Origin of the sequence: Mediterraneibacter torques, assembly GCF_044591705.1 — a bacterium.
GTDB classification, from domain to species: domain Bacteria; phylum Bacillota; class Clostridia; order Lachnospirales; family Lachnospiraceae; genus Mediterraneibacter; species Mediterraneibacter torques.
The window spans coordinates 57,672-115,342 of record NZ_CP172594.1; the positions used below are offsets into that span (position 1 = coordinate 57,672).

At 44.2% G+C, this 57,671-nt stretch carries 41 protein-coding genes, 2 tRNA genes and 1 pseudogene (2 of these 44 cut by a window edge); 43 read left to right on the forward strand and 1 reads right to left on the reverse strand.

All coding sequences use genetic code 11. The annotated features are described in order from the left end of the window. The 14 genes and pseudogenes from carB to ACH9UM_RS00275 all read left to right on the forward strand — a co-directional run. On the forward strand, positions 1–1,410 hold the end of the coding sequence (carB, locus tag ACH9UM_RS00210; RefSeq protein ID WP_009320682.1) for a carbamoyl-phosphate synthase large subunit. The gene continues 1,818 nt to the left of window position 1, outside the view; the window shows 1,410 of its 3,228 coding nt (coding positions 1,819–3,228); its start codon lies beyond the left edge, outside the window; its stop codon occupies positions 1,408–1,410. A 315-nt stretch (positions 1,411–1,725) separates the two neighbouring features. Further along, complete coding sequence (locus ACH9UM_RS00215) at positions 1,726–6,897, forward strand: Ig-like domain-containing protein (protein WP_009320681.1); 5,172 nt, start codon at positions 1,726–1,728, stop codon at positions 6,895–6,897. A 57-nt stretch (positions 6,898–6,954) separates the two neighbouring features. Next, entirely contained in the window at positions 6,955–7,119 is a 165-nt protein-coding gene (locus ACH9UM_RS00220; RefSeq protein ID WP_155234417.1) for a hypothetical protein, read from the forward strand. Positions 7,120–7,199: 80 nt separating this feature from the next. After that, complete coding sequence (locus ACH9UM_RS00225) at positions 7,200–7,586, forward strand: hippurate hydrolase (protein WP_009242516.1); 387 nt, start codon at positions 7,200–7,202, stop codon at positions 7,584–7,586. Between the two features lie 241 nt (positions 7,587–7,827). Further along, a complete protein-coding gene (locus ACH9UM_RS00230) occupies positions 7,828–12,645 on the forward strand; it encodes a beta-N-acetylglucosaminidase domain-containing protein (RefSeq protein WP_118188734.1) in 4,818 nt (1,605 codons plus the stop codon). A 297-nt stretch (positions 12,646–12,942) separates the two neighbouring features. Beyond that, a tRNA-Glu gene (locus ACH9UM_RS00235) sits at positions 12,943–13,014 on the forward strand. 89 nt (positions 13,015–13,103) lie between these two features. Continuing rightward, positions 13,104–13,175: transfer RNA gene (locus tag ACH9UM_RS00240), tRNA-Cys, on the forward strand. Between the two features lie 153 nt (positions 13,176–13,328). Beyond that, positions 13,329–14,234: a quinolinate synthase NadA gene (nadA, locus tag ACH9UM_RS00245; RefSeq protein WP_044929665.1), complete on the forward strand. Its 906-nt coding sequence runs from the start codon at positions 13,329–13,331 to the stop codon at positions 14,232–14,234. A gap of 67 nt (positions 14,235–14,301) precedes the next feature. Beyond that, a pseudogene (locus tag ACH9UM_RS00250) lies at positions 14,302–15,552 on the forward strand (L-aspartate oxidase); the annotation flags it as partial. Positions 15,553–15,570: 18 nt separating this feature from the next. Then, complete coding sequence (nadC, locus tag ACH9UM_RS00255; protein WP_022003078.1) at positions 15,571–16,437, forward strand: carboxylating nicotinate-nucleotide diphosphorylase; 867 nt, start codon at positions 15,571–15,573, stop codon at positions 16,435–16,437. Then, positions 16,434–16,949, forward strand: a complete 516-nt coding sequence (locus tag ACH9UM_RS00260; RefSeq protein ID WP_004846016.1) for a transcription repressor NadR — start codon at positions 16,434–16,436, stop codon at positions 16,947–16,949. The genes nadC and ACH9UM_RS00260 overlap by 4 nt, the downstream gene beginning before the upstream one ends. Before the next feature lie 34 nt (positions 16,950–16,983). Continuing rightward, positions 16,984–18,180 carry an SAM-dependent methyltransferase gene (locus tag ACH9UM_RS00265; RefSeq protein ID WP_004846017.1) on the forward strand — a complete coding sequence of 399 codons (1,197 nt, stop codon included), beginning with the start codon at positions 16,984–16,986 and terminating at the stop codon, positions 18,178–18,180. Beyond that, entirely contained in the window at positions 18,177–20,630 is a 2,454-nt protein-coding gene (locus ACH9UM_RS00270) for a hypothetical protein (RefSeq protein ID WP_004846018.1), read from the forward strand. The genes ACH9UM_RS00265 and ACH9UM_RS00270 overlap by 4 nt, the downstream gene beginning before the upstream one ends. A 25-nt stretch (positions 20,631–20,655) precedes the next feature. Next, positions 20,656–20,823, forward strand: a complete 168-nt coding sequence (locus ACH9UM_RS00275) for a hypothetical protein (protein ID WP_155236655.1) — start codon at positions 20,656–20,658, stop codon at positions 20,821–20,823. Positions 20,824–20,856: 33 nt separating this feature from the next. Here ACH9UM_RS00275 and ACH9UM_RS00280 read toward each other — a convergent pair whose 3' ends face one another. Next, positions 20,857–21,360, reverse strand: coding sequence for a QueT transporter family protein (locus tag ACH9UM_RS00280; protein WP_009242512.1), 504 nt, complete (start codon positions 21,358–21,360; stop codon positions 20,857–20,859). Between the two features lie 302 nt (positions 21,361–21,662). Here ACH9UM_RS00280 and ACH9UM_RS00285 point away from each other — a divergent pair, with 302 nt between their 5' ends. The 29 genes from ACH9UM_RS00285 to ACH9UM_RS00425 form a co-directional block, all read left to right on the forward strand. After that, positions 21,663–21,935: a PBECR2 nuclease fold domain-containing protein gene (locus ACH9UM_RS00285; protein WP_055158703.1), complete on the forward strand. Its 273-nt coding sequence runs from the start codon at positions 21,663–21,665 to the stop codon at positions 21,933–21,935. A gap of 1,139 nt (positions 21,936–23,074) precedes the next feature. Next, the gene (locus ACH9UM_RS00290; protein WP_400091622.1) at positions 23,075–23,623 is read left to right on the forward strand and encodes a hypothetical protein; all 549 of its coding nucleotides are present in this window, start codon (positions 23,075–23,077) and stop codon (positions 23,621–23,623) included. 729 nt (positions 23,624–24,352) lie between these two features. Beyond that, complete coding sequence (locus ACH9UM_RS00295) at positions 24,353–25,516, forward strand: glycerate kinase (RefSeq protein ID WP_009320678.1); 1,164 nt, start codon at positions 24,353–24,355, stop codon at positions 25,514–25,516. Between the two features lie 188 nt (positions 25,517–25,704). Further along, positions 25,705–26,277, forward strand: coding sequence for a phosphodiesterase (gene yfcE, locus ACH9UM_RS00300; protein ID WP_009242509.1), 573 nt, complete (start codon positions 25,705–25,707; stop codon positions 26,275–26,277). Further along, on the forward strand, positions 26,253–27,224 hold the full coding sequence (locus ACH9UM_RS00305; protein ID WP_004846028.1) for an NYN domain-containing protein: 972 nt from the start codon (positions 26,253–26,255) through the stop codon (positions 27,222–27,224). The genes yfcE and ACH9UM_RS00305 overlap by 25 nt, the downstream gene beginning before the upstream one ends. A gap of 100 nt (positions 27,225–27,324) precedes the next feature. Further along, complete coding sequence (gene asnB / locus ACH9UM_RS00310) at positions 27,325–28,863, forward strand: asparagine synthase (glutamine-hydrolyzing) (protein ID WP_118188609.1); 1,539 nt, start codon at positions 27,325–27,327, stop codon at positions 28,861–28,863. Between the two features lie 97 nt (positions 28,864–28,960). Further along, entirely contained in the window at positions 28,961–30,223 is a 1,263-nt protein-coding gene (locus ACH9UM_RS00315) for an iron-containing alcohol dehydrogenase (RefSeq protein ID WP_129794735.1), read from the forward strand. A 21-nt stretch (positions 30,224–30,244) separates the two neighbouring features. Then, the gene (locus ACH9UM_RS00320; RefSeq protein ID WP_009242508.1) at positions 30,245–31,006 is read left to right on the forward strand and encodes a TatD family hydrolase; all 762 of its coding nucleotides are present in this window, start codon (positions 30,245–30,247) and stop codon (positions 31,004–31,006) included. 101 nt (positions 31,007–31,107) lie between these two features. Continuing rightward, on the forward strand, positions 31,108–31,986 hold the full coding sequence (gene rsmA / locus ACH9UM_RS00325; protein WP_118188610.1) for a 16S rRNA (adenine(1518)-N(6)/adenine(1519)-N(6))-dimethyltransferase RsmA: 879 nt from the start codon (positions 31,108–31,110) through the stop codon (positions 31,984–31,986). A 268-nt stretch (positions 31,987–32,254) separates the two neighbouring features. Further along, entirely contained in the window at positions 32,255–33,625 is a 1,371-nt protein-coding gene (locus tag ACH9UM_RS00330; protein ID WP_004846034.1) for a citrate/2-methylcitrate synthase, read from the forward strand. 15 nt (positions 33,626–33,640) lie between these two features. Further along, on the forward strand, positions 33,641–34,582 hold the full coding sequence (locus tag ACH9UM_RS00335) for an alpha/beta fold hydrolase (protein WP_004846035.1): 942 nt from the start codon (positions 33,641–33,643) through the stop codon (positions 34,580–34,582). Between the two features lie 57 nt (positions 34,583–34,639). Continuing rightward, a complete protein-coding gene (gene asnS, locus ACH9UM_RS00340; protein ID WP_004846036.1) occupies positions 34,640–36,031 on the forward strand; it encodes an asparagine--tRNA ligase in 1,392 nt (463 codons plus the stop codon). Positions 36,032–36,218: 187 nt separating this feature from the next. Further along, entirely contained in the window at positions 36,219–37,271 is a 1,053-nt protein-coding gene (locus tag ACH9UM_RS00345; RefSeq protein WP_009320677.1) for an exonuclease SbcCD subunit D, read from the forward strand. A 5-nt stretch (positions 37,272–37,276) separates the two neighbouring features. Then, complete coding sequence (locus ACH9UM_RS00350; protein ID WP_004846038.1) at positions 37,277–38,866, forward strand: ATP-binding protein; 1,590 nt, start codon at positions 37,277–37,279, stop codon at positions 38,864–38,866. A gap of 71 nt (positions 38,867–38,937) precedes the next feature. After that, a complete protein-coding gene (locus tag ACH9UM_RS00355) occupies positions 38,938–40,287 on the forward strand; it encodes a CCA tRNA nucleotidyltransferase (RefSeq protein ID WP_118188611.1) in 1,350 nt (449 codons plus the stop codon). A gap of 84 nt (positions 40,288–40,371) precedes the next feature. Beyond that, complete coding sequence (locus ACH9UM_RS00360) at positions 40,372–41,463, forward strand: CotS family spore coat protein (RefSeq protein ID WP_004846042.1); 1,092 nt, start codon at positions 40,372–40,374, stop codon at positions 41,461–41,463. Between the two features lie 76 nt (positions 41,464–41,539). Then, complete coding sequence (locus ACH9UM_RS00365) at positions 41,540–43,279, forward strand: phospho-sugar mutase (protein ID WP_004846043.1); 1,740 nt, start codon at positions 41,540–41,542, stop codon at positions 43,277–43,279. Positions 43,280–43,384: 105 nt separating this feature from the next. Then, a complete protein-coding gene (locus ACH9UM_RS00370) occupies positions 43,385–43,657 on the forward strand; it encodes an HU family DNA-binding protein (RefSeq protein WP_004846044.1) in 273 nt (90 codons plus the stop codon). Between the two features lie 117 nt (positions 43,658–43,774). After that, positions 43,775–44,014 carry an RNA-binding S4 domain-containing protein gene (locus tag ACH9UM_RS00375; protein ID WP_055158707.1) on the forward strand — a complete coding sequence of 80 codons (240 nt, stop codon included), beginning with the start codon at positions 43,775–43,777 and terminating at the stop codon, positions 44,012–44,014. 87 nt (positions 44,015–44,101) lie between these two features. Then, positions 44,102–44,386, forward strand: coding sequence for a sporulation protein YabP (yabP, locus tag ACH9UM_RS00380; protein ID WP_004846047.1), 285 nt, complete (start codon positions 44,102–44,104; stop codon positions 44,384–44,386). Between the two features lie 3 nt (positions 44,387–44,389). After that, a complete protein-coding gene (gene yabQ, locus ACH9UM_RS00385; protein ID WP_004846048.1) occupies positions 44,390–44,749 on the forward strand; it encodes a spore cortex biosynthesis protein YabQ in 360 nt (119 codons plus the stop codon). A gap of 80 nt (positions 44,750–44,829) precedes the next feature. Next, a complete protein-coding gene (locus ACH9UM_RS00390; protein ID WP_004846049.1) occupies positions 44,830–45,180 on the forward strand; it encodes a septum formation initiator family protein in 351 nt (116 codons plus the stop codon). 236 nt (positions 45,181–45,416) lie between these two features. Further along, positions 45,417–46,853, forward strand: coding sequence for a SpoIIE family protein phosphatase (locus ACH9UM_RS00395; RefSeq protein WP_004846050.1), 1,437 nt, complete (start codon positions 45,417–45,419; stop codon positions 46,851–46,853). Positions 46,854–46,926: 73 nt separating this feature from the next. Next, a complete protein-coding gene (tilS, locus tag ACH9UM_RS00400) occupies positions 46,927–48,393 on the forward strand; it encodes a tRNA lysidine(34) synthetase TilS (protein WP_004846051.1) in 1,467 nt (488 codons plus the stop codon). Then, positions 48,350–48,877, forward strand: coding sequence for a hypoxanthine phosphoribosyltransferase (gene hpt / locus ACH9UM_RS00405; RefSeq protein WP_009320674.1), 528 nt, complete (start codon positions 48,350–48,352; stop codon positions 48,875–48,877). Before tilS ends, hpt begins: the two co-directional genes overlap by 44 nt. A 15-nt stretch (positions 48,878–48,892) precedes the next feature. Further along, positions 48,893–50,734, forward strand: coding sequence for an ATP-dependent zinc metalloprotease FtsH (ftsH, locus tag ACH9UM_RS00410; protein WP_022003086.1), 1,842 nt, complete (start codon positions 48,893–48,895; stop codon positions 50,732–50,734). Between the two features lie 3 nt (positions 50,735–50,737). After that, entirely contained in the window at positions 50,738–52,804 is a 2,067-nt protein-coding gene (locus tag ACH9UM_RS00415; RefSeq protein ID WP_270186918.1) for a glycoside hydrolase family 13 protein, read from the forward strand. After that, entirely contained in the window at positions 52,789–53,721 is a 933-nt protein-coding gene (locus tag ACH9UM_RS00420; RefSeq protein WP_004846055.1) for a pyridoxamine kinase, read from the forward strand. Before ACH9UM_RS00415 ends, ACH9UM_RS00420 begins: the two co-directional genes overlap by 16 nt. Positions 53,722–53,892: 171 nt before the next feature. Further along, positions 53,893–57,671, forward strand: partial view of a SpaA isopeptide-forming pilin-related protein gene (locus ACH9UM_RS00425; protein ID WP_022003088.1) — the 5' portion only. It continues 2,743 nt past the right edge of the window; the window shows 3,779 of its 6,522 coding nt (coding positions 1–3,779); the start codon lies at positions 53,893–53,895; its stop codon lies off the right edge, out of view.

The following is a 57,671-nucleotide window of genomic DNA, read 5'->3' on the forward strand; positions in this document are numbered from 1 at the left end:
GATAAACTGTATTTTGAGCCGCTTACACTGGAAGACGTACTGAGCATTTATAAGAAGGAAAAACCGGTCGGAGTGATCGCGCAGTTCGGAGGACAGACTCCGCTGAACCTTGCGGCAGATCTGGAAAGAAACGGCGTGAAAATCTTAGGTACGGCTCCGTCTGTTATCGATCTGGCGGAAGACCGCGATCTGTTCCGTGAAATGATGGATAAGCTTGAGATTCCGATGCCTGAGTCGGGAATGGCTGTTACGGTGGACGATGCTCTTGAAATTGCCGAGAAGATCGGTTATCCGGTTATGGTGCGTCCGTCTTATGTACTTGGCGGCCGTGGCATGGAAGTTGTATATGATGCGGAAAGCATGGTAGGATATATGAAAGCAGCAGTCGGTGTGACACCTGACCGTCCGATTTTGATCGACCGTTTCCTCGGACATGCAACAGAATGTGAAGCAGACGCGATCAGCGACGGCACACATGCGTTTGTTCCGGCGGTTATGGAACATATCGAGCTTGCGGGAGTACATTCCGGAGATTCGGCATGTATTATTCCTTCTAAAAATATTTCGGAAGAAAATGTAAAGACGATCAAAGAATATACGAGAAAAATCGCAGAAGAGATGCATGTGAAAGGTCTTATGAACATGCAGTATGCGATCGAAAACGGAAAAGTGTACGTATTGGAGGCGAACCCTCGTGCGTCAAGAACAGTGCCGCTTGTATCGAAAGTATGTAATATCCGCATGGTTCCGCTTGCCATCGACATTGTGACAAGTGAACTGACAGGAAGACCTTCACCGGTTCCGGCGTTAAAAGAGCAGAACATTCCGTACTACGGAGTAAAAGAAGCGGTATTCCCGTTCAATATGTTCCCGGAAGTAGACCCGCTGCTCGGACCGGAGATGAGATCGACCGGAGAAGTGCTCGGATTGTCCAAATCTTTCGGCGAAGCATTTTATAAGGCTCAGGAAGCAACACAGACAAAGCTTCCGCTTGAAGGTACGGTGCTGATCTCTGTAAGCAATCGTGATAAGCCGGAAGTTGTGGAAGTTGCGGCTGATTTTGCAAAAGCGGGATTCAAGATCATTGCGTCAGACCATACTTGCAGCCTGCTTAAAGAGAACGGAATCGAAGCAGAGAAGATCAATAAGCTTCAGGAAGGCCGTCCGAATATGCTTGATGTGATCACGAACGGAAAAGTTGACATGATCGTGAATACACCGTCAGGAAAAGAAAGTAAGAATGACGACAGCTATTTGAGAAAAGCTGCGATCAAAAAGAAAGTTCCGTATATGACGACAATGGCTGCTGCGAAAGCTGCCGCAAACGGAATTCTTGCAGTGAAGAAACATGGAAGCAAAGAAGTGAAATCACTTCAGGAAATTCACGGAGAAATTACGGACAAAGAATAGTATGATTCATTAATATAAGACAGGTTTTATGAAGATGCCGGCCGCATTTGCGGTTAGGCATCTTTTGTATAAAATGAAAGATATTTTCCTTTGGCAAATCAATCAGATGGTGTATATGTGAAAAAAATCAATAAAAATAAAGCTAAAATAGCCATATTATACAAAAAGCATAGATAAAAAGAAAAAAATACAAAAGAAGTGATAAAAAGTGTAAATATTATTGGGGGGGGGGGTAATGCTATCATTTATAAGATGATGGGAGTAATGTGGTGAGCACATTCGTACATTACATTTTAAAAAGAAGGAGAGAAGTTTATGAAAAAGAGAATGTTCCATAAGGGAATGGCTGCGGTTCTCGCGGTATCGCTGACAACCGGCGGGGCTCTTCCGTTTATGGCTCAGACGGTTCATGCAGAAGACACTGCGGCAGAGCAGGGGCAGACGCCTGAGAAAAAGAGCGGTACTGTAACTCTTGAGAAGAAGAACGATGGTACGTATGTCTTCGGAAACGAATATCTGAAAAGAACGTTCAGTTTGAGCGCAGACAAAGTATTGTCAACAAAAGAGATTACAAACTATCGTACCGGAACTCCGACTGTGTTCACACCGCAGGCGGGCAGTGAAGAGTTTATAATCAACACGCTTGACAATAATTCCGAAGGGGAAGACAGCGGATTCGTAGCGCCTAAGAAAAAGTTGGAGACGACAGGTTGGAAGGCAACGGCGGACAGCGTTGCAGAGAATGAAGCGCCGAATGGCGGAGCAGACAAGATGTTCGACGGTGATAATAATACATATTATCATTCTAAATATGGGGATGGCGTGGATGCAGCGGTGAAAGAGTATCCGCATAATATTTATGTCGATTTTGGTTCGCAGAAGTCGTTCCAGTCTCTTCGCTATCAGCAGAGAGTGGATCAAAATGGAACTCCCACAGTGAGCGGGCATGTGAAAGGTTATAAGATTTATACCGGGGATAGCATCGATGCTCTGAAAACAACAGACGGTGCAAAACTGGTTGGTCAAGGTTCTTTTGAAAATAAAAAAGAAACATATGTGAACTTGGACGAAAAAGTGACAGCGCAGTATGTTCGTATTGAGTTTGTTGATTGTTATGAACCGTCAGCTGCAAATGTAAGCAAAGACGTAGCCTGCTGTTCGGAATTTGACTTTTTTGAAGATACAGCGACGTTCCCTGTAGTGGATAACGCGACACAGCTTAAGACGAGCGAAATGAAAGTGCAGGGCGAACCTCAACTGACAGAAAAGGACGGAGTGAAAACGCTGACGTTTACGTTTGAGCCGAAGAGAGTAAGAGGTGTAGATTACACGATCAAAGAAGTGATCACGATGAAAGACGGAGATTCTTTCATGAGAAAACACCTCGATATTTCTGTTGGGGAAGGGCAGGCAGAAAAAGCGAAGATCGATTATATCGATCTGGAAAATATGAACATCGCACAGACTGATCTGAAACAGAATGAATACTGGACGATCAGTGACACTATGGCGGACAATCCTGACATGGGCGGAATGAAAGGCGATTATCTGGAGCTTGGACAGCCGTACTATGTAGGTGCGATGTACTGGGGATGTGAGTTCCCGGAGACAGAGAACAAAATTAAAGGTTCTAATTCCTTTATCCGTTACTACTATGGAAAATCATTGAAATCCGATGATAAGTTTGAGTATAACGAAGGAAACGAAAACGGAAAGATGACGACGTGGGACGCTGTCGTAGGAGCTGCCCGAAGCAGAGATTACAGCGTGACACAGAGCGATTTCTATGAATATATCGAGACGATCGCAATAGATACGGAGTTCCGTCAGCAGTACAACTCATGGTACGACAACATGAAGGAGATCACGGACGAGATTATTCAGAAGAGTTTCTTCGAGATTGAGAAAGGATTCACACAGTACGGGATAGCTCCTCTTGATTCTTATGTTGTAGACGATGGATGGACGAATTACAGCTCCTTCTGGGATTTTAATAATAAGTTTCCGAATGAGCTTTACAACTCCAGTCTGCAGGTGAATCAGCTTGCGTCCAACTTCGGACTGTGGCTTGGACCAAGAGGCGGATATGGAACAGAAAGAACGATTGCGAATTGGATTGCAAGTAATGGTTTGGGTTCTGTAAATAATCAATCGGGTGGAGATATTAATATTTCTGATGCGAGATATCTGACGAAATTGAATAAAGATGTTTTCTGCGAGTATCAGGATAAGTTTGATATCAACTACTGGAAACTGGATGGAATGCTCTTAAATCCATCGACAGAGCAGTCCGAATATTATGTGACAGGTAATCCGCTTTATACGATTTCAGAGACATACGAGAGATGGACGGATATTTTTGAAGATATGCGTGACAACAGAGCGGGAAAAGACCTTTGGCTTAATATGACTTCTTACACAAACCCGAGTCCGTGGCACGTTCAGTGGGTGAACAGCGTATGGATGCAGAATACGGGAGATACAGGTTATACGGATAGCTTTAATGCAACGGATGAAGAAGCGATGCTTACATACCGTGACAACGCTTATTATAACTTCTTAAATGAAAGAGAGTGGCAGCTTCCGAACAAATATTTTTATAACCATGACCCGGTTTACGGATTGACTGCAAACGATGCTTATCATAGACCGGATATCAAATATACAGATGATGAGATGAGAAATCACCTGTATATGCTCGGAACGAGAGGAACGGCATTCTGGGAGTATTATTATAGTTACTCCATGTTTGATGACAATAAATGGCAGATCAACGCGGAAGCGGCAAAATGGATCGAAGACAATTTCGACATTCTTCAGAAATCACAGATGTTCGGCGGAAAACCGAATGACGGAAATGTTTACGGATATTCCTGCTGGAACGGAAAAGAGGGAATTCTCTCGATCAGAAATCCGAAGAATGAAGCACAAAGTTATAAAGTAACTTATGACAGACTGATCGGCGTCGGAGAAGATCTCGGAACTGTTTACGGAAAGGTTGTCGTAGGAGATCAGAGACACCAGACAGATGAACCGCTTACATATGGCAAGGAAGTGACATACACGCTTAATCCGAAGGAAGTTTTGATCCTGCAGTTTGGTGAGAAAGATGAAACTCCTGCGAAAATCCTTTCTGTAGAAGGAAACGGAAAAGAAGCAGAAGTTGAATTTGACGAGACGATCCGTACGCCGGAAGCGGGAATGTTTAAGGTAGACGGATACGAAGTGACAAAGGCAGAATTGAAAGCCGACAGACGTACAGTGAAACTGACTTTGGATAAGGAACTGAAAGATGCCCGGACAGTGAGCGTAAGTGTAGACGGCGTGAAAGATACTGTCGGAAATACTTCAAAAGTAAGCGCGCAGAATGATGCGTTTAAAGACGGCATCATAACAGGAGTGATCAGCGATGATCTGAAAGACGGAGCTGTATCGACAAAAGCGAAATACTCTGTCGACGGACACGGCGGATTTACTGTAACAGGTAAGATCAAGACAGATTCAAAAGACGTGGTACTTGCAGAGCAGAAAGGCGCTTATAAAGTCGGCATTGACGGCGAAGGATATCTGACGTTTGAGTTTAACAATATGAAGATCACATCGAAATATGATCAGAAGACGGTTGATAAAGCAAACGACAGCTACACAAGCGAGACGAAAGGAATTGCGGCTGACGGTAAAGAGCATCAATTCTCTGCTGTAAAAGAAATTAACGGAATGATCAAACTTTACCTTGACGGAAAAGTGGTTGCTTCAACATACAGCGAAGATAAAGCAAATCCGGAGATCGCAAAAGGCGAAACGATATTTGCGCAGGGTCTGACAAAAGACGAAGTTTCTTATATTACAGTTCTCGACAGATCGCTTGCATATGATGAAGTGAAAGATCTGATCGATACAGAAGATAATGTTGTTCTTGCAAAGAACAATCCGAAAGTAAAAGTTACCGCTTATGATGCAACTGTTAATACGGCAGTGGCAGAGAAACCGGACAGACCGTTTAGCATGGTAAACGACGGCGTGAAGAGTACGGCGAATTATCTGGAGCTGACAGATACGAGCGACAGCCAGAACCATTCCCGTTACGTGCAGTTCGATCTCGGAGACGAGTATGATCTGATGAAGATCCATATGACAAGATACTGGGATGGTTCAAGAAAATACGGACCGACAGTGATCCAGTTAAGTACAGACGAGAACTTTGCGGCAGACAAAACGACAACGGTATATAACTCCGATAAAGACAATGTACATAAACAGGGCGCGGGCAAAGATGAGTTTTATGTCGAGACGGCAGCAGGCAAAGAGATGTGGAACGCAGAAAACAGTGAACCTGTAACAGCTCGCTACATCCGTGTCTATGTAAACGGAAGAGAAAATAATCAGGGTACGTCTGATCATATCGTCGAGTTCGAGGCTTACGGTGCGAAAGACGGCGGAGCGATCATCCGTCCGGACAGACCGGAAGAGCCGGAGAAACCGGTACTTACAGGCGTGACAGCGTCAGTTGAAAAGGCAGAACTGAAAGTCGGCGAGACAACAAAGGCAACAGCAACGATCATGCCGGAAGGTGCAGAAGGCGTAGAGCTTGCATGGACGTCTTCCGATGATAAGATTGCAACAGTAGATAAGGACGGAAACGTTAAGGCGGTTGCAGAAGGAACGGCAACGCTGACTGTAACGGCGACACAGGGAAGCGGAGACGGCGCGGTAACAAAAACAGCTACTGTGGATGTAACGGTAATAAAAGACGGCGGAACAGATCCGGAACCGGAGAAACCGGTACTTACAGGCGTGAAAGCGTCAGTTGAAAAGGCAGAACTGAAAGTCGGCGAGACAACAAAGGCAACAGCAACGATCATGCCGGAAGGTGCAGAAGGCGTAGAGCTTGCATGGACTTCTTCCGATGACAAGATTGCGACAGTAGATAAGGACGGAAACGTTAAGGCGGTTGCAGAAGGAAAAGCAACGCTGACTGTGACAGCGACACAGGGAAGCGGAGACAGCGCGGTAACAAAAACAGCTACTGTGGATGTAACGGTAATAAAAGACGGCGGAACAGATCCGGAACCGGAGAAACCGGTGGTACTTACAGGCGTGAAAGCGTCAGTTAAGAAAGCAGATCTGAAAGTCGGCGAGACAACAAAGGCAACAGCGAAGATCACACCGGAAAAGGCAGAAAATGTAACATTTGCATGGGCTTCTTCCGATAAAAAAGTTGCAACGGTAGATGCTGACGGCAATGTAAAGGCAGTCGGCAAAGGAACAGCGAAGCTGACAGTGACAGCGACACAGGGAAGCGGAGCGGATGCAGTGAAAGTAACTGACACTGTGAAAGTAACGGTTACAAAAGACGGCGGTCAGACACCGCAGGAGGATGGAAAGACACCTCCGAAGACAGGAGACGAAACAGCGCCGTTCTTCCCGTTTGTACTTGCACTTGCGGCAGGCGCAGTGGTCATGATCACGAGAAAAAAGAACGGATAAACAAAGATACGCAGAAAAGATCAAAATAAAAAATTGATACTTAAAAAGGATTGTCGTGTGAGCGGCGATCCTTTTCTGCATTATCGGATATTCCGGTTTCTGATCGCGCAGAACCTTCAGGGAGGACGTCTGCGCCGCAGCAGGCAAGTTTACAGCTTTACGGCGTGTGGAAAGGAAACGTATATAAAAATGTTAGAATGGAAAAAACGGTTCGCTTTGTGATAAAATGATAGAAGAAAACAACTTCGGATCATTGAAATGGGAAAACGCAGAAGGAATATAATGAAAAGTATTATGAGGAAATGCTGTCGGTCGTTCGGGAATACAAGGATTACAGCGTGCTTGGGCATATGGATCTGATCGCCCGTTATGATGAAAAGGGCGTCTATCCGTTTGAAAAGATCAAACCGATCGTCGAAGAGATTTTGCAAGTTGTCATAGCGGATGGGAAAGGTCTGGAAGTGAATACATCGTCATATCGGTACGGCCTTTCTGACACGACGCCTTCTGTGGAAATTTTAAAACGGTACAGAGAGCTTGGCGGAAAGATCGTCACAATAGGGAGCGACAGTCATAAACCGGAACACTTGGGCGCTTATATAGAAGAAACGAAGGAAATGCTGAGAAAAGCAGGTTATACGCAGTTTTGTACTTATGAAAGAATGTCTCCGGTTTTTCATGATCTATAACAACGTTTTTGCTATATAAACTGCAAAGAAAGCGGAGAGAAAAGAGATAATTGTGCAGTATAAACAAAATAAAGAAAATAGAATAAACATATTGCACAAAAGAAGTCCGGGCAATAGGCAAAAACTATCATAAATTACAAATCGGTTGCTAAAAAGTGCAAATAACTGAAATGTAAAGTGCGATATCATAAGAAAATAGGAATAGTGGGCAACTATAGTAACTAGAAAAAGAGGGAAATGTATGAGAAAGAGAATGAAAACAGTAAGAGGCTTGTGGGCAGGTCTGCTTGCGGCGGCAGTTGTACTTACATCGGCTGCACCGTCGGCGTTGACCGTACAGGCAGAGGAAGCTGACGCAGTGCAGACTGCAGAAGTTTCAGGGGTGGAATATCAGATCTACCCGACTCCCCATGAGATGACTTATCAGGATGGGGGATTCGACATCGGAGAAGTGAATATTGTTTACGAAAACGGTGTTGATGATGTGACAAAGAATCGAATGACAGAAGTTCTTTCGATCAAAGGCAAGAGTGAGAGCGCTGCTGTTACCAATGCAAAAGTTGACGGCAAGACGAATATCCTTGCAGGTATCTACGGCTCCGACGGATATGTAGATAAATATGTGAAGGAGCATTACACAGTAGATAAATCTTTGTTTGACCATCACGGTTCCTATTTCCTCGCATCTAATAAGGGTGAGATCGTAATCCTCGGATTAGATACAGATGCGGTATTTTACGGCATCACATCTTTGAAGCATATCTTCAATCAGATGGACGGAACTACGATCCGCAACTTTGAGATGAGAGATTATGCAGATGTAAATATCCGTGGATTTATCGAAGGATATTACGGACTTCCGTGGTCGAATGAGGACAGAATGTCTCTTATGAGATTCGGCGGAGATTATAAGATGACGTCTTATATCTTTGCTCCGAAAGACGATGAGTATCACAAAGGAAAATGGCGTGATTTATATCCGGAAGAAGAACTGGCAAAGATCAAGGAAATGGTAAAAGTCGGAAACGATTCTAAGTGCCGTTTCGTTTGGACAGCCCACCCGTTTATGGGAGGATTTAATCAGGCGCAGGCAGATCAGGAGATTCAGGCGCTTCTGCGCAAATTTGATCAGTTGTACGATGCAGGCGTGCGTCAGTTCGGAGTACTCGGCGACGACGTCGGAAGCCTTCCGAGAACGATCGTGATCAACATGATGACAAAAGTATCCGAGTGGGCAAAAAAGAAAGGCGATGTATATGACACAGTATTCTGTCCGGCAGGATATAACCATTCATGGCAGTCAGGCGGTACAGGCGGCAATTATGCAGAGCTGAACGAGTATGACAAAGGATTCCCGGAAGATATCAAGATCTTCTGGACAGGAGAAGCAGTATGTAAACCGATCGAGCAGGTAACGCTTGATCACTTCAGAACTCATAGAACGACAGACGGTCAGAAACGTCGTGCCCCGCTATTCTGGCTCAACTGGCCTGTAAACGACATTAATCACGGACGTCTTATGATGGGTAAAGGTGTGCAGCTTAAAACAGATGTAAATCCGGAAGATCTTGCGGGAGCGGTGACAAACCCGATGCAGGAATCAGAAGTATCGAAACCGGCGATCTTCGCAGTTGCGGATTATAGCTGGAATATCGCAGGATTTAATATGGATAAGAGCTGGGCGGATTCATTTGCGTATATTGATGAAAATGCATCTGAAGAGCTTCATACACTTGCGAAACATATGTCTAACCCGGAACCGAACGGACATGGACTTGTATTGCCGGAGTCAGAAGAAATTCAGGGTCTGATCAATACTTATAAAACACAGCTTGCAGCAGGAAACGTAGAAGAAGCAACAACAACGCAGCTTGTGGCAGAGATGACAACAATCATTGAAGCTTGCGACGGTTTCCATGCAAAGAGCAAAAACGAGGCAATGAAAGCGGAAATCCTTCCGTTTACAAACTCTTTGAAAGATCTCTGTACGGCAATCCGTTCTTTTGCACAGGCACAGGATGCAATGCAGAAAAATGATATGCAGAGCGCGTTTGATCTGTATATGGCAGGTTCGGGAAGTTATGCGACCTCCCAGACATATACAAAAGAGATGTACAATGCGTCTCCGGCAGTTGTAACTCCGGGATCGACCCATTTGATCCCTCTGGCAAAAACATTGGAAGCGGCATTGTCAGATCCGATGAACGATTATGTGGCAGGCGATGTTGAAAGACCGTTGAAAATTACGGCAGAGGCAAGCTTTCAGACATGGCAGAGCGGAAAACCGGCAGATATTATTGACGGCAACAGCGGTACGTATGCATGGTACAACGGAGCAGAAGGTGTCGGACAGTATTATCAGGTGAACTTCAGCAAACCGACGACTATTTACGGCGTACATATCGAAAACGGCGCAGGAAAAGAGAAACCGGACGATACATTCGGATACGCAAAACTGAAATATCAGGCAGAAGGTTCTGATGAGTGGAAAGAATTAGAAAACGGAAAAGAATACGGACCATATGCTGCGAAAGTTGATGTGGCAGGACTTGAAATCGAGAACGTTACGGCAGTTCGTTATGAGTGCTCGAGAGTGGGAGGATCTGGTAAATGGCCTTCTATGCGTGAGTTCAAAGTAGACTTGCAGCCCGGAGCGGCAGATACGTTTACAAAAGAAGTGATCCGTACAACAGAAGGTTGGACTGTTTACAATAATGGAAACGAAAATAATGCAATCGACGGTGATGAAGGCACAAGCGTACATTACAATGTAAGACAGGGAGATCCTACAAACGGTGACTCTATGATCGCAGGTGATTATTTCGGAGTGAAGCTGTCCGAGAAGATCACACTTGGAAAGATCAAGATTGTCCAGGGTAATAATGATACACATGCAGATTATATGCAGAACTGTGATCTGGAGTGGTCGGTTGACGGTCAGAAATGGACAAAGATTGCAACATTTGAAAACAAACGCACGATAGAGATCGATGTATCTGACAAAGATATTCAGGCACAGTATGTTCGTATCAAGAATAATGCGACACAGAAAAACTGGTTTGCGATCAGAGAATTTGACGTTGACTCTAAAGTATGGTTTAACTCGAAAGTTTACACAAACGTAGACGCTTACAAAGAATACAGAGCAAATCTGTTGGATGAAAGCGCTGAAATCGAAGCTAAGAATGATATTACTTTAAAGAAAGATCAGTATATCGGCTTAAAATTAGACCGCATTCATGAGATTAAAGATATTCAGAAGAATCTTGAAAATGCAGACAAGCTTACCCTTGAAACATCTCTCAATGCATATGAGTGGACAACATATGATGCAAAGAAACCGGGAGATGCAAGATATATCAGACTGATCAACAAGACGAATGATGATGTGAAATTCAATTTGAAACAATTCGTTGTAAATACGGTAGAGTTCAAAGAAAAATCACTGCATTCAAAAAGCGGAAATTATACGATCACAGATCCTGAGAAAGCGTTCGACGGAAACAGAGCAACAGAGGCTGTTTATCAGACATCACAGAACGAAGGCGTTTGGTTCGTATACGATCTCGGACAGACAATCCACTTCGATAAGTTCAAAGCTGTCTGCGAGGATAGCGAGCATGACTATATCAGACATGGTAAATTCTCTGTATCTACAGACGGAGAGACATGGGAAGAAATCATGACTCTCGGTTCACAGGATGGACCAAATAACGGAGAAGCGAATGATACTGATGAGATCGGAGCGGTGCTTCCGAATCATGAAACTTCTTATAATACAAAAGAAGCAACAAACATTAACAAAGATGCACGTTACCTGAAATTCGAGGTAACAAGAACAAAAGTCGGTTCTGACAAGTGGGTTCGCTTCAGCGAGCTTGAGATCAATGACGGAGCGTATGTTCCGAGTGAAAACGATCCGACATATGAAAGCTCATGTCTCGATACACAAAACGGAAAATTCTCTTATATGTCAGATATGAATCTTGCGACATCATTTGTTCCGGCAGAAAAGAGCGGAAACCTTGTTTATCATGTATCAGAGAAGAATGACCGCAATAAGATTAAGATTGTTCAGAGAGCAGATTCGATTTCAAATGCAACTGTAAGTGTGAGAACATTAGCAGAAGCAGATACATGGAAACCTGTCGGAACACTGGGCAAGACAGTGAATGAGTTTGTTCTTCCGAATGAGACAGTGCTTCTTGATGTGAAAATTGAGTGGTCAGATGCTAAGGTCGGCATTATAGAGATGTTCCTTTCAAAAACAGATGCTCCGACACCGGAAGAGAAAGTTTGGACAGTGACACTTGACGGAAAAGAAGTAAAAGTAAAAGACGGAGAAAAACTGACAAAACCGGCAGACCCGACAAAAGAAGGATATAAATTCCTCGGATGGTTTGTAGGAGATAAGGAGTTTAACTTCGATACACCGATCACAGAAGAACTGAACGGTATTAAGATCGAAGCTCGTTTTGAGAAAATCGACGAACCGACACCGGAAGAGAAATTTTGGACAGTGACGCTTGACGGAAACGAAGTGAAAGTAAAAGACGGAGAAAAACTGACAAAACCGGCAGATCCGACAAAAGAGGGATACAAATTCCTCGGATGGTTTGTAGGAGATAAAGAGTTTAACTTCGATACACCGATCACAGAAGAACTGAACGGTATTAAGATCGAAGCTCGTTTTGAGAAGATCGACACACCGACACCGGGTGAGAAAGAATGGACAGTGACACTTAACGGAAAAGAAGTCAAAGTAAAAGACGGAGAAAAACTGACAAAACCGGCAGACCCGACAAAAGAGGGATACAAATTCCTCGGATGGTTTGTGGGAGATAAGAAGTTTGACTTCGATACACCAATCACAAAAGAACTGAACGGTATTAAGATTGAGGCTCGTTTTGAGAAAATAAAAGATGAGCCACAGCAGCCGAACAAAGGCGGAGCAGTTCAGACAGGTGATACAACAAACATAGCGCTGTGGATTGCATGTCTTGGTATAGCAGGCGCTGCAGTTGCTGTAACTCTTAGATCACGCAGAAAACGTTCTTAATGAAACGGTTGTTTTGATTGACGAACGGTGATCAGTTATAAAAAGTAAAATACAGATTTTTCTGCCGGCGGGATTTATCCTGCCGGCAGTTTTGCAGTGTAGATTAAAGATAAAACAATAGAATATGGAACGTAAGAAATGTTTTCAAAAAAGCTATAAAAAATGAGCTTTAAAAAATCGTAAAAAACTGTAAAAAATTTTAGTAAAAAAATTGACAGAATAAGAAAAAAAGACTTGCAATTATAAAAGTTATATGATAATATTAAAAACGGTTCTGCTACAGAACTAGAAAACAATGGCCCCGTGGTCAAGCGGTTAAGACATCGCCCTTTCACGGCGGTAACACGGGTTCGATTCCCGTCGGGGTCATTTATCATTCGGACAACAGAAGTATTGTTGCGAAAAGAATGATAAAACTATGCATATTATTTTACTATGTGTAGTATATATATGAATAAGGCGCAGTAGCCAAGTGGTAAGGCGTGGGTCTGCAACACCCTGATTCACCGGTTCAAATCCGGTCTGCGCCTCTTGAGAGATCCCGAAAGACTAATGTTTTTCGGGATTCTTTTTTGCAAAAGGCGAGCGGCACAACTGTCTTGTCATTTGTAAACTCAAGTGTTATAATGAGCATCACGACAGAAACAAAGGCGTATGGATTTCATGCGGGAAAGGGTATACGAATGACGATTAGAGAAGAGATCGAACAGTTGAAGAAGGAAAAAAACGCGGTCATACTGGCGCATTATTATGTAAGACCGGAAGTTCAGGAAATTGCAGATTATATCGGCGATTCTTTTTACCTGAGCAAGGTGGCAGTAGAGTTGGAGGAGCAGACGATTGTGTTCTGCGGCGTTTCGTTTATGGGCGAAAGTGCGAAAGTGCTGAATCCTCAGAAGACGGTTCTTATGCCGGATGCAAAAGCGGACTGTGCGATGGCGCATATGGCAGATGAGGAGACGATCCGTGCGATGCGGAAGAAGTATGATGATCTTGCGGTTGTCTGCTATATTAATTCAACGGCAGAACTGAAAAGATTATCGGATGTATGCGTAACTTCGGCAAATGCGGTTCGGATTGTAAAGGCACTTCCTAACAAAAACATTTTCTTTATTCCGGATAGAAATCTGGCGCATTTTGTGGCGGAGCAGACGCCGGAGAAGAATTTTGTATACAACGAAGGATATTGTCCGATTCACGAGACGGTAAAAATAGAGGAATTAAAGCAGGCGAAAGCGGAGCATCCGGAAGCGGAAGTGCTGACGCATCCTGAATGTCCGAAGTCGCTTCTTGATCTTTCGGATTATATCGGAAGCACGTCCGGCATTATTGATCGTGTGGGAAAGAGCGACGCTGAGGAATTTATCATCTGCACGGAAAACGGTGTGAGATATGAGCTTGAAAAAAGATATCCGAATAAAAAGTTCTATTTTACAAAAACAGAACCGGTCTGTGAAGATATGAAAATGATCACTCTGGAAAAGATCGCTCATGTTTTGAGAACAGGTGAAAATGAAGTTCAGATGGACGAAGCTCTTCGTGCCGAATCAAAGAAACCGTTGGAAAAGATGCTTGATCTGGCAAAATAACAGGTGAAAATGAAAGATATAATTAAGGAATAGTAAGGTAAGATTAGGGGCGCTAAGGGAAGTGGATATGGAAAAAATAAAAGAAAAACAAGATCAGGTCGATGTGGTCATTGTCGGAACAGGAGTCGCAGGATTATTTGCGGCATTGAATCTGCCGCGTGATTTTAAAATTATGATGATTACCAAAGCGGATCTGGAGAGCAGCGATTCATTTTTGGCACAGGGCGGAATCTGCGTTTTGCGCGATGAAAGTGATTATGACAGTTATTTTGAAGATACGATGCGTGCGGGGCATTATGAGAACCGAAAAGAATCGGTCGATATTATGATCCGCAGTTCGCAGGAGATCATCAGGGAACTGATCGGGTACGGCGTTGAATTTGAACGCAGGACAGAGCATAGTGATGATGTCATCGGTGACAGTGATATTTCTCGTACATATGAGTATACAAGAGAAGGGGCGCATTCAAGTCCGAGGATTTTATTTCATGAGGATATTACAGGAAAAGAAATTACGGGAAAACTTTTGGCGCGGGTGAAAGAGCTTGACAATGTAGAGATTTTTGAATATACGACAATGACGGATATTATAGAGGAAGGCGGAGTATGCAGAGGCGTTGTCATGCAGGAACAAGACGGAACGAGCCGGGCAGTTCGCTCAGCGTATACGATCGTTGCAAGCGGCGGAATCGGAGGATTGTACCGTCATTCCACAAATTTTCCGCATTTGACGGGAGATGCTCTTGAAATTGCGAAAAAACACGGAATCAGACTGGAACATACCGATTATGTTCAGATTCATCCGACAACGCTTTATTCTAAGAAGCCGGGGCGGAGATTTCTGATTTCGGAATCAGTGCGGGGAGAAGGAGCTGTTCTGCTTGATAAAGAGGGAAATCGTTTTGTAAATGAATTGCTTCCGCGGGATGTCGTTACAAAAGCGATTCGCGAACAGATGGAAAAAGACGGAACAGATCATGTGTGGCTGTCTATGGAGAATATAGGAACAGAGTCGATATTGAGTCATTTTCCGAATATATACAGACGTTGTAAAGAAGAAGGGTACGATGTGACGAAAGAGCCGATTCCGGTTGTTCCGGCTCAGCATTATTTTATGGGAGGCATCTGGGTGGACAGCGATAGTCAGACTTCTATGGAACGGTTATTTGCGGCAGGAGAGACGAGCTGCAACGGAGTTCACGGAGCAAATCGTCTGGCAAGCAATTCTTTGCTGGAAAGCCTTGTGTTCGCAAAAAGGGCGGCGCAGAAGATCGGAAGAGAAAAAACGGATACCGCCGCAAAGCAGGCGGGAGAGAACGAAAAAAGGAGTGGAAACGTGAATAAAATTACAATGAAATTACAGGCCGATCATTTGATCATGGAGGCATTAAAAGAAGATATTTCAAGTGAAGATGTCAGTACAAACGCAGTGATGAAAGAAGCCGTTCCGGGAGAGGTTGACCTGATCTGCAAAGAGGACGGGATTATTGCTGGACTGGACGTATTTTCAAGGGTGTTTGAACTTTTAGATGAAAATACGAAAACAGAGCTTTACTGTAAGGACGGAGATGAGGTAAAATCAGGACAGCTTATGGGAAAGGTGAAGGGCGATATCAGAGTGCTTCTTTCCGGCGAGCGTGTGGCTCTTAATTATCTGCAAAGAATGAGCGGGATCGCAACATATACACATTCTGTGGCAAAACTTCTGGAAGGTACGAAAACGAAACTTTTAGATACGAGGAAAACGACGCCGAATATGCGTGTTTTTGAGAAGTATGCAGTTACGACAGGCGGCGGATATAATCACAGATATAATCTGTCGGACGGAGTTTTGCTGAAGGATAATCACATCGGAGCGGCAGGAGGAGTTGCACAGGCTGTAAAAATGGCGAAGGAATATGCGCCGTTTGTCCGCAAGATTGAGATTGAAGTGGAAACTCTCGACATGGTAAAAGAGGCTGTAGAGGCAGGCGCAGATATTATCATGCTTGATAATATGACGACAGAAGAAATGCAGGAAGCAATCAGAATCATTGACGGAAGAGCTGAAACGGAATGTTCGGGAAATGTAACGAAAGAGAATATTGCACGTCTGACAGGTCTTGGCGTTGATTATATTTCAAGCGGAGCTTTAACACATTCTTCTCCGATACTTGACATTTCGATGAAAAACCTGCATCCTGTTAAGGAGGATGTCAGATGACAGGCTCTGACAGAAGAAAACAGATTGTAGATCAGATCAGAAACAGCACGACGCCTGTTGCGGGGAAAGTTTTGGCGGCGGCATATGACGTAAGCCGTCAGGTGATCGTGCAGGACATAGCGCTTATACGGGCAGCCGGATATGATATCATCTCTACGAACAGGGGATATATTATCAATGAGCCGGCAGCAGTAAGCCGTGTGTTCAAAGTGAAGCATACAGATGCGCAGGTTGAAGAAGAGCTGACAGAGATCATCGATCTGGGCGGGATCGTGCGCAATGTGATGGTCAACCACAGAGTTTACGGGCATATGGAAGCTGAGATCAACATTACATCCCGCAGAAAAGTGACGGAATTTATGGATGATATTCAGAACGGAAAGTCGAGTCCGCTGAAAAATATTACTTCGGATTATCATTACCATAAAGTAGAAGCTGACAGTGAAGAGACATTGGATCTGATTGAGGATATGTTGAGAAATAAGGGATTTCTTGTGGAGGATCGCGGTTAGATCATTGAAAGCGAATACGGGCAGAGGTTGGAAGATGAAAGAAATTTTTGAGTTGCTGAAACAAGTTTTAAACAGAGAATTTATCCGTGCGGTGCTCAGCAATCCGAGGACGAAGGACGGCGTCGTGAAAGCGAAAGTCCGTCCTCTTGAGAAAAACGGCGATTTCATGTTTCAGGTAGAAAAGTTTACGAAGACGCAGGCGTTTCATGAAAACATAAACTGCAAAGATGCAGCGGAAATACTGGCAGGTCATATGGAAAATTTCCGGCAGATGCAGATCGAGACTGTTCAGGCGGAATATACGGTTCTTGTGAGCAAGAAAGGAAAAATTTCGATCAAGCGGAAAAACCGAAAAAGCGCGGCGCCTCCGGCAGAGCTTTCACATGACAGGAAGAAACGCTATATATTAGAAGAAGGAACTTTTGTTCCGTTTTTAAATGATCTCGGAGTTATGACAGAAGAAGGGAAGATCGTTCGGACGAAAACGGATAAGTTTCGCCAGATCAACCGTTTTCTTGAATTTATAGAAGATATCCTTCCACAGCTTGACAAAGGACGTGAATTGACAATTCTCGATTTCGGCTGTGGAAAATCATACCTTACGTTTGCGATGTATTATTATTTGAAAGAACTGAAAGGGTTTGACATTCATGTGATCGGACTCGATCTGAAGGAAGATGTGATTCGCCGGTGTAGCGGACTTGCAAAAAAATATGGGTATGAGAAACTGCATTTTCTCGTAGGAGATATTGCGGATTATGAAGGAGTGAACGAGGTGGATGTCGTCGTGACGCTTCATGCATGTGATACGGCGACAGATTATGCGCTTGCAAAAGCGATCGGTTGGAATGCCAAAGTTATATTATCGGTTCCGTGCTGTCAGCACGAAGTGAACGGACAATTCGCGAAAGCGGATAAGACGCAGTGTTATGACGGATGTCTGGATCCGATCATGGATTACGGACTTTTGAGGGAGAGGTTTGCGGCGCTTGTGACGGACGGATTGAGAGCAAAATATTTAGAAGCTGCGGGATATGATACGCAGGTACTTGAGTTTATCGATATGGAGCACACTCCGAAAAATATTTTGCTTCGGGCGGTCAGAGCGGATGAGAAAAGAGTTACGAAAAAAAGCGCGGGAACAGCGATTGAAAAATGTGAACGTTTTTTGCAGATAGAGCCGACGTTGGGGAGATTGTTGGCAGATAAAGGGGAGAATTACAAAGAATGAAGAAAAAAATAATGAAAGCAGGTATTTTGATCGTTGTTTTTTGTGCCGCGGTCATTATTTCAAGCCTTGTGATCAACAAAGATGTGTCGGATGAGGCCGCCGACATGGGGGCTGCATCTCTGCCTGAGATTTCTTTTTATGTCGGAGAAACAGAAGTGAATCCGCTTTTTGGTTATGTAAACAAGATGGAGATACCTGCTGTACGTGATACGATCACTCCGCTTAAAAGCGACGGTTCATTGACTGTAAAAGTAGAAAAATACGGAAATAAGATCGATAAACTTAAATATGAGGTATATTCGCTTGACGGAACGAAGAAACATGCAGAAGGCAAAGCGGATATAGTGAAAGAAACTTCGCAGGCAGAACTGGACTTGAAAGGGATCTTGTCATCGGAAGAGCCGGAGGCTGTTTTGAAAGTGACGCTTGATACGCCGCTGTCTCAAAACGGAAAGACGGCGGGATATTATACCCGCATTGTACGACCGAAAGAAGTCACGACTGATCAGTGCCTTGCATTTGCAAAAGATTTTCATACAAAAGCGTTGAATAAAGAAGCGACAGAGGAACTTACGGCATATTTAGAGCCGGATGAAAAGAGCGATAATACGACATATCAAACGGTAAATATTCATTCAGATATTACGCATATACAATGGGGAGATATGAAGCCCTCCGTGATCGGAGATGTGGAGTGGGATATAAAAGAAAGTAATACGGTATATACTTCTATACTCGCAAAATATAAAGTTTCCTGTACGGACGAAGAGGGAGCGGAAAGCATCTATAACGTGAAAGAGTTTTTCCGGGTGAGATTTCTCGTAGATACGATCTATTTGCTCGACTATAACCGGAATATGGAACAAGTATTTGACGGAAGAGAAAGTGATTTTGATGAAAACGGAATCATACTTGGCATTATTCCGAAGGATATTTCCTATGAGATCAATAAAGACCAGACTTCCGCCGCGTTTGTGCAGGCCGGTGAATTATGGCTGTATGAGTCGAAAAAAGGAAATCTGACAAAAGTATTTTCCATGCCAGATCAGGAAGGCAGAGATACGCGGGGAGAGAATGATCAGCATGCGGTGCGTGTGATCGGCATTGATAATAAAAATAATATTACGTTTGCCGTTTACGGGTATATGGCGCGCGGCAGCCACGAAGGCGAGGTCGGCGTCGGCATTTATTATTATGATGCGGCTGAAAATAAGATTGAGGAAAAGGCATTTATTACAAGTACGAAATCGTTTGCCATCGCAGAAGATGAGCTTGGTAAGATGGTATATTATAATCAGAGTACTTCCCTTTTGCACGTTCTTGCAGACGGAACTTTATATCGGATCGATCTGAAGAAAGATGAGAAGAAAGTGCTTGCGGAGAATCTTACTGACGAACGGTATGCCGTTTCAGATGACGGTCATCTTATGGTGTATCAGACCGGAGGGAAAACAGATAAGTCCGCGACGCTTCATATAATGAACTTAAAGAGCGGAGAGGATTATACGATCAAAGCGGAAGATGGGGAAAACCTGCGCCCTCTTGGGTTTATCAACGGAGATTTTATATATGGAAAGGTAAATCCTGCCGATACAGGGATCACGGTATCAGGCGAAGAGATCACACCGATGTACGAAGTGCAGATCAGAAACTCTAAGAATAAAGAAGCTGCGCAGTATAATTTCACAGAACAAAGTATTTATACGACGGATGTGCTCATCGACGGGAATCTGCTGACTTTTAACCGCGTTATAAAAGACGGAGAAACATATAATTCCACAAAGCAGGAATATGTTACGAACAATGAGGAACGTAAAGAGTCGAAGATTGTTTTTGAAACATATGTATCGGAAAACACAGGAAAACAGATGCGTTTTACATTTGCGGACGGAGTGAAAAAGAAACAAAAACAGAATGAAAAACCGATATATCAGCCGGGCAAAAAAACGCTGACGATTGAGCTGAAAGGGAAAGAGAAAGAAGAAAAATATTATGTTTACGGCATGGGAGAACTGGCGGCTGTCTATAACAAAGCAGGGTATGCGGTTCAAAAGGCAGAGCAGGTTTCGGGAGTTGTAATTTCTTCCGAGCAAAAATATGTATGGGAGAAAGGAAACCGGGATCTTGTTTATTCAACAGAAGCAGGTAAGTTTCAATGTGAAGAAGGAGAAAGTTCTCTTGATGCGTGTGAGCGTTATATGGAACAGTATCATGCACAGCGGCTTGATCTGACAGGCTGTTCTCTCGATCAGATGTTATATGTGATCAATCGCGGGTGTCCGATGATCGCGATATTGGAATCGGCACATGCGGTGCTTTTGACAGGATATACGATGACGGATATCACATATGTAGATCCGAGTACAGGAGAATCATATACAGTCGGCATGAGCGAAATGGAAAATATGACAGAAGCAGGCGGAAACACATTTATCGGATACATCAGATGATAAAAGGAGAACTTTCCTCAGGAAGTTGATTGGCGCGGCACATACCGGAAAGGTAAATATAAGTGATAAAAAATATCCGTGGGATGCGAAAAACGTATCTCACGGATATTTTTTGTATCGTATGTTAGCAGCGCTTCAGATGTTTGGCCGCAATAAGCGCGGAGTGCGTTTTGCGAATGAGTTTTGCGAATGACGCAAGCTGAACTGCCGCATGCTTTAGAATATTTTATGATATGGAAGGTTTAAATAAAACCCCTTTATATTTATTCAGTGCTGTGTACAGTATCATTCCGAGAACTCCGCAGGAGATCACTTCCCCCAGACCTACTGTCAGCATCATAAACGGGATCGGAAGAGGAACTGCATAACCGTATTTTAAAATAAACGGAACGATGAGCGCGTTTGCGATGATCGGAGGAACCGGCGCTAAATATTTGCTTTTATTGCGAAGCTGCCATGTAAATAAAGCTCCGATCAATGTGGCGATGCTTCCGAAAATAATATCCGGCAAGATTGCTCCGCCTAATATGTTGCTGATAAGACATCCTAAAAATACTCCGGGAATTCCCGCAGGTGTGATTGCGGGCAGAATTGTCAGCGCTTCCGAAAAGCGGATCTGCACTTCTCCGAATGCAAAAGATGCGCCGAGCATAGTCAGTACGACGTAGATTGCGGCGATCATCGCCGCCTGTGCCATGAAAAGCACTTTGCTTTGTTGAGTTGTTTTCATTTTTCAATTCTCCTTTAGTTTTGTTTTACGTGTGGAAGGTCACGAACACACGATTCATTTTCCGCGAAACAATGAGCCATGTGGAGGTGCTTGCACATCCATTTGGCGAATGTCGCGAGAGTCAAATACCGCAGGTATTTGGCTTACGCCGGAAATCGGCGAAACCCTTGTAAGACCTTATTTTTCGGGTTTTTGTAACGTGGGTTAGTATAGCACGGAGAGCGTTGGAATTCAAGCTGTCCCCAGCATTCTGTTAGTTAATTTTCCAATCATCAGCATCTAATGTAAAAGAGGTATCAAAAGTGCATACCATTGGTAGAATTAATAAAAGCATATATAGTTGTATAACCGAAGATATCGTAACGGATGAAGTTATTATTACAGATAATCAGCTTCAGCATATTTTGGATAGACACCCAGAAGTATATAAAGAAGTTACAGATTATTTGAATGATATCATATCTGCCCCGGATTTTATTATTAAAGATAAACATAAAAATACAGGGCTTGTGGTTAAAAGGATAAAAACAAAAGAGGAATATGCTCAAATGGTGTTGCGAATTTGCGCATCGTAAGATAATGCTGGATATAAAAATTCGGTTATATCTTGTTGGGAAATAAGTGAAAAACGTTTACAGAATTACCTCAGAAATAAAGAAATCCTTTACAAAAAGGAATAAATACTATATACTTTAGATACAATAAATAAGAAGTTGTTCGAGGTGGTAAAATTCGTTGCAACCACGCACCCATTGGGTCAAAAGAGATGCAGGAGAGGCGACGCCTGCCGAGTAACTTCTTATTTTGTAAATATCGACGATTCACCATCAGCCAGTTTGGTTGGTGGTATTTTTATATTCAGAAAGTAGGAAATGCCATGAAAGCAGTATGCGTTAAAAGTTATTATGACAAGTAGCTGAAGAGGAAAGTCACAGTTGGAGATGAACTGAAACTGACAGAAGAGCGGTTTAAAGAGCTGACCTCGGAAAGTAACGGCGCAAAGATAGTGCTTGTAAAAGCAAGGGCTGAGAAAAGGGCGGTTGTAAAGAAAGGATAAGGTGTAGTTAAAAGCAGATCTTTTGTCGGCGACAACGAAAGAACATGCGGCGGTTCTTGATGACGTAAACTGGATGATGGTGGCATCAGCCTCCGCATTGGCGGCTGTGCTGTTAATCCTGGTCAGTATTGCTTGTTTGCTGGAGACACCGAAAAACAATAATTCAGAGGGTGAGTAACATCGTCCCTTTTTTAATTCCATAGGTAGGGTGGAAAAAATTTTTGGAAAGCCTCTTGACAATTACGCGTAACAATAATATATTATGCGTAACGCGTAACATATGGAGGTGAGAAGAATCGCGGAGAAAAGTAGAGCCGATTACATGAAAGCCAGACGCGAGAAACAAAAAACATTTAGTGTTGCTGTGGATAGAGAAAAAATGTTGAGATTTGAGAAAAAAATATCTGAACAAGGAAAAACAAAATCCGAATGGCTTAATGAAAAAATCGACGAAGAACTAAAAAATAAGAAGTACTCGTAATTCCATCAAGACTACCGAGTACTTCAACTAAGAAGTTTCCTTCTGTAAATACTATAATGTAGAATGAGACTTCTTTCAAGACGAATTTTAAAACGAGAATTTTTATTATGCAGAAATTAATGATTTTTGAAGGTCATTAATTTAGGTCATACTGTTTCCGAAAGGAGTCGATGAAAATGGAAATAGGTTCTGTAATTCTTTTAGGAGGTATTTTTCTAGTCGTAATTTATAGGAGCGGTTTATCAAAAGAATTTAAAGAGAATAATTTAGAATTTTATGATTTAAAAAAATGGTCCTCTTTAAAAACGGCAAGTTGGCTAATATTTTTGGACTGGAAATACCTGAAGATATATAAAGATTTAAAAACTTGGGGAAAAGAAGAATTAAGAGTTACCAAAGCGTTATGTCAAAAGAAAATTCCACAAAGAAATATAAGGAGTGAAGCAATTCCTGTCGTAGCGATAATCATAAGCTGTGGCTCTGTATTTATTTCAATATTAGGAATAGTATTTGGCACATTATCGGAAAATCAAATCATGCAGGAGATGGCAGAAAGTGAGATTCGTTTTGATGAATATGCAGTGATATTTATCTTAATAATTGGTTTGGCTACTATTTTATGGTTTATATCAACAATACAATACATTGTTGGCAACAAATATAAATCGCTTTTATATATGTGTGAAAGTATTTTAGAAGCCAAAGAAAATACAATGATAGAATAGTATAAATAACGATAAAAAGAACATCTATCAGAAATTGTACCGCCCCCAAAAAAACTTAGACCTAAAAGGACGTTATTATGAAGTCCTTGCCCATCAACTTTCCGAGGTGAATCTTTTCGTTAGTGCCATCAATCCCAAACTTTGGAATGTTCATTCTGGCATTGCTGACATTCGTATTTACGTTTATCAGATAGTGCTTTAAGGCATAGAAAACCACCCTCTAAACTTTGACCGGTTTCAGGGTGGTGATTCTATTACAATCTTGTCGAGGTCAACCCCCTTGTGGGCGGTTGTTCCTTTTATGTCTTTAATATAGTATATCCATCAGAGCGATACAAGGGCTATTCAGATTTTACTATAGAAAGTCGGTACGTTTTGTGGTGATCTTCAGAAGGGAGATTCTTAAAGACCTCTTCGTCTATAATCAGATTTGTCCAATCATTCGTCAATATTTTCCCATCAAATAGAGTTACTCTTATGAAATCTGGTAATTTATAAATATCGTCAGTAGTATACTGTCGTTTTGGAGTGGGAATAGTAACACATCCTTTCATGGTGATAGTGTTGCCGGATCATTCTTTAGGAATCGGTCGTGCAAAGTTATTGAAATGTAAAAAAAGAAATGATACGCTGTGTACATTGAAGGTATTTATATGATGACAAACAAGTGCGGGGAAACATTTTTATAATGTTTTCTGTCTGAGTAAAGTGAAAGGAATGGATGGATTTATGGAAATTGTGGCGGCGATTGATTCGTTTAAAGGGAGTATGACTTCGGTACAGGCGGGAAAAGCCGCCGCAAAGGGAATTCATAAAGTTGATCCTGAAGCAAAAGTGCATGTCAGACCGCTGGCAGACGGAGGCGAGGGGACAGTGGAAGCGTTGGTGTCCGGTATGAACGGAACGATACGGAAAGTTTCTGTAACCGGACCGATCGGAAAAACGGTTGTGTGCGAGTATGGTGTGATCGAGAATACAGATGGAAAAACAGGAGAGAAAACAGAAGAGAAAACAGCGGTCATTGAGATTGCGAAAGCGGCAGGGCTGACTCTTCTTTCAGAGGAAGAACGAAATCCGTTGTATACGACAACTTACGGTGTGGGAGAAGTGATAAAAGACGCTGTGCGAAACGGATGCAGAAAATTTATTGTCGGGATCGGAGGAAGCGCGACAAACGACGGGGGAGCAGGAATGCTTCAGGCTTTGGGTTTTGGCCTGCTGAAGGAAAACGGGGAACAGATTCCGATTGGGGCAAGGGGTCTGGAAGAACTGGCGGAGATTACAGATGATAACGTGATCCCTGAACTTGCGGAATGTAAATTCAAGATTGCCTGTGACGTAACGAACGTATTGTGCGGAGAGACAGGAGCAAGCGCTGTGTACGGTCCGCAGAAAGGCGCGGATGAAGAGATGACCGAAAGGTTAGATCGTCTTCTCTTTTCTTATGCGTCTTTGGTGAAGAAAAAGATTCCGAAAGCAGATTCTATGTATCCGGGTACGGGGGCGGCAGGCGGTTTGGGATTTGCATTTCTTACATTTATGGATGCACAGTTGGAATCCGGTATCCAGATTGTAATAAAAGAAACAGGCTTGGAGCAGGAAATTGCAAAGGCTGATCTTGTGATTACCGGGGAAGGGCGTATGGACGGACAGACCGCTATGGGAAAAGCGCCGATCGGGATTGCAAAGATTGCGAAGAAATATGGAAAACCGGTCATTGCATTTGCCGGGGCTGCTGCGCGTGACGCCGGAGCATGCAATGAGCAGGGGATCGATGCATTCTTTCCGATATTAAGAGAGGCGGTTTCTCTTGAAGCGGCAATGAAGCGGGAAAATGCGGAGGCAAATATGGAAGCGGCAGTTGAGCAGGCATACCGTTTGTGGAGATTATGACCGGCTGTGCATAAAAGAAAATTTCGTAAAATGCTCGGGTCTTTTGCGGTGTTTGTGATATAGCAGCCTGTCAGGAGGGCGGATTTACAAAAACAGAAGCATTATGTTAAAATGATAAAAATAAAAGGACAGGAGAGATATTTTGCATAGTTTAAAACCTGTCAAATCTAAATATGTGGAGAAAAAGTATGAAGTGGATGATCGCGTCAGATATACATGGTTCGGCTGTGTATTGTGGACAGATGCTTGAGGCGTATCGAAGAGAAAAAGCGGACAGACTCCTTCTTTTAGGAGATCTTTTATATCATGGGCCCCGCAATGATCTGCCGAAAGGCTACGCCCCGAAAGAAGTGATACGGATGTTGAATGAAGTCAAGGAGGAACTGCTCTGTGTGAGGGGAAACTGTGAAGCCGATGTAGACCAGATGGTTTTAGAGTTTCCGGTCATGGCAGATTATTGTGTACTGCAGCTTGAGGATACAGGCGTGGTTTTTGCATCCCACGGACATGTGCACAATCCTCAGTGTATGCCTCCGCTGAAGAACGGAGATATTTTGCTGAACGGGCATACGCATGTGCCTGCCTGTGAGAAAATAGCGGATGAGAACGGAAATGAGTATATGTATCTGAACCCGGGATCGGTTTCGATTCCGAAAGAAGGTTCTTCCCACAGCTATATGGTTTATGAAAAGGGAACATTTACGTGGAAAAATATGAGTGGGGAGGTATACAGAGAATGGAAGAAAGATTCGCGCTTTTAATTGATGCGGATAATGTGTCCGCAAAATATATTAAACCGATCTTAGATGAACTGTCGAAATATGGAAATGTAACATATAAAAGGATCTACGGAGACTGGACCCGTCCGAACAGCGCGGGGTGGAAGGAAGAACTTTTGCAGAACTCTATCACTCCGATCCAGCAGTTTAGTTATACTTACGGAAAAAATGCAACTGACTCGGCAATGATCATTGACGCTATGGATATGCTGTATGCGAGCGAACTCGAGGGGTTCTGTCTTGTTTCAAGCGACAGCGATTTTACAAGGCTTGCAAGCAGGCTGCGGGAGAGCGGGAAGCGTGTGATCGGAATGGGAGAGGCGAAAACGCCCCTGCCGTTTCGTAAGGCATGCGAGATCTTTACGGAACTGGAACTTCTTTTGGAAGATAATATGATGGGCGTTTCCGAGAGGGAGGAAAAAACCGTTTTCCATACTGTAAGTGGAAAAGAATCGAAAAAAATGATTTCGGCTACGAAAGAACAAGTGGAAGAAGCGGTCGTTAAGATTATTACGGAGAATAAAAACAATGACAGAGAGACGGGACTTGGCGAAGTCGGGAGCAGGCTTGTCAAGCTATATCCTGATTTTGATGTCCGCCGCTATGGTTATAGTCTTTTGTCCAAATTTTTGGAAACGCTTCCTCGTTTAATGCTCATTCAGGAGGGAACAAAAGTATCTGTAGCGCTCAATGAAGATAAGAGCAGAAAAGAAATGGTAGAAGAATATATTTTGTATCAGATCGAAGCAAGCGGGGAATCAGGAATCCCATTGAGCGCTTTGGGCAATCGGATCAGACTGAAATTCGCGGATTTTAAAGTGAGAGATTATGGTTATTCACAATTTAAGCAATACATTCAAAGCTTTCCGGAAGTGGAACTTCAAGGAGAAGGAGAAAGGACGAAAGCAGTGTATGCGCCGGTCTTGTAACATGACAGGCTTTCGTTTATAATAGCCGTGTAACAAAAGAGTTGATAAAAGCCGATATGCCCCTGCAATATGGGCGGCGTAAAGTTGGGAGTGGAAACAGATGATAAAAGTAAAAGAATACAGAGGTCATATAAGAAACTGGGAAGAACTTTGCGAAAGACTGGATATTCCTCTTGATCTGACAAGGGAAGAGCGTGAGGAACAGATCCTTGTGAAGGCATATGAAACATGGGGAAATGAGATGGCAGATCACATGCACGGGATGTTTGCCTTTGCCCTGTGGGATGAATCGGAAGAGAAACTGTTTTGCTTAAGAGATCAGTTTGGAACAAAACCGTTTTATTATTACGAAACGGCGGACGGAAAACTGCTTTACGGAACAACGATCCGAAAGATTATGGAACAGCCGGGATTTGTAAAAGAATTAAACGAAGAGATGCTTCAGCTTTATTTAAGCCTTACTTATGTGGCGGGCGAAAATACATTTTTCCGCGGTCTGAAAAAGCTGCTTCCGGGTCGGTATCTTGTATGGCAGAACGGAAAGCTTACGATAGAGCGTTATTGGATGCCTCAGTTTCATCCGGACAATAGCCGTACACTGGAGCAGTGGGCAGATGAGATCCATACGACGATAGGCGAGATCATGCCGGAAGTAAAAACAAAAGAAGAGTATGCGGAGTCATTTTTATCAGGCGGCGTCGATTCGTCTTACGTTTTGGCAATGTCGGATGTAGAGACGACAGATTCGTGCGGATATGACGAGGAACGCTTTGACGAATCGGGTCTGGCGAAACAGACGGCTGATATTTTGGGAAGAAAAAATCTTCGATGCCGGATCACTCCGGAGGAATATTTCGCTGTTGTCCCGTATGTGATGTACAATATGGAACAGCCGCTTGGAGACGCGTCGGCGATCGCGTTTGCCATTGCGTGCAGAGAAACCGCAAAGCATACGAAAATCTGTTATTCAGGTGAAGGCGCAGATGAATTTTTCGGCGGATATAATATGTATCGCAACGCAGAAAGATACGGGGAGAATTTAAAGACATTTTATGTCGGAAATACAAATATCATGAAAGAGGATGAGAAGAAGCGGATTTTGAAAAAATACGATCCGGACGTACTTCCGATCGAACTTGCGCGGGGGATTTACGAGGAAACGGAAGGTCTTGATCCTCTGACTAAAATGTCTGATGTAGATATTCAGATCTGGCTTGAAGGCGATATTTATCTCAATGTAGATAAGATGAGTCTGGCAGCGGGACTTGAGATAAGAATGCCGCTGACGGACAGAAGAATTTTTGACATTGCATCAAGAATGCCGTCGGAGTACAAGGTAAATGAAGAACAGAATAAAGTCGCTCTTCGTACAGCGGCTGCAAAAGTGCTTCCGGAAGAAATTGCATTTCGCAAGAAACTCGGATTTATTGTGCCGATTCGTATCTGGATGGCGGATGATCGGTATAATGCGGACGTGAGAAGACTTTTTGCGAGCGATATCGCGGAAAAATTCTTTCATGTTGAAGAGATACGGGCTATTTTTGACGAGTATGTAGGAGGCAATTCGGATAACTGGAGAAAAGTGTGGACAATCTATACTTTCCTCGTATGGTATGAAGAGTATTTTGTGAAAAGATAATGGGGAGAAAGAAAAGAGTTTTATTTTAAGTATAAATATTTGCGCGCGATAATGATGCGTGTATGATGATGTGAATTTAATAAGGGGATGCGTATATATGACGACAAAGAAAAGCGTCAAGAAAATGTATTGCAGAATGTTTCAATCAGTTATGAAAGCCGGAATTTCCACTATCCCGTGGCGGACGCCGAAATTGATGAAGGGAGCGGGAGCGGTCCGCCACCTTCCTGCGGCGATCAAACGGAGAGGGTTAAAAAAGGCGCTTATCGTTACAGGTCCTACTCTGATCGGGCGAGGGCTTCTTGACGGAGTGCTTGAAGAGATGGAAGAACAGGGACTTTTGTATGTCATCTACAATAAGGTAGAACAAAATCCTACCGATGAAAATGTGGAAGATGCGGTGAAAGTGTTTCTGGAAAATGGGTGTGACTGTATGCTTGCGCTGGGCGGAGGAGCGCCTCTTGACTGTGCGAAAGCGGTTGGAGCGCGTATCGCAAGACCGAACAGACAGATAAGGCAGCTGCAGGGGTTGTTTCGGGTTGTCAAGCAGATTCCGATGTTGTTTGCGGTTCCTACAACGGCAGGATCCGGCTCGGAAACGACGATATCGGCAGTTATCACGGATACAGCGACGCACCATAAGGCGGCGATCAATGATCTGCGGCTTATGCCAAAGTATGCGGTGCTCGATCCCGAACTGACGCTGGGACTGCCGCCGGACGTTACCGCTATGACGGGGATGGATGCTTTGTGTCATGCGGTGGAAGCGTATACAAATGATAAATATAACAGTGATACAGAGCGGGAATTGTGCAGGAAAGCTGTCAGACTGATCTATGAAAATCTGCTGAAAGTATATGAAAACGGAAGCGATATCGAGGCGAGACAGAAGATGCAGCAGGCGGCGTTTTATGCAGGACGGGCATTTACAAGAGGAGGAGTCGGATATGTTCATGCGATCGGCCATGCGGTCGGCGGATTGTATGGAACGCCTCATGGACTGGCAATGGCGATTTTTCTTCCTTATGTGATGCGGGCATATGGAGACGCGGCATGTAAGAAACTGGCGGAATTAAGTGATGTGTGCAGACTTACGACACCGCAGGAGTCTGACAGTGTGAAGGCGGATGCGTTTATCGGATGGATCGAAGAACTGAAAGTGAAGATGCAGATTCCGCAATATCCGGAGATGATCCGAAAAGCGGATGTGAAGCAGATCGCAAAATGGGCGGAAAAAGAGGCAAATCCGCTTTATCCGACGCCGGAAGTGTGGAACAGACGGGAATTTGAAAGATTTCTCTTAAACGTGTGTGTACAAGGCTCAAGCGAGAAAGACCGGCAGTGTTGTCAGGATAAATAAGAGAGAAAGGATTCTGAAAAGATGATAATCGATACACATGCTCATTATGATGATGAGCAGTTTGATGAGGACCGGGAGGAAATCCTGGGGAAGATGCAGGATGCGGGAATCGGCATGATAATGGATGCAGGTTCTACAATCCTGTCATGGGATAAGATCGTAAAACTGACAGAAGAGTATCCGTTTGTGTACGGGGCGATCGGCGTTCATCCCGACGAAGTCGGAAATCTTGATGAAACTCAGTTTGCAAGGATGGAACGTCTTCTTGATAAAGAAAAGATCAAGGCGGTCGGAGAAATCGGTCTGGATTATTATTGGGATAAGGAAAATCATGATCTTCAAAAAGAATGGTTTATCAGACAGCTCGATCTTGCGCGAAAAAAAGAGAAACCGGTCATTATCCACAGCAGGGAGGCTGCCGCAGATACGATGGAGATTATGAAAGAATATGCGTCGGGACTGCGCGGCGTGATACACTGTTATTCATACTCGGCGGAGATGGCAAAAGAGTATGTGAAAATGGGGTATTATATCGGAATTGGCGGAGTGGTAACTTTTAAGAATGCAAAGAAACTAAAACAGGTCGTTCAGGAGATTCCTTTGGAGTCGATCGTACTGGAAACGGACTGTCCGTACCTTGCGCCTGTTCCATATAGAGGAAAGCGAAACAGTTCGCTTTACCTTCCGTATGTGGCGGAAGAGATCGCGGCCCTAAAAGGCGCAGCAGCAGAAGACGTCGTGTTACAGACGGAGGAAAACGCACGGAAGTTATACGGACTTTAGAGAAAAACGGATTTTAGAGAAAAAGAAAAGGTGCGGGGGAAAAGCCAAAGAATGATAAGCCGCACGGAACTTCTGAAAAAACAGATTTGGGAAGGAAACGTATGAAAGAACCAACGCTTGGCAATCCGCAGAATACGATTGCGGTGCTTCAAAAATATAATTTTATTTTTCAAAAGAAATTCGGACAGAATTTTTTGATCGATACACATGTTTTAGATAAGATCATCCGTGCGGCGGAGATCGGGAAAGACGATCTCGTACTTGAGATCGGTCCGGGAATAGGAACGATGACCCAGTATTTGTCATGTGCGGCAGGAAAAGTAATCGCAGTAGAGATCGACAGAGCTTTGATCCCGATTTTGGAAGATACGCTTGACGGCTATGACAATGTACGTGTGATCAACGAAGACGTGCTCAAAGTTGATATCAGAAAGTTGGTAGAAGAAGAGAATGAGGGCAGACCGATCAAAGTTGTTGCAAATCTGCCCTATTATATTACTACGCCGATCATTATGGGGTTGTTTGAAAATCATGTTCCGATAAAAAGTATTACGGTCATGGTACAGAAAGAAGTGGCGGATCGGATGCAGGTCGGGCCGGGAACAAAAGACTACGGCGCATTGTCTCTTGCGGTGCAGTATTATGCCAAACCGTATATTGTGGCAAATGTTCCGCCCAACTGTTTTATGCCCAGACCGAAAGTAGGGTCGGCGGTGATACGTTTAGAAAGGCACGAACATCCGCCTGTCGAAGTGCGGGATGAAAAGCTGATGTTTCGGGTAATCCGCGCATCTTTTAATCAGCGGAGAAAAACATTGGCGAACGGCTTGAAAAACTCCCCTGAGATTGATTTTTCAAAAGAGGAGATTGAAGGGGCGATAGAAAAACTTGGAAAAGGGGCGAGCGTGAGAGGCGAAGCTTTGACGCTTGCGGAGTTTGCACAGCTTGCGAATCATTTTTGTGATCTGAGAGAAAAATGATTACGTGCTGAATAAAACAGTTCAGCTTGCGCCATTCGGAAAACCGCACTGCGTGCTTATCGTGGCTGCCGCCACAGTTTTCCTCATAACCGGACGCTCACCTCATCCAGATGCCCGCTCATAAAAACATGCAAGCATGTTTTATACTTCGCGGACATCTGGATGGCTGAACTGTCTATTCATAAATATTTAATAGACAGTTTATTGTATAATTTCTTTATTTTTAGTATAATAAACAAATATACCAAAATAAAAAGGAGGAAGTTGTATGGCAAAAAATATAGACAGCATATTTTTTGATATTACTCCGAAGATTGAAGAACTTGCTCTTAAGTGCGAGCAGAATAATGCGATCGAGAAGGAATTATACACGAAGTATGAAGTGAAAAGAGGTCTCCGCGACCTGAATGGAAAGGGCGTGCTTGCCGGACTTACGAACATTTCCGATGTGTGCGCATCAAAAATCGTAGACGGAAAGTCTGTACCGTGTGAGGGGAATCTGTATTACAGAGGTTATAATATCAAAGATCTTGTCAGAGGATTCCTCGAGGCGGATCACCCGGGATTTGAGGAGACGGCGTACTTGCTTCTGTTCGGCGAACTTCCGAATAAAGCACAGTTGGAAGAGTTTCAGAATATGATCGCAGAGCGCCGTATGCTTCCTCCGAACTTCGTGCGTGACGTCATCATGAAAGCGCCGAGCCGCGATATGATGAACAGCATTACGAGAAGTATCCTGCAGCTTTATTCTTATGACGAGAAAGCGGATGATACGAGTATTCCGAACGTTCTCCGTCAGTGTCTGAACCTCATCAGTCAGTTTCCGATGCTGATGGTATACGGATATCATGCGTATAATTACCGCAGAGGAGAGGATCTCTATATCTATGCGCCGAAAGCGGAACTGTCCACAGCGGAAAATATTTTGATGATGCTCCGCGAGGATCGTAAATATACAAAACTTGAGGCAGAGATCCTGGATATGGCTCTTGTGCTTCACATGGATCACGGCGGCGGAAACAACTCGACTTTTACGACTCACGTTGTTACGTCATCGGGAACGGATACATATTCTACGATCGCGGCTGCGATGGCATCTTTGAAAGGACCGAAGCACGGCGGCGCGAACATCAAAGTGACTCAGATGTTCGAGGATATGAAGTCTGTTTTGACAGACTGGGAAGACGAAGATCAGATCCGGGCATATCTGGAAGCGCTTCTTGATAAAAAAGCGTTCGACAGGAAAGGATTGATCTACGGTATGGGACATGCCGTTTATTCGATCTCCGATCCGCGAGCGGATATATTCAAAGGGTTTGTGAAAAAGCTTGCGAAGGAAAAAGGCCATGAGGCAGAATACGGTCTTTATGAAAAAGTAGAGCACCTTGCGCCTGAGATCATCGGAGAAAAGAGAAAGATGTATAAGGGCGTTAATGCAAACGTCGATTTTTACAGCGGACTTGTCTACAGTATGCTCGATCTTCCGCCGGCATTGTACACACCGATTTTTGCGGCGGCGCGTATTGTAGGATGGAGCGCGCACAGGTTGGAAGAGCTTAAAAATGTGGATAAGATCATACGTCCTGCGTATAAGCCGCTCGCACCATACCGCGATTATATAAAATTAGATGACAGGTAAGGAAGCATCAGTGACATGAGAGACGAGTTCTATTTCCCATCAAAAGACGGTAATACAGAGATTCATACGATAGAATGGAAACCGGAGGGCGAGGTAAAAGCGGTATTGCAGATCTGCCACGGAATGGTGGAGTATATCAAGCGATATGATGAATTTGCCGAATTTTTATGCGGCAAGGGTTTCTATGTCGTAGGGAATGATCACCTTGGACACGGGAAGTCGGTACAGGCGAAATCAGAATATGGTTTTTTCAGTGAAAAATACGGAAATGCATGCGTTATAGGCGATATTCATACACTTCGGCAGAGGACGATGAAGAAATATCCGAACGTTCCGTATTTTATGCTCGGACACAGTATGGGGTCTTCGCTTTTGCGTCAGTATATTCAGATGTACGGCAAGGGATTGAGCGGGGCGATCATTATGGGCGCGGTTGCCGATCATAAAAAGGCGACGCTTGTGTTCGGGAAGCGCTTATGCAGGCTGATGGCGGCTGTGCGCGGCTGGCATTACAGAAGTCATTTTGTGGATCATTTAGTTGTGGGAAATTTTAATCGAAAATTCAAACCGGCGAGGACAAGAGCCGACTGGGTCACAAGTGACAGAGAACATTTGGACGCTTATGTATCCGACCCGCTCTGCTCATTTGTTTTCACGGTAAATGCATATTACAGCATGTTTTCGGGAATGATCAGCATGCAGAGAAAAGAGGGCGTCTATATGATTCCGAAGAATCTGCCGATTTTGTTTGCGGCAGGTTCGGAAGATCCGGTGGGAAACTTCGGAAAAGGCGTTCGTAAAATATATGAAAAATACAGGGCGGCAGGGATAAGAGACGTATCTTTGCAGCTCTATACCGGCGACCGTCACGAGATTTTAAACGAATCAGACCGGGAACAGGTATATGACGATTTATTTGAGTGGCTTGCAGGACATATGGAAAATAAAGTGTTATAATAGAACTGTTATTGCCGCGAAAGCGTCGGTGAAATTTGATTGAAGGAGTTATCTGATATGGAATTGACAACGATTCGGGAATTATTTAAAGACAGAGAATCATATCTTGGCAAAAAAGTAACGATAGGAGGCTGGGTTCGCAGTCTCAGAGATTCAAAGACATTTGGTTTCATTGTAGTAAATGACGGTTCTTATTTTGAGCCGCTTCAGATTGTATATCATGATGAGATGGAGAACTTTGCGGAAGTTTCTAAACTGAACGTCGGAGCTGCGATTATTGTGAAAGGAACGCTTGTCGCTACTCCGCAGGCAAAACAGCCGTTTGAGATTCAGGCGGATGAAGTGCAGATCGAGGGAGCGTCGGCTTCGGATTATCCGCTGCAGAAGAAACGTCATACGTTTGAGTATTTGAGAACGATTTCTCATCTGCGTCCGAGAACGAATACATTTCAGGCTGTATTCCGTGTGCGTTCTCTGGCAGCGTATGCGATTCATAAGTTCTTTCAGGAGAGAGGGTTTGTGTATGTACATACGCCGCTGATCACAGGAAGCGACTGTGAAGGCGCGGGCGAGATGTTTCGTGTTACGACTCTTGATATGGATCAGATCCCGAAGAATGAGGATGGTACAGTAGATTATACAAAAGATTTCTTCGGAAAAGAGACGAGCCTTACGGTAAGCGGTCAGTTGAACGGAGAGACATATGCGCAGGCGTTTAGAAGTATTTATACATTCGGCCCGACATTCCGCGCGGAGAATTCAAACACAACCCGTCATGCGGCAGAGTTTTGGATGATCGAACCGGAGATTGCGTTTGCAGATCTTGAAGACGACATGGATCTGGCAGAGTCTATGCTGAAATATGTCATCAATTATGTTCTTGAAAACGCGCCGGAAGAGATGAATTTCTTTAATTCTTTCGTTGATAAAGGACTTCTGGAGAGACTGAATAATGTTGCGAATTCTGATTTCGCCCGTGTTACTTACACAGAGGCGATCGAGATACTGGAGAAGAACAACGATAAGTTTGAGTATAAGGTTTCCTGGGGATGTGATCTTCAGACAGAGCATGAACGTTATTTGACAGAGCAGGTGTATAAGCGTCCTGTATTTGTTACAGATTACCCGAAAGAAATCAAAGCGTTTTACATGAAACAAAATGATGACGGCAAGACGGTTGCGGCAGTTGATTGTCTTGTTCCGGGTATCGGGGAAATCATCGGAGGAAGTCAGAGAGAAGACGACTATGAGAAACTCCTGGCCCGCATGAACGAGCTTGGTCTTGATGAAAAAGATTATGGCTTTTATCTTGATCTTAGAAAATACGGTTCTACGCGTCATGCAGGTTTCGGATTAGGATTTGAAAGATGCGTGATGTATTTGACGGGAATGTCGAATATCCGTGATGTGATTCCGTTCCCGAGAACAGTAAATAACTGTGAACTGTAATTGCGTTTTGCGGTGTAAGACGTAAAAAAATACATCGAAATAAATATAGAATAAAATTATAAAGTATATCATGAGGGCGCGACAGTTGTGTGGCGTCCTTTTATTGCAATAGCGGCGAGCGAAAGTCCGGGCCTGCCCGGGTTCGTGGCAGCCGGCAGAAAACAGCATTGTTGAAAGGGGAGCGGGCGTGAAATTTATTCATATAGCAGACGTACATCTCGGAGCGCAGCCGGAGGCGGCTGTATATAGTCAAAGCAGAGGAAGAGAATTGTGGGAGTCATTTGAGAAAATACTTGGGGTATGTGAAGATGAGAGAACCGACCTTCTTCTTATTGCCGGAGATCTTTTCCACAGGCAGCCTCTTGTAAGAGAGCTAAAAGAGGTCAATTATCTTTTTTCAGAACTGACAGCTACTAAAGTTGTGCTCATAGCGGGCAATCATGATCATCTGCAGAAGGATTCTAATTATCGTTCATTTGAGTGGAATGATAATGTATATCCTTTGTTCGGGAAGAAATTGGAATATGTCGATTTTCCGGAATTGGAAACAGCGGTGTATGGACTCAGTTACTATGAACGGGAAATTTGTCAGCCGCTTTATGACGATGTGGCTGCAGCAGGCATTGAAAAGAATGAAATTCTGTTGGCTCACGGAGGTGATGACAGGCATATTCCGTTTGATAAAAAGAAGCTGAGTCGTTCCGGATTTTCATATATCGCCCTGGGACATATTCATAAACCGCAGGCTTTGCAAAAAGATAAGATGATTTATGCGGGAGCGCTTGAACCGATCGACCAAAACGACGTCGGGCAGCATGGATATGTAAAAGGGGAGCTCAAAGACGGAAAAGCGGCGATTCAGTGGATACCGTTTGCGGGGAGAGAGTATATCCACAGTTCTGTCGAAGTAGAAAGAAGCGATACGGAAGGAAGTATAAGAAAAAGGGTAAAGCGACTTATAAATGAGTATGGAAATGAAAATATTTACAAAATTACTCTTGCGGGAAAAAGAGATCCCGATATTGCCTTTGAAGTGAATCATTTGGCGGAGGAAGGATGCGTGTTGGAGATTTTGGACGAGACAATTCCGGCATATGATTTTGAAAAGCTTTATGCAGAGAACAAGGAGACTCTTCTTGGCAGATATATCGAGAAATTTGCAGGTTGTGAAGAGGGAAGTGTTGAGTATTGTGCGCTTTGTGAAGGCGTGGAAGCGCTTTTGACGGGAAACAGGGGATAGAGAAAATGGTAATCAGAGAACTTTATGTTAAAAATTTCGGAAAATTGTCGGAGAAACATTTTTATTTTAGGGATGGAGTACAGGTCATCAGCGGAGAAAATGAGTTTGGAAAGACGACGCTTCATGCGTTTGTGAAAGCGATGCTGTTTGGTTTGGAGCGGGGAAGAGGAAGAGCGGCGGCGAAAGATGATTTTACAAAGTATGAGCCGCGCAGCGGCGGCAGGTATGCCGGTGTCATGCGGTTTGACTGCGGAGGGAGACATTTTCGTCTTGAACGTACATTCGGAACAGGGGTTAAAAATTCTAAGTCGGCGGCTCTGATCTGTGAGGATGACGGAGAAGAATTGTCGGTGGAGCATGGGGATTTGGAAATGCTTCTGGGCGGATTGACTGCGGAGTTGTTTGACAGTACGGTTTCGGTCGGACAGTTGAAAAGCAGACCGGGGGAGGCTTTGTCCGATGCGCTGGAAAATTATGCGGCGAATTATTATGAGACGGGGGGAACAGAACTTGATCTAAGCGGCGCAGTGCAGATATTGAGAGAAAAAAGAAAAAAGACAGATCGGTTCATCCGGGAAGAAGCGGATAAAGAAGAACGGAAAATACAGAAAATGCTTCAGGAATGCGAGTATTTGGAGCAGGATATGGATGAGATCCAAAGAGAGTATGAAGAGAGAAAACAAGAATGGGAGCTGCTTGAGAAAACGATAAAAAATCAGGAAAAAGAAAAAGAGTCTGATTTTAATAAGAGATCTGATGAAGGGACGAAGGAGAGCAGAAGTAAATATTTTATTGCGGCAGGGCTTGGAGGTCTTTTTACCGGCGCGGCAGGACTTTTATGGAGCAGATTTATGGCGGAACAGTCGGCAGTGCCTTCCGCACCGTTTGCATGGATCGGCGTTTTTGCTTTTGTGATCGGCGTGTGCGCTCTTGCGGCAGGAGGTTATGAAGCGGGAAAAAAATCAGGAAAGCGAAAAAAAGAGGACGCCCGTGATGTGCCTTATAATAATTCCGATAAAGACGACGAGAGAAAGAAGAAACAAAAACAGCAGCTGGAGTGGCAGATGGAGCATCTGCGTTTGGAATGGAAGGAAAAAGAGCTGCGTTGTCAAAATGTGCGGGAGCAATGTGGAGATGTGAAAGAAAGCGACGCCGGAAAAAGGCTGAGAGAGCAAAGAGAGGCGCTTGTAATGGCAGAAGAGATTCTTGTGCGGACTGCAAAGGAAACGTCTGATGTGATTTCGCATAAGATAAACGCCCGGGCTTCAGAAATTTTTTCGGAAATCACAGACGGAAAATATCGAAGTGTAAATATACAAAAAGGCGCGGGAATTTCGGCATGGAACGGTATGGATCGCATATCTGTGGACCGGTTGAGCGAAGGAACGTTGGAACAGATTTATTTTTCAATAAGAATGGCAGCGTCGGAAATGCTTTTGGAAGAACCGATGCCGGTTATTTTAGATGATGCGTTTGCGTTTTATGACGATAAAAGGCTTGAATCTGTCATAAAATGGTTGAGCCGGCAGAAAAAGCAGGTTATAATATTAAGTTGTCACAGCAGGGAAGCCAAATTGCTGGAACATTTAGTCTAAATGATAACTAGATCAGATGATCATAAATGAGTGTAAAGAGATAAAAAGGTTATTTCAGAGGTGGAATTTTCATGAAGATAGCATTACCGCGAAAAGTGATGATGATTATAAAAAATTTGCAGCTTCACGGCTATGAAGCGTATGCTGTGGGAGGCTGCGTGCGCGATTCGATCCTTGCGCGCAGACCGAAGGACTGGGATATTACAACTTCCGCGCGCCCGGAGGAAGTGAAGAAGCTTTTCAGGCGGACAGTGGATACGGGGATTGAACATGGAACGGTTACCGTGCTGCTTGGAAGAGACGGTTATGAAGTTACGACATACAGAATAGACGGGGCGTATGAAGACAGCCGCCATCCGAAAGAGGTTTTGTTTACAAACCGATTAGAGGAAGATCTGCGCCGCAGAGATTTTACGATCAATGCAATGGCATATAATGATGAAGTGCGCCTTGTAGATGTGTTCGGAGGAATGCAGGATTTAAACCATCATTTGATCCGGTGTGTGGGAGATCCGAGAGAACGTTTTTCAGAAGATGCTCTTCGCATTTTGCGGGCGGTGCGTTTTTCCGCTCAGCTTAATTTCCCGATAGAAGAGGAAACGGCTGAGGCGGTCAGGGAACTTGCCCCTACACTGGAAAATATCAGTGCAGAGCGCATTCAGGCAGAGCTTGTAAAGCTTCTTGTGTCGGCTCATCCGGAACGGATACAAGATGCGTATGAACTTGGGATCACGAGGATCATTCTGCCGGAGTGGGATGCTATGGCGGGAGTGGAGCAGAATACTCCCCATCATAAATATGATGTGGCACAGCACACGCTCCATGCATTAAAGTATGTAAAGCGTGATAAGATACTGCGTCTTACGATGCTGTTTCATGATATGGGAAAACCGGCGAGAAAAACAACGGATGAAAACGGAAGAGATCATTTTAAAGGACATGCGCTGGTGAGCGAAGTGATCGCCAGGGACGTGATGCAGCGTTTAAAATTTGATAATGACACGATCAAAAAAGTGACGCGTCTCGTATGTTTTCATGATTACCGCACAGAGGCGACGCCGGCAAACGTGCGCCGAGCAATGAATCGGATCGGCGTTGATCTGTTTCCGTATTATCTGGCAGTGCGCATGGCAGATGCGAAAGCGCAAAGTTCTTACAGAAGGCGGGAAAAGATTGAGAATATAGTGGCGATGAGAAAGTTCTATCAGGAAGCGATCATAAAGGATGAATGCGTTACTCTCAGGCAGCTCGCTGTAAGCGGACGGGATCTGATGAATCTTGGCATGAGACCCGGCGTAGAGATAGGAAGGATGTTAAGCGAGCTTTTGGAGTATGTGATAGATAATCCGGAAAAAAATGATAAGAAAATATTATGCAACTATGTAAAGAAAAAAATATCTCAAAGGAATAAAACTGTCTAATCGGAAAAAGAAAAGGAAGGTTATAATTGCCCTCTGCCGTTCATACATTAGAGAGAGCTATAATGTAGAAAACAGGGGGCAGTTATGAGAGAAGAATATGAACTGGAAGTTTTGGAAAAGTATGATATAGAAGTGAAAAGCACCCGGCGGATAAGGGGTGCGTTTTTTTGTATAGGCAGCGAGCTAAAGTCCGGGCGTGTCGGAGACTTTGGCGACTGCTTGCAATCCCGTAGTGTTCCTTTTGGCGCGGCGGGCGATTACGATACGAAAGAAAGGCCGATGCTGCTCAAAGAGACAAAACTGTCAGAGCGGCGCGCCCTTTTTTTATATGACGCTCTAAGTGAAATAGAAAGATGTGGAAATGTAAAAGTTGACACACCTGTCTTTACGAAAGAAGGCGAACTTCGAGCCGCTTCCCGGGAAGGAGCTTTTTATATGCTGAAAAAATGGTATCAGGGAAGAGAGTGCGACGTTCGTCAGGAACAGGACGTTGTACGGGCGGCGGCAAAACTTGCCGTTTTGCATAAAGATATGGAAAAACTGGCTGTAAAAATCCGGCCCGGAGCGGATGCACAGGGAAAAAATCCGGTGGAAGAGGTGCGAAGATATAACAGGGAATTAAAAAAGATCCGTTCATTTATTCGTTCCAGACCTGTTAAAAATGATTTTGAAATTTTGTTTTTGGAAAATTTTGAAAAAATGTACCGTACGGCGGACGATATTCTCGCCAGGATGGAAACTTCCGGCTGCAGAAAGCTTTTTGAAGAGAGCGTATCAAAAGGGAGCGTCGTACACGGAGATTATAATTATCATAATCTGATCATGCTCAGAGACGATATTGCCGTAACTGATTTTGAACATATGCATACGGATATACAGATAAAAGATTTCTGTTATTTTTTAAGAAAAGCAATGGAAAAAAATCAATGGAAACAAAAAACAGGACAAAAAATATTGGAAGCATATGAAGAAGTACGTCCTTTGTCGGAAAGGGAGAAAGAGTTTGCGGCGCTGAGTCTTGCATATCCCGGAAAGTTTAAAAAGATCGCGGGCAGCTATTACCGGTCGAATAAGGCGCACCTCTCGGAAAAGAATGTAGAAAAGCTACAGATATGCATCCGTCAGACAGAAGAGAAATATGAGTTCCTTAGTCGGATATTTCCTTTGAATTTATAAATAATTGTTGTATAATAAAACATATCGGGCATATAGGGGCGGATATAAAATTTATATTAGTTTAGGAGGTAGAAATATGGACTACAAGGCGAGGTATGAAGAATGGATTTCTAATTCATACTTTGATGAAGATACGAGAGCGGAGCTTGAAAGTATCAAAGAGGATGAAAATGAAATAAAGGAACGATTTTACATGGATCTGGAGTTCGGTACTGCAGGACTGAGAGGCATCATCGGCGCGGGAACAAACCGTATGAATATTTATACAGTACGCAAAGCTACACAGGGACTGGCAAACTATATCATGAAAAACGACGGTCAGGGAAAAGGCGTTGCGATTGCGTATGATTCCCGTCATATGTCCACGGAATTTGCCAAAGAGGCTGCATGTTGTCTGGCTGCAAACGGGATCAAAGCATATATATTTGAATCGCTGCGCCCGACGCCGGAGTTATCTTATGCGGTGAGAAAACTCGGATGTATCGCAGGCATCAATATTACGGCAAGCCATAATCCGCCGGAGTATAACGGCTATAAAGTATACTGGGAAGACGGCGCGCAGATCACGCCTCCGCACGATAAAGGAATTATGGACGAAGTGAAGGCTGTGGAAGATTACACAACAATGAAGACGATGACGGAAGAGGATGCGAAAGCGGCCGGACTTTACGAAGTGATCGGCGCGGAAGTTGACGATGCTTATATTGCGGAACTGAAAAAGCAGGTGCTTCATAAAGATGCGATCGAAGCAGCGGGCAAAGATCTTAAGATCGTGTATACGCCGCTTCACGGAACGGGAAACATTCCGGCTCGCCGTATTTTGAAAGAGCTTGGTTTTGAGAACGTATATGTCGTAAAAGAACAGGAACTGCCGGACGGAGACTTCCCGACAGTTTCCTATCCGAACCCGGAAGCCGAAGAGGCGTTTGAACTCGGATTAAAACTGGCGAAAGAGATCGATGCGGATATCGTTCTTGCGACAGATCCGGATGCGGACAGGCTCGGCGTGCGTGTGAAAGATAAAGACGGAGTATATCATGATCTGACCGGAAATATGTCGGGATGCCTTCTTGCGGATTACGAGATCGGACAGAGAAAAGAATTAAAAGGTCTGCCTGAAGACGGATATCTTATCAAGACGATCGTGACTTCCAATATGGCGGATGCGATCGCAGAGCATTATAATGTCGGATTGATCGAGTGTCTGACAGGATTTAAGTATATCGGACAGCAGATTCTCGGATTCGAGACAAAAGGAAAAGGAGAGTATCTGTTTGGATTTGAGGAAAGTTACGGATGTCTGATCGGAACACATGCAAGAGATAAAGATGCGATCGTCGCTACGATGGCTCTGTGTGAAGCTGCCGCATATTACCGCACAAAAGGGATGACGTTGTGGGATGCGATGATCGAGATGTATGAGCGTTACGGATATTACAAAGACGACATCCAGTCTATCACAATGAAAGGAATCGAAGGACTCGAGAAGATTCGTCAGATCCTTGCCACATTAAGAAGCGAGCCTCCGAAAGAAATCGCAGGATATAAAGTACTTAAAGTGAGAGATTATCAGGCGGATACGATTCGGGATATGGAGACCGGAGAAGTTACGGCTACAGGACTTCCGAATTCAAATGTACTTTACTATGAGCTGCCTGACGGAGCGTGGGTATGCGTAAGACCTTCGGGAACAGAGCCAAAAGTGAAATTCTACTACGGCGTGAAAGGTACTTCTCTGACAGATGCGGATGTAAAATCCGACGAAATGGGAAAAGCCATAATGGAAATGGTGAAAAATCTTGACAAAGCTGTGTAAACCCGATATAACAATATTTAAAGGTGGAAATCCGTGTGCGTTCGGAATCTTCCCCTTTAAAATGAATAACATGTATTGTGGTACAATTAAGAGGAGGATTTACCTATGAACAAGACAGAATTGATTACAGCAATCGCAGAGAGCGCTGACATTTCAAAAAAAGATTCTGAAAAAGCGCTGAAAGCTTTTGTTGATGTTGTTACCGAAGAACTTAAAAAAGGCGAGAAGGTTCAGCTTGTAGGCTTTGGTACATTTGAAGTGAGTGAAAGAGCTGCAAGAGAGGGAAGAAACCCGCAGACAGGAAAGACAATGAAGATCGAGGCTTGCAAAGCTCCGAAATTTAAAGCAGGAAAAGCTCTTAAAGACGCTATCAATTAATCAATTCGTTTGAACGGGCAGATAAAAAGGCACTTACGGGTATCATCGTAAGTGCCTTGTTGCTTCTGTTTTTACTGAAAACAGAGGCGGATCCGGACATTATTGAAGGAGAGAAAAATGCGGCTTGATAAATTTTTAAAAGTATCCCGCCTTATTAAGAGGCGGACTGTAGCAAATGAAGCATGTGATGCAGGGCGCGTTTCCGTCAACGGAAAACCGGCAAAAGCATCTGTGCAGGTAAAACCGGGCGATGTGATAGAGATCCATTTCGGAACAAGAGAAGTGAAAGCGGAAGTGCTGAAGCTGGAAGATACGACGAAGAAGGAAAAAGCAGAGGAATTGTTCCGGTATTTGTAGAGAAAGAGAAAAGAAAAGCATAAATGAAAACAACCTCTCATATATATAACCATGCTGTAAAAAGTTCGGAGGCGGGAGGGAGTTTTCATGGAAGAACAGCGTATTGCGAAGGCGCATAAATTAGTTGTAAATAACAGAAAGACGAGTACGGTGACAGGGGTGCTTGACGTACTGTCTTTTGATCTAAACGAGATACTTCTTGAAACAGAGCAGGGGATGCTCATGGTGAAAGGCACGGATCTTCATGTCAACAGACTGACCGTGGAAAAAGGCGAGGTAGATCTGTCGGGCAATATTGACAGTATTGCTTATTCAAGCGTAACGCCGCAGGCGAAACAGGGGGACAGCTTTCTGACGAAGCTGTTTAAGTAGGATATGATACCCGGGATCGGAGCAGAAGCCGGAATCTTTCTGTATGCGGCGCTGGCGGGAGTCGAAGCGGCGGCAGCTTATCATGTACTTGTTTGTTTTCGGAAGCTTGTTCCTCACAGCGGCTGGGCGGTCAGTCTGGAGGATTTTATTTACTGGCTTGCTGCGAGCATCTATATTTTTCGGAAAATGTATGACACAACATACGGGAGCATCCGCTGGTTTTTTGTGTTTGGGATGCTGTGCGGAGCGGCGGCAGGGCATGCGGGGATCAGAAAGATTGTGAAACTATGTGCCGAAAGATGCGGAAAAAAGGAAAAAACGGAAAAATCGTGCAGAAAAGCAAGGAAAGAAAATAGAAAATAAGTCTTGAAATGAGTCAGAAAAGAAGATACAATATTACTTAACACTGGGGAGTGTAAAGAAAGATGAACAGGGTGAGATAAATGAACGGCAAGAAGAAAAGAACGGCGGACAGAAGGAATGCCGGACGCAGAAGATCGGCACATCTGCACAGTTATAAGAAAAGCGTTTTGATGATTTGTACGGTTCTTGTGTTTTTATCAGGCGTACTTGCGGTGGGCGCGGTAAAGCTTTATGCAAAGAACAACGCGTATAAGGCTCAGGAAGAGGAACTGGCGGCGCAGATCAAAGAGGAAGAGAAGCGCTCGGAAGAAGTGAAAGAATACGAAAAGTATGTTCAGACAGACGAGTATATAAAAGAGACGGCAGAAGATAAATTAGGACTTGTGAATCCGAATGAGATTATTTTTAAACCGTCGAATAAAAATAAATAAGACGAAAAACAAACAGAGCAAAAAAGCCAGACAGGCATGTACGAAAGATAACTCCGGGGAAGATTTCCCGGAGTTTTTTTATTGACGGCGGCGAGTTGAAGTCCGGGTCTGTTCAAGACATTGACGGCTGTCTGTAATTCCGGAATATGACTCTTGGCATTTTCGGTGATGCCGCTTAAGAAAATACCGTGTTACATTAAGACGGGAAAGTCAGATTGTAAGAAAGGGGATATACAATGAAAGAAGGACAGGCTTTGCAGGGAAGTCCTTATGTAGAACAGATTGAAAAATATGCAAGTTCGCTCAAACAGCTTTCCCATACATTTTTAGAGTTAGAGGCACACAAAGAAGAGTTTTCGGGAGCCGATATTGACGGGATGTTTGACCGGGTGAAAGAAAGGGTCTGCAAAAAATGTGAAAAGAACGCGTGGTGCTGGGGAGAGAACTTTGTTCATACGTACCAGATGGGATATGACGTGCTCTCGGCGGTCGATCATTATGGAAATGAATTAAACGTAGAGACAAAGAGAAAACTGATGCAAAGATGCGAGAAAGCTCCGAGATTTTTGCGGGAGATGCTGGAAGGTTTCAGGGATGCGAGACAAACGATCATATGGACAAACCGTCTGGCGCGAAGCAGGGAAGGGTGTGCGTTTCAGATGGATCTTTTTGCCGATATTATGAAACAGACAGTGCGGGAATTGGAAAAAAGTATTTTTACGGATGAGCGCATGGAAAAGAGGATAGCAGGGGCGCTTAGAAAATGTGGAATGCGAGTTTTGTATACATATTTGTTCTTAAATGGCGAAGGAAAGTTTGAAGTACATGTGACAGTACGAAGTACAGGCAAAGAGAAAGGGACGGCAAAAGAAGTCGTTCAGGCCGTATCAGAAGCAGCGGGAAGACGTTTTGTCCTTGCACATGGAAGTCCGCAGGTAGTCGGATTCCGTTATATGACGATCGTATGCAGAGAGGGACCGTCGTACTATACGCTGTCAGGTACTGCCAAGATCGGGAAAGGATGTGCGAAAATATCGGGAGATAATTTTACACTCATGGAACTGCCGGGAGGAAAGAAGGCGGCGGCTCTTTCTGACGGGATGGGCGCAGGTGAGACGGCATGTAAGGAGAGCACGCTTGTGATCGAGCTTTTGGAAGAATTGCTTGCCGCGGGATTCCCGGAAAAAGCCGCCGTTCAGATGATCAATACAACGCTGGCGACAGGGCGGGAGGAGATTCATTATTCGACTGTGGATCTCAGTGTGTTTGATCTGTATTCGGGAGAATGCGAGATCGTAAAAGCAGGAGCTTCCTCGACATTTATTAAGAAAAAAGACTGTGTGGAGCATCTAAGTTCTACGAGTCTGCCGATCGGGGTTGTCCATCATATAGAGATTGATTCTGTCAGGAGAAAACTTGAGGACGGAGACTTTGTGATCATGGTTACGGACGGGATTCTTGACGCCCTTCCGGTAGGAGAGCAGGATATATTGCTTGAAACGATCATTCAGGGAAGCGCTATAGTCAATCCGAAAGAAATGGCGCATCATATCCTGGAACAGGTCCTGGCGTGGACAGGCAGAGAGCCTGCCGATGATATGACGGTGATCGTTGTGGGAATGTGGGAAATATGTGACAGGAATACTTTACAGGCGCGGATGGATTCGGTATAGTATGCGTATAGTGAAAAGCTGTGTATTGCGCGGCGCTTCATACATAAAAACACGGATTTGGTATAGTATACTTATGATGGAAAAAGCAGGAAGAGAAACAGAAAAATTAATAGAGGAATTGATCGTACAATTTCATATGATCGAACATGGAGATGTTGTGATAGCAGGCGTATCGGGCGGAGCGGATTCGGTATGCCTGCTTTTGACGCTCTGCAGTTTGCGGGAAAAGTTCGGTTTCGAGGTAAAAGTGTGCCATGTGAACCACTGCCTGCGCGGAGCGGCTGCGGATGCGGACGAGGAGTATGTAAAGAAGCTTTGCGGCGAACTTGGAGTGGAGTGTCGTGTTTTCCGAAAAGAAGTGGAATTAATCGCTGAAAAACGGAAACAATCTTGTGAGGAAGCGGGAAGGGAAGTACGAAGAGAAGCATTTGAACAAATGTGTGCCGAAAACGGAGGAACGAAGATCGCAACCGCGCATCACAGAGACGATCAGGCGGAGACGGTTCTGCTTAATATAGCAAGAGGAACAGGAATACGCGGCCTTTGCGGGATCGTGCCTGTCAGGGACAACCGGATCAGACCGCTTCTTTCACTTACAAGAGACAGAATCGAGTCTTATCTGCGGGAGAGAGGAATCGTCTGGCGCGTCGACGCAACGAATGAGGAGGACGATTATACACGCAACCGGATCCGGCATAAAGTGCTGCCGGTATTGGAAAACGAAGTAAACGATCAGACGGTGAAACATCTGGAATCGTTATCCCGTCAGGCGGAAGAAATATGTGAATATCTCGATTACAGCGTGCGGCAGTTGTGGAAAACCTGCGTCAGCGTGAGAAAAAAGGACCAAGAACAGAAGGAATCGCCGATAGAACTTGTCATAGAAAAAGAGAGCTTTTTTCAAAGTTTTCCGGCAGTGAGAAAACTGCTTCTGCAAAAATGTATCGGTAAAGTGCGCGGAGGACAGAAAGATCTGACGTCTGCCCACCTTCAGTCGGTTTCGGAATTGTTTGACCGGCAGGTGGGAAAACAGATCGATCTGCCGGGAGGCGTTGCGGCGAAGAGGACATATGACGGGATAGAGATCATAAGGCAAACACAAAGCAGGGCGGAAACGGGAAAAGCGGCGCCGGAGTCAGACGCCGCCGGAAAGTTGGAACTGCGTTTTGTGGAAAACGGAGACATTTTGCAGGCAGAAGAAATCCCGCAAAAAAGTTACACGAAATGGATTGATTATGATATAATTAAATGCGGTCTTTGCGTACGGACAAGGCAGAGCGGCGATTATCTCGTGATCGATGATCAGGGGAGACGTCAGAAACTGAAAGCATGGTTTATCAACGAGAAGATCCCGAAGGAAGAAAGAGACAGGATGCTTCTTGTCGCAGACGGAAGCCATATTGTGTGGATACCGGGATACAGGATGAGCAGAGCGTACAAAGTGACAGAAAAGACAAAAAATATTGTTGAGATAAAGATTACGGAGGAAGAAAAAGATGGCAGAAACGATCAGAGAGATGATTTCGGAAGAGAAAGTTGACGAGAGGATCAGGGAACTCGGAAGACAGATCAGTGAAGATTACGCAGGAAAACAAATTCATTTGATCTGTGTGTTAAAGGGCGGCGTATTTTTTATGTGTGAGCTGGCTAAGCGGATTACCGTGCCGGTTTCTATGGATTTTATGTGTGTCGGAAGTTACGGAGACGGAACGGCTTCGAGCGGAGTTGTTCGTATAGCGAAAGATCTGGATGAGTCGATCGAGAATAAAGAAGTGCTTATTGTGGAAGATATCATTGATTCCGGGAATACACTGTATTACCTGATCGATGTGCTGAAAAAGAGAAATCCGGCAAGTATGCGCCTGTGTACGCTTTTGGATAAGCCGGACCGCAGAGTGAAAGATGTAAAGGTTGATTACTGCGGATTTGAGATCCCGGATGAATTTGTTGTGGGATATGGGCTTGATTACGCCCAAAAATATAGAAACCTTCCGTATATCGGCGTAGTGGAAGGCGTGGAATAATCAGGAGGATCAGTTTTGGATAATAACAGAAATTACAGAAGTGTGAATGGATTTACGATCATTATATTTATGGTGATCGTTTTTGGCGCGCTCTGGATGGCAAACCGGATGCAGATGCATCGACAGGAGATGACATACACAGAGTTTGTTAAGCAGGTTGAGGCAGAAAATGTAACAGAAGTATATATCGATCAGAATAAGGCAGTTCCGACAGGTACGGTAGTGTTTGCTCTGAAAGATACAGATGAGAACCGTTCGGTCAATGTGTCGAATGTGGAAAAAGTAGAGAAACTGCTTGATAAAAACGAAGTTTTATATCAGGTATCCGCAATTCCGGAAACGTCGATGCTTTCTTCCGTTCTTCTTCCGACCGTGATCACGCTTGGCGGGATCATGCTGCTTTTCTTTCTTATGAACCGTCAGGGAAACGGGGCGAATGCAAAAGCGATGAACTTCGGAAAAAACCGCGCCCGCATGACAAATCATGACGAGATAAAGGTGACGTTTGCAAATGTAGCGGGACTACAGGAAGAGAAAGAAGAACTTGCGGAGATCGTCGATTTTTTGAAAGCGCCGAAAAAATATGTGCAGGTAGGCGCTCGTATTCCGAAAGGCGTTTTGTTGGAAGGACCTCCGGGAACAGGAAAAACACTTCTTGCAAAAGCTGTTGCAGGAGAGGCGGGAGTGCCGTTTTTCAGTATTTCGGGTTCGGATTTTGTGGAAATGTTCGTAGGTGTCGGCGCATCTCGCGTGCGTGACCTTTTTCAGGATGCGAAGAAAAATGCTCCGTGTATTATTTTTATTGATGAGATCGACGCTGTGGCAAGACGAAGAGGCAGCGGACTTGGCGGCGGTCATGATGAAAGAGAGCAGACGTTGAATCAGCTTCTCGTTGAGATGGACGGATTCGGCGTCAACGAGGGAATTATCGTGATGGCTGCGACGAACAGAAAAGATATCCTTGACCCGGCAATATTAAGACCAGGACGTTTCGACAGAAACGTACTTGTAGGCCGGCCGGATGTCGGCGGCAGAGAGGAGATCCTGAAAGTTCATGCGAAAAACAAACCGTTGGCGGAAGATGTGGATCTGAAACAGATCGCTCAGACGACGGCAGGATTTACAGGGGCGGATCTTGAAAACCTGCTGAATGAAGCTGCGATCATAGCTGCAAAGGATAACAGAATGTTTATCCAACAGAAAGATATCCGTCATGCGTTTGTAAAAGTAGGCATCGGAGCGGAGAAAAAGAGCCGCATCGTATCTGAAAAAGAGAGAAAGATTACGGCTTACCACGAGGCGGGACATGCGATTTTGTTCCACGTTCTTCCGGATGTAGGACCTGTATACAGTGTGTCTATCATTCCGACCGGCGGGGCAGGGGGATATACGATGCCTCTTCCGGAGAAAGACGAAATGTTTAATACAAAAGGGCAGATGCTTCAGGAAATTACGGTTTCCTTAGGCGGTCGTGTAGCTGAAGAAGAAATATTTGACGATATTACGACAGGCGCTTCGCAGGATATCAAACAGGCGACTGCGATCGCAAAATCAATGATTACAAAGTTCGGTATGTCCGAACGCCTCGGATTGATCAACTACGACAATGACAGTGACGAAGTGTTTATCGGACGCGACTTCGGGCATACGTCAAGAGGATACGGAGAAAAGATCGCGGGAACGATCGACGAGGAAGTAAAACGTATTATTGACGAATGCTATGCCAAAGCCCGTTCTATTCTTGAAGAATACCATGATGTTCTTGAGGCGTGCGCAAAACTTCTGCTTGAAAAAGAGAAGATCACACGAAGCGAGTTTGAGGCATTGTTTGAGGACGGAGTGTCGGAGGAGGGGTAATATATGAACAGAGAGGCACTATTCTGTGACGGTACGCAGGATTATGTCATCCCTGCAGAACCGAAGGAAAACGAAAAGATCAAGATTCGGTTTCGCACGGCTCACAACGATGTGGAAGAAGTCCATATTTTGACCGGCAATTCGTCGTATCCGATGTGGAAGATTGTTTCGGAAGGCGAATTCGATTTCTATGAGATAGAATGGCAGCTAAGTGATGTTCCGTTCAGTTATCTGTTTGAAGTAAAAAGCGGAGATCAGATATGTTATTTCAGCAGGTGCGGCGTTTCCGATCAGAGAGAAGATTTTTATGCGTTTATGATCGTTCCGGGATTTTCTACTCCCGAGTGGGCAAAAGGCGCGGTTATGTATCAGATTTTTGTGGATCGGTTTTGTAACGGCGATCCGACAAATGACGTGGAGGACGGGGAATATATTTATATCGGCGCTCCGAGCGTAAAGATCAAAGACTGGAGTAAAGTTCCGGCGGCGATGGATATCCGTAATTTTTACGGAGGAGATCTTCAGGGCGTCATGGATAAACTGGATTATCTTCAGGATCTCGGCGTTGAGGTTGTATATTTTAATCCTCTTTTCGTTTCTCCGTCAAATCATAAATATGACATTCAGGATTATGATTATATCGATCCACATTATGGAAAGATCGTCTCGGACGGCGGAGAGACGCTTCCTAAAGGAGCGAAAGATAATACAGGCGCTACAAAATATCAGAAGCGAACAGGCGATATCCGCAATCTTGAAGCGAGCAACGAGCTGTTTGCAAGGCTTGTGGAGGAGATGCACAAAAGAGGGATGCGTGTGATTCTCGACGGCGTATTTAATCATTGCGGATCGTTTAACAAATGGATTGACAGGGAGCGGATCTATGAACAGCAGCCGGAATATCCAAAAGGGGCATATGTGAGCGGGGAAAGTCCGTACCGGAAGTTTTTCCGTTTTCATGATGAAAGAAAAGAGGCGTGGCCTTACAATAAAAGTTATGACGGATGGTGGGGACATGATACGCTGCCGAAACTTTCTTATGAGGATTCCCCGGAACTTGAGCAATATATTATGGATATAGGAAAGAAATGGGTTTCGCCTCCGTATAATGCGGATGGATGGAGACTTGACGTTGCGGCGGATTTAGGGTGCAGCAACGAATATAACCATATGTTTTGGAAGCGTTTTCGCAAAGAAGTAAAAGAGGCAAATCCCGAAGCTTTGATCCTGGCAGAGCATTACGGCGATCCGGGAGAATGGCTGCAGGGGGACGAATGGGACAGCGTTATGAATTATGACGCGTTTATGGAACCTTTGACGTGGTTTTTGACCGGAATGGAAAAACACAGTGACGAGCGAAGAACAGACCTGTGGGGAAATGCAGACAACTTCATAGGCGGAATGCGCCATTTTATGGCAAGTATGCTCACTCCTTCTTTGCAGGTCGCGATGAATGAGCTGTCCAATCACGATCACTCCCGTTTCCTGACAAGGACGAATCACATCGTAGGACGCGCCGAACATGTCGGTGCGAAAGCTGCGGAAGAAGGCGTTAACTATGCCGTTATGCGTGAAGCGGTTACGGTTCAGATGACATGGGTCGGAGCGCCGACCGTTTATTACGGAGACGAGGCGGGAGTATGCGGATTTACAGATCCGGACAACAGGCGCACATATCCGTGGGGCAGGGAGAATAAAGAACTGCTCGCGTTTCATAAAGAGATGATCCGAATCCATAAACAGGAAAAACCGCTTAGGAAAGGGTCGATCAAGCTGCTCTATGCGGAAAGAAACGTACTTGCATACGCAAGATTTCAGGAAGATGAGCAGATCATTGTTATCTTAAACAACAGTAAAGATTTAAAAGAGCTGACAGTTCCGGTCTGGTTTGCGGGAGTTCCGAAGCAAGGCAGGATGGAAAGGCTTATGTATACATATGAGAAAGGATATACGACAGAGTATGACGAGTTCATTGTAGAAAACGGAGAGATCGTCATCAATATGGGGCGTCATTCCGCAATCGTAATGAAACCTATTTCGGAGGGAGAGAAAACATGGCAGGGAAAGTAGCGGTTCTAAATGATCTGGCAGGCTTCGGAAGATGTTCGCTGACAGCCGCAATCTCGGTATTGTCGGCGATGGGGGTGCAGCCGTGTCCTCTTCCGACAGCCGTTTTGAGTGCACAGACAGGGTTTGAAAGTTATTTTTTTCAGGATCTTACAGAGCAGATGGGGATGATTACCGAAGAATGGAAGAAATCAGGCGCGCAGTTTGACGGGATCGTTACAGGGTTTATGTCAGACCACAGACAGATCGGGGAAGTGAATCACTTTCTCGATCTGTTTCACAAAGAAGGCACATTTCTTCTTGTAGACCCGGTGCTCGGAGATAACGGAAAACGATTTTCTGTTTTTGACGGGTTATTTCAGAAAGAGATGAAACAGCTTGTTAAAAGAGCGGATATCGTGACGCCGAATGTGACGGAACTTTGTCTTTTGACGGATTATGATTATGATAAGATTCAAAATATTTCGGAAACGGGAGACAGAGAAGCTCTTTTTTCGGAAGTGTCGAAAGCGGCAGGCAGACTTTTGGACAGTGGCGTATCGGAAGTGATCGTGACAGGGGTGTTATTTGAGGAGCAGGACGCTGCGAAAGAGTGTACAGTCGGAAAAGAGACCGGAACAGGCGGCAGGAAGGTCGCAAATCTTACGGTGACGCGTGAGAAAACAACGGCAGGGATCTCTTCTTTTATCGGGGCAAGTTACTCGGGAACAGGAGATCTGTTCGCTTCCGTAATTGCAGGCGGAAAGGCTCGCGGAGACCGTACAGAAGATTCGGTCAGACTGGCGGGAGAGATGATCGAGAAGGCTGTTAGGGAGTCGGCAGCGCTTGGAATTTCGGGGAAAGAAGGAGCAGAATACGAAAAATATCTTTGGATGCTGTGCAAAAAGACGAAAGAAAGCGGCGAAAAAAAGGGAAAATAAAGAGCGGATGTGGAAAAATATAGAAAAATATCACAAAAATGAGGAAAACTTAAATAGATCAGGCGGCAGGGTTGTAATTCCTATATGCGAGTGATAGAATACGGATATATTCGTACAAGGTTGGGGAACTTGTACAGATAAGTATAATACTAATAAGTACGAGGGTGTATAATGGGGAGAAAAAACAGAATATTTAAGGGGAATCTGAAAGCATCGCAAATCTTGGCGGTGCTTATGTTGATCGTTATGATCATCCGGCCGATTATGGAAGTCTCGGCAAAACCAGGTGAAATTACAACAGAAAACCCTTCCGCAGAGGTGGGGAAGGAAGGAGAAAGTCTGTCCGACGGAATAGATGGGAGCGCCCTATATCCGTTAGAAGAGAATGGGCAAAACGGGCAGACGTCTGAAAACGATGCTGTACGGCAAAACGGGCAGACGTCTGATGAGACAGACGCGAAGAACAGTCCGAATGCATCGGATAGAACGGTTTCTGAAGGATCATCGGAAGAAGAGAACATGACATCTGCGCAGCAGGAAAGCTTGTGCAATGATGAATATTGTTCTCACATCTATTATGATCTGGATGGGAGGCAACATGCGCTCTGCGCTCTCGGGGAGCGGATGACAGAGACGGATGTTTACAGAACAGCGGAAGACAGCGCGGTATATGAAGCAATGTATTTTGCAAGTATCCCGAACTTGTATGAGGCAAGTGCGTTCGGCGGAGCGACAACGTTTGAGAAACTGCATGTAAATACAGTCTACGCATTGTTTTATAAAGAAGATCCGATTGAACCGGGGAATGCGGGGAAAAAGGAAATACCGAAGACATATCGAATGATCAGCGTCGACGAAGCGGGACTGTTCGGAACGGTAATACCGGAAGGCTGTTCTTATGTTGCGTTTGAGATGGAAGTAACGAATAAAAACGGAGAAGCGAGAGAAATAGACTCTCAGATCGTATACAATCTGCGTCAGGCCGCAAATCCGAACGACCCTTATCATGAGATAAAAAAAGAGCCGGTAATAGACGCCGCCGGAGAGGTAAAGCAAAGAGGATCGGGATCTTTTGTATTTACGCAAAAGACAAGAGACTGCTTTTACTGGGACATGTCCTATCACACGTCCTACTGGGGAGGTCATCCGTCATCAAGTAATAACATCTTGGATGAACTGGCGATCTATGTTGATAATGACAAAGACGGAAATTATGATACGAAAACAGATAAAGTGTGGGATGAGTTATGGGTATCTTACGCAGATAAAAACGGAAAGATCGTATCAAAGAAAGTTACAAGAGAGACCCGCTATGAATTATGTACTTATTATGCGTTTGGAAAAGGATCAGGTCTGACAGAACTGTCGCTTCTGGCAATTTCAAACGGAGAGCTTAATGAAAAAGGCGGTTTTAAACATCCTTCCGATAATAAAGAAGACGATAAAGTATATTATCAGTTATATAATATTGCATCAGGCGATAACTTTTTCATTCTGAGGAACTTGGATGACAGTCATCGTATTTGGAGAAGTTATGAAACAGACGGCGATCGGTATGTCGCGTTTAAAGATCAGATGTACGGAACGTCGGGAGCGCTCGTTGCAAGTGGTGTAGAAGGCGGGAAAACAGAAGCGGCGGATACGGTGGAATATCGTCTTTGCGAAAACCCGGAAGACGGGCAGGCAGTGGAAACCGAATGGAAAAAGATGGATCAGGCGCTGCCGGAATCTTCGGGAACGGGTCAGGCAAGCGAAGATATGGAAAATGAAGTTTTTTATAAAACATTTTTTACACATGAAAAACTGTCGGATAAAGAAAAGTATATTCAATTTCGTATATGTGAAAACAGAGCAGACGGCAAAGTTGTAAAATATAAGACGGATATAACTGAGATTGACGATACTTATGCTTTTCCATGCTTTTTCGCAGACGTACTTCAGAAGAAAAGTTTAAGTTATACGAGTGAGCAGTCGAAAATCAACGGAACATGGAGTTCGATCTTTAAGGCGAGCGATCACGGAGATGAGGGAAAGAACATTCCGATAGCGAAAAACAAGTCGTATGATCCAAAATACTATTACGCAAATACGACGTTTTATGATTATTATTCGGATTATGAACTTCAAGGAAAAAGATTGAGCGAAGTAAACGGATCGCCGTACGAATATGAAACGAGTTTCGGAATATTGAACGACGGCATCTCCAAGTATTTCCAAGGGAAAAATGAAAAAGCGGCGGCGTGGTATTATGGAAAATATATCAGGCATCCGGCTGTAACAGACGGGGATAATCCGCTAAATAATTCTTCTCCGGGCAATATGTCGGGAAATCAGATCGGACCGAATGACTGGCATTCGGGAAATACGTTAAAGTATGCTTACGGGCATGTCGATAAACAACTGGAAGATGGAAAAATCTCAACTGCAGGTGTGAAACTTCCGCAGTTTGACGAGAGTTTTCTTCGCGGAAACAATGCGTTTCACTCGGCGCTGGGATACGTGTATAATAACGTTTCTTTTCCGTTTTTCCTTGCAGATGACGGCTATTGGGAGTACAGTAGTTTGAAGTCCGATCATGTGCTGCGGTTAAAAGAAGATCCCGATAAAGGCTATTATTTAGACGTAGGAGAAAAGGAAGACGCGCTGAAAACAGGTGACAGAGATGTCGCAATGGGAAAAGATCAATTCGGATTTTTCCCGTTTAATGACAAAAACGACGCAACGAAAGAAAACTCGTTTTACCGGTTGGATAGGATGAAAACGAATTTCTGCTTCGGTATGAAGATGGAACTGGAATTTAAGCTGACGGAAGACGGAAAAGTGCGTATGCCGGGAGAAAAGGCAGGAGAATATATTGAGAAGCCGATTGAATTTGAGTTTTCGGGAGACGATGATTTCTTATTGTATATCGACGGAAAACTTGTACTTGATATGGCAGGGAAACATAATCCTCTGGAAGGTCATATTAACTTTGAGACCGGAGCGGTAGATGTGTACGGATTAAATAAAGACGGTGCAACAGAGGACGGATATCCGATCAATAAAAATCAGCATCATGCACAGGCGAATATTTATGAAAAAAATGATGCGAACGGTCCGTGTTTAGATATGGAAGAACTTTCGCAAGGCATACATAAGATCACGATTTTTTATGCGGAGCGCGGAGCGGGTGTTTCCAACTTAAAGATCCGTTTTAATTTCCCGAAAACGAATCAGCTTGATCTGACGAATCAGGTAAGCACTGCTTCGGCAAATCAGGACGTATTCGGAAAAGCATTAGGATATATCGGAAGTTTTACTTATAAAATATTGAATCAGGCGACAAGCGGAAGGCAGATTCCCGTGGAAGATTCGGTAGGTTATCTCCGTAACGAAGGCGCTGTTAAGTTTAACGATTTTAAAAACAGCGGAACATACAGAGGGTCTAAGACCGGAGAAAGTGAGCTCAAAGAAGCAGATCCGGACGCAGAGACAGACGGCCCGATTATCGGTGAGCGCAGCGATGTGATAAAGCTTGTGAATAAAGACAGCGGCAAAAATCTCGATCAGTATCAGATGTCGGAAGAAATTGCTTCGGGAAAATACTGGACAACGATCGACTGTGCGGAGAACGGAGGCAGTGTGGATCTGTCAAAAGCGGCATATCTTCAAATGTCAGTTTATAATAACTCGGATGCTTCCAGCGCTACCGGGTGGTCGTTAAAAGCGAGACTGACAGACCGGCACGGAAATGTGATCACCAGACCTGCCAGTCAGATGACGTATTATGGATACAGTAATTCGATGCCGAAAGGCCAGTGGTCGATCGTTCGTCTGAATCTGGCAGACTGGAATTCGGGAATATCGGATTTTGATATGAAAAATGTCGCCAAAGTGCAGTTCGCCTTTGCGCGTGACAGAGGAAGTCTGTATATGGCGGATATGGATTTTAAAGGAAAGATCATTCCGAA

What these genes read in the sequence shown, in the direction of transcription:
- rsmA (WP_118188610.1), top strand. Translation starts at nt 31,108, where the DNA reads ATGAAAGAACCAACGCTTGGCAATCCGCAGAATACGATTGCGGTGCTT.
- ACH9UM_RS00295 (WP_009320678.1), top strand. Translation starts at nt 24,353, where the DNA reads ATGGAAATTGTGGCGGCGATTGATTCGTTTAAAGGGAGTATGACTTCG.
- ACH9UM_RS00375 (WP_055158707.1), top strand. Translation starts at nt 43,775, where the DNA reads ATGCGGCTTGATAAATTTTTAAAAGTATCCCGCCTTATTAAGAGGCGG.
- ACH9UM_RS00355 (WP_118188611.1), top strand. Translation starts at nt 38,938, where the DNA reads ATGAAGATAGCATTACCGCGAAAAGTGATGATGATTATAAAAAATTTG.
- yabP (WP_004846047.1), top strand. Translation starts at nt 44,102, where the DNA reads ATGGAAGAACAGCGTATTGCGAAGGCGCATAAATTAGTTGTAAATAAC.
- ACH9UM_RS00320 (WP_009242508.1), top strand. Translation starts at nt 30,245, where the DNA reads ATGATAATCGATACACATGCTCATTATGATGATGAGCAGTTTGATGAG.
- ACH9UM_RS00215 (WP_009320681.1), top strand. Translation starts at nt 1,726, where the DNA reads ATGAAAAAGAGAATGTTCCATAAGGGAATGGCTGCGGTTCTCGCGGTA.
- nadA (WP_044929665.1), top strand. Translation starts at nt 13,329, where the DNA reads ATGACGATTAGAGAAGAGATCGAACAGTTGAAGAAGGAAAAAAACGCG.
- ACH9UM_RS00415 (WP_270186918.1), top strand. Translation starts at nt 50,738, where the DNA reads ATGAACAGAGAGGCACTATTCTGTGACGGTACGCAGGATTATGTCATC.
- ACH9UM_RS00280 (WP_009242512.1), bottom strand. Translation starts at nt 21,360, where the DNA reads ATGAAAACAACTCAACAAAGCAAAGTGCTTTTCATGGCACAGGCGGCG.
- ACH9UM_RS00395 (WP_004846050.1), top strand. Translation starts at nt 45,417, where the DNA reads ATGAAAGAAGGACAGGCTTTGCAGGGAAGTCCTTATGTAGAACAGATT.
- ACH9UM_RS00365 (WP_004846043.1), top strand. Translation starts at nt 41,540, where the DNA reads ATGGACTACAAGGCGAGGTATGAAGAATGGATTTCTAATTCATACTTT.
- ACH9UM_RS00305 (WP_004846028.1), top strand. Translation starts at nt 26,253, where the DNA reads ATGGAAGAAAGATTCGCGCTTTTAATTGATGCGGATAATGTGTCCGCA.
- ACH9UM_RS00290 (WP_400091622.1), top strand. Translation starts at nt 23,075, where the DNA reads ATGGAAATAGGTTCTGTAATTCTTTTAGGAGGTATTTTTCTAGTCGTA.
- ACH9UM_RS00265 (WP_004846017.1), top strand. Translation starts at nt 16,984, where the DNA reads ATGAAAGAAATTTTTGAGTTGCTGAAACAAGTTTTAAACAGAGAATTT.
- ACH9UM_RS00335 (WP_004846035.1), top strand. Translation starts at nt 33,641, where the DNA reads ATGAGAGACGAGTTCTATTTCCCATCAAAAGACGGTAATACAGAGATT.
- hpt (WP_009320674.1), top strand. Translation starts at nt 48,350, where the DNA reads ATGGCAGAAACGATCAGAGAGATGATTTCGGAAGAGAAAGTTGACGAG.
- ACH9UM_RS00330 (WP_004846034.1), top strand. Translation starts at nt 32,255, where the DNA reads ATGGCAAAAAATATAGACAGCATATTTTTTGATATTACTCCGAAGATT.
- ACH9UM_RS00370 (WP_004846044.1), top strand. Translation starts at nt 43,385, where the DNA reads ATGAACAAGACAGAATTGATTACAGCAATCGCAGAGAGCGCTGACATT.
- ACH9UM_RS00420 (WP_004846055.1), top strand. Translation starts at nt 52,789, where the DNA reads ATGGCAGGGAAAGTAGCGGTTCTAAATGATCTGGCAGGCTTCGGAAGA.
- ACH9UM_RS00260 (WP_004846016.1), top strand. Translation starts at nt 16,434, where the DNA reads ATGACAGGCTCTGACAGAAGAAAACAGATTGTAGATCAGATCAGAAAC.
- ACH9UM_RS00315 (WP_129794735.1), top strand. Translation starts at nt 28,961, where the DNA reads ATGACGACAAAGAAAAGCGTCAAGAAAATGTATTGCAGAATGTTTCAA.
- ACH9UM_RS00390 (WP_004846049.1), top strand. Translation starts at nt 44,830, where the DNA reads ATGAACGGCAAGAAGAAAAGAACGGCGGACAGAAGGAATGCCGGACGC.
- tilS (WP_004846051.1), top strand. Translation starts at nt 46,927, where the DNA reads ATGATGGAAAAAGCAGGAAGAGAAACAGAAAAATTAATAGAGGAATTG.
- ACH9UM_RS00225 (WP_009242516.1), top strand. Translation starts at nt 7,200, where the DNA reads ATGCTGTCGGTCGTTCGGGAATACAAGGATTACAGCGTGCTTGGGCAT.
- yabQ (WP_004846048.1), top strand. Translation starts at nt 44,390, where the DNA reads ATGATACCCGGGATCGGAGCAGAAGCCGGAATCTTTCTGTATGCGGCG.
- yfcE (WP_009242509.1), top strand. Translation starts at nt 25,705, where the DNA reads ATGAAGTGGATGATCGCGTCAGATATACATGGTTCGGCTGTGTATTGT.
- ACH9UM_RS00360 (WP_004846042.1), top strand. Translation starts at nt 40,372, where the DNA reads ATGAGAGAAGAATATGAACTGGAAGTTTTGGAAAAGTATGATATAGAA.
- ACH9UM_RS00230 (WP_118188734.1), top strand. Translation starts at nt 7,828, where the DNA reads ATGAGAAAGAGAATGAAAACAGTAAGAGGCTTGTGGGCAGGTCTGCTT.
- ACH9UM_RS00350 (WP_004846038.1), top strand. Translation starts at nt 37,277, where the DNA reads ATGGTAATCAGAGAACTTTATGTTAAAAATTTCGGAAAATTGTCGGAG.
- ACH9UM_RS00270 (WP_004846018.1), top strand. Translation starts at nt 18,177, where the DNA reads ATGAAGAAAAAAATAATGAAAGCAGGTATTTTGATCGTTGTTTTTTGT.
- asnB (WP_118188609.1), top strand. Translation starts at nt 27,325, where the DNA reads ATGATAAAAGTAAAAGAATACAGAGGTCATATAAGAAACTGGGAAGAA.
- asnS (WP_004846036.1), top strand. Translation starts at nt 34,640, where the DNA reads ATGGAATTGACAACGATTCGGGAATTATTTAAAGACAGAGAATCATAT.